This is a genomic window from Gilliamella sp. B3482, from assembly GCF_026536805.1.
GTDB classification, from domain to species: Bacteria; Pseudomonadota; Gammaproteobacteria; order Enterobacterales; family Orbaceae; genus Gilliamella; species Gilliamella apicola_E.
Window position 1 is genome coordinate 634,386 of sequence record NZ_JAFNNL010000001.1, and the last position, 57,671, is coordinate 692,056.

Genomic DNA, 57,671 nt, shown 5'->3' on the forward strand with positions numbered 1-57,671 from the left:
TGTGGTAATAATTGCCATATCAGCATCAATAATATTGGTGGCATCAAGTCTTCCACCTAAGCCTACTTCTAGAATAACTACATCCAATTGAGCCTGTTTAAATTGATATAATGCAGCTAACGTTGCATATTCAAAATAAGTTAAGGAAACATTTCCTCTCGCTTTTTCAATTTCAACAAATGCATCAACTGTGTCTTGTTCTTTTGACTCTTGATTATTTATTCTAACCCTTTCAGTAAAACGCACTAAATGAGGAGAGCTGTAAACTCCAACACGCTTATTTGCAGCAAGTAATATCATCTCAAGCGTGCGACAAGTCGTTCCTTTGCCATTAGTTCCTGCCACCGTAAAAACATAAGGGGCTGGCTGTAAAAGATCTAGATGCTCTGCGACTGTTCTAACACGCTCAAGCCCTAAATCAATGGTTGTTGGATGTAATTGTTCCAAATAAGAAAGCCATGTTTCAAGATTAGACATGGCATCAGGAATTTCAGTTCGCATGATTAATTAAATAGTCTCATCATCAACAATAGAATCAAAAGGAACTGGGAGTTGCATTAATTTAGCTAACAGGCCTGCAATTTTAGGGCGCATATCACGACGATCAATAATCATATCAATCGCACCTTTTTCTAATAAGAACTCGCTACGTTGGAATCCTTCTGGCAGTGTTTCACGCACTGTTTGTTGAATTACTCGAGGCCCCGCAAAACCAATTAACGCTTTAGGTTCAGCAATATTAATATCACCTAGCATCGCTAGACTAGCAGATACACCACCCATTGTTGGATCGGTCATCACAGAAATATAAGGTAAACCTTCATCTTGCATTTTTGCTAAGATAGCACTCGTTTTTGCCATTTGCATTAATGAAAATAATGCTTCTTGCATTCGGGCTCCACCGCTGGTAGAAAAACAGATTAATGGGCACTTATCTTCAATTGCCTGTTCTGCAGCTCGAGTAAATAAAGCACCAACCACAGACGACATCGAACCACCAATGAAAGCAAATTCAAAGCAGGCAACAACAACTGGAATGCCCAGTAATGTGCCTTTCATTACTACCATGGCCTCTTTTTCATGCGTTTCTTTTTGAGCAGTTGCTAAACGATCTTTATATTTTTTTGTATCTTTAAACTTTAAAATATCTTTAGGAGCAAGTTCTGAACCAATCTCTATATCAGAACCTTCGTCTAAAAAACGATATAAACGAACACGGGCAGGAATATGCATGTGATGATCACATTTTGGGCAAACCTCTAAATTACGATCAAGTTCAGCTTGATAGATAACCTGCTCACAATTACTACATTTGGTCCAAACACCACCTGGAATATTTGCCTTTTTATGATCTGACGATATATTATTTTTACTCAGAATTTTTTCAATCCAGCTCATTATGATTCTCTCATTTGGTACTCTTTTCAATTAACGACACATTGTATAATACTTTGCAATAATTCTTAATAGTTGTTTTTATTTTTATCGCAATTAGAAGGAAAATCGATAAATTTATCGACAATTTTATAAAAATATTATTATTTCATACTTCAAAAAATTTGATTTAAAACAAAAATCAGCAAGCTTGATTGATATTTAAATTTAACATTTTTCAATAAAAGTATATTTAGTATGACCTTAAAAAATTATTGGTATATAATTAACTCAGAATCGTTTTCCATTTTTTAGAAATAAGGGGTTATAGATGGACAAGGAAAAATCAGCCGCACCATCATTTCAAGATGTACTAGAATATATTCGTTTATCACGTCGTTTAAATAAATTAAAACGTGAAATTTCAGATAACGAGAAAAAAATTCGTGATAACCAAAAACGTGTGCTATTACTTGAAAATTTAAGTGATTACATTAAACCTGATATGACTTATGAAGAACTTCAAGCTATTATTGCTAATATGAAGAGTGATTATGATGATCGTGTTGATGATTATATAATCAAAAATGCTGAAATATCTAAAGAAAGACGTGAAATCAGCAAAAAAATGCGAAGTTACCGTTCTAATTAATGTTTTTTGAATAACAACGCCCTTTTTCTCAATAGGGCGTTATTATTTTTAATCAATTAACCGCCAGCAAATTTAACTTTAAAACCTTTATCTTCTAATAATGATTTTAATAGTTCACGTTTGTCGCCTTGAATTTCAATTTTTCCGTCTTTAACTGAACCTCCACAACCACAACGCTTTTTCAGCTCAGCAGCTAATTGCATCAACTGAGAATCCTCTAAATCGAATCCCTCAATAACACAAACTCCTTTACCTTTACGCCCTGATGTCTGGCGTGAAATACGGATAAAACCATCGCCTTTAATACGAGGTTTAGCAGCCTGCTTTGGCGTAATTCGACCATGTTCAGTTGAATAAACAATAGCGTTATCAGACATAATTATTAACTCTTTGATAAATCTAGTGTTGTTAAAATAGTATGTAATGCTTTGGTTGGGTCTTCCGCTTGAGTAATAGGACGCCCAATAACTAAATAATCTGAACCAGCAGCTTGTGCTCGTTGGGGTGTCATAATACGGCGCTGATCATCAGGTGTTGATCCTGCTGGACGAATTCCTGGAGTAACTAATTTAAAATCACTTCCTAGTCTAGTTCTAAAACTTTGTACTTCTTTAGCAGAACATACAACTCCATCGAGTCCGCAATTCTTTGCCAGTAATGCCAGCTTTGTTGCTTGCTCTAATGGTGAAACGTTAATACCTATTTCTTTAAGATCAGAAGACTCCATACTCGTTAATACAGTCACTGCGATTAACATTGGTGCATCCTTACCGTATGAATAAAGCGCATCTTTTGCAGCTTCCATCATACGAACACCACCACTAGCATGAACATTTGTCATCCAAACACCTAAATCAGCAGCAGCAGCTACTGCTTTGGCAACAGTATTCGGAATATCATGGAATTTAAGATCTAAAAAGATATCAAATCCTTTTTGTTTTATTTGCCTAATAAAGTCAGGACCTGCATGAGTAAATAATTCTTTGCCTATTTTAAGACGACAATCTTTTGGATCAACTTGGTCTATAAAGTTCCATGCTGACTTAGTATCTGAAAAATCAACAGCAACAATGATTGGAGATGACATAACTTATTTGTTCCTTTTTATAAACTCATTAAAACCAGTATAGAAAATTTTAGCACTTTCTTTGTAGCCTTGTAAGGTTTGATGTACTAAATCTGGTCGAGTCAGTCCACGTTTTTGCCAAACTTTAACTGAACCAGCTCCCCCCATAGCTGCTTGCCAATTCCAATATAGTGTCTTTTCAGATTTAGCTACTTGCTTTTGAATACTCATAATTGCTGAAAATGATTTAGGGATCTTATTTTCATTTACCATTGTATCTGGTGGTGTCATCAATAAAATGGCTGCATTAGGTAATGCTCTACGAATTTGGCGAATATTATTCACTAAGTTTTTGCGGTAATCATTAACATCTAAAGTTTCATCAAAACTTTCATTTGTTCCGTATTCAAGAATAACTAAATCACTTTTTGAAGCAGATAATTCTTTCAACCAACTTGAACCCCATTTTTGCCATATGCTCTGTTTAGCGCCATTAGTTGCAATTGAAGATACAATAACCCCTGATTTTTTTGAGCGATTTAACCAAATTCCTCCAATTTCAACATCGCGGTTTCCTTTAATCGTAAAAGGGTTTTTAGTCACAAATGACACCGTTTGCCAAACTCTACTTTTGGGTAAATAACTTATATTTATTTTTTTACCGTCAGCGTCATAAATACTCAATAAATTAGGGGTATTTTTCAATGCTCTGAAGGTTAATTTTACTTGCCAATTTTTGTTATCTAAACTTTTAGGTGTTATTTGTATATTGGCTAAATCGTTAGTCGCTTTTGCAATAAATCCACCCATAGGAAAATCTACGTCACTTACGGTACGGCTACTTATTACACGCCAATCTTTTGCTTTCCAACCAACAGCTGTATGGTTTTGACCTTTAATGGCAACAGGTGTAATCCAACCAATTCCGGCATCACCATATTTTTGTTGCATTAATGTTCGAAATTCACCAGTAAAAAAATCTGCTGCTGAATGCGAATCTCCAAATTGTGTAATATTAACGACTTGGTTACCATTTCTATTTCTAGCTAAGGAATTTAAACGTTGAGCAAATTGCTTTGCATTTGGGTCACCAAAGTCAACAACAGTAGATTGTGCATCTGTTTTACTTTCTGCTACACTGCATCCTACTGAAACAGTGATAGTTACTATAGTAATAATATACTTTAAAAGTTTAATCACTATCGTCATCCTCTAATTGTTTAAAAATGATTTTATCCATAATTGCTTTAGCTAAAATTTTTTGGCCTATAGGTGTAAAATGGATTCCATCATCAACTCTAACTTTTATTTTATCTTTATTAGATTCAATAAAACTATTAAATGTTTCATAAGTACAACCTAGTAATTGATTGGTTTTTAGAAAGTGTTGTTGTCTCTTTTCTACTTCAGACTGATACAGCGTATTTAAATAAACCATCCCTAAATTTAGTTGCGGTTTACGCATACAAGGAGCAGCCAGCCAAAGCACTTGAACATTATGTTCACTAGCACTATTTAAAATTGTGGCGATACGTAAACGGTATTGTTCTTCCCACAACTCGGATTTAAATTTAACGTATTTAGCATAACCTTTTACAGGAAAGTCCCAAGGATCATTAGGTCCTAAAAAAACAACAAGTAACTTGATAGAAGGATCGGCAATTAAATAATCATTGATTGTTTTTGGCCAATCGAAAGCCTTTGGATAAGCGAGACCAGTACTTTGTTTGCTTAGATTTATACTTTCTATTTTATATTCTTTAAATAACATTTTTTTAACATATGGTGCAACGCCTTGCATCAAAGAGTCGCCAACAAACAATACTTTGTCATTTTGAGTTAATACAATCGGTAATGGCTCATGAATTAATGGAATATTTTCAATTTTAGGTGATTCATCGTTAGCTTCGGTATCTATCTGTTCAGTTACTGGCGCTCCATCAAACCTAGTTTTGTTTAATTTAGTATTTTCTTGCTTAATTGATATTGGTTGAACATGAATTATTTGCCTTTTTTTATCATTTTTAATATTAACCATTCCAGATGGTGAAATAACTAACACATTTGTTACTGGTTGGTTTAAATATAACTCATCAATGGAGCTAATGACATTATTTTGATTAATAACTACATCTTTCGAAGATTCTTCTACTCGACCATCAGAATCGTCTAGATCCGTTTTTTGGGTCATACTTCCTGAATTAAAGAGATCATGATGATACGTTTGTTGCCAATAAATTAATACCGATTTGTGATAAATTGCTATTAATGCTATTGCGGTAATCAATAGCATAATAAAAACATATTTAGGTGAAAGTGATTCTTTTTGAGTTATTGCGGCTTCTGATACTTTAGTCTTAACATTATGCTTTCTTGATTGCTCATGTAAGCCATTTTCGAACAAATCAATTTGTTGCCTATTTTTTTGAGGCCTATTTCTTCGTCTATTTTTTGATAATGTTTTTTTATATTTCATTTTTATTGTTCTTCATAATCAAAAATTAGCATAAATAAAATATGGCACTCCAGATGGTGCAAAATAGATAGTTAGCCATAATATAAATATAAAAATGATAGGCAAATAAATCCTATTTATTTTGCTAAGTTGTAAAGCACACCAATCAGGAATATTTTTAAATAATGGGTATAACAAAAATATGACACATATACTTAGAAATACCTCAATATAATGTGACTCAATTAAAAAGTTATGACCTAGAGCCGTCAAATAATCTAATGCGTCAGGTAAGCTTGCACAATAAAAAAATAACCAAGTAAAACAGATATAATGCCAAGTAATTAATCTAGCAATAATTGGGGAACGTTGAGTAATCCAACCTCTCCCCATATAACAATCTAATATATTAAGAACAATAATCCCCAAACCATGACATCCCCCCCAAATAACAAAATTAATCCCCGCGCCATGCCATAAACCTGACAATAACATAGCTGACATAACATTAATTTGAGTGCGAATAAAACCACGACGATTACCACCAAGAGGGATATAAATATAATCGCGAATCCAATGAGATAAACTAATATGCCAACGTTCCCAAAATTCGCGGACATTACAGGCTAAATAAGGAAAGTTGAAGTTGATAGGAAGTCGAAAACCTAATAATAAAGCAATACCTGTAACAAGGTCGGTATAACCAGAAAAATTCAGGTAAATGTGTATAGCATAACCGTATAAGCCTACCAATAAATCAAGAGTACTGTATTCTAATGGATTTGAAAAAATCGGAGTTATCCAGTTTTCGCTAATTAATCCACCTAAACAATAAACTTTTATCACAGCCAGAATAATTAATGTAAATGCCCGAAAGGGTTCTAAAATCTCTCTAGGTTGACTAACCAAAATTTGTGGAATAAATGTTTTTGCTCGATTAATTGGACCCGCAATTATACAAGGAAAAAAGGATAAAAATAAGGCAAAATCCCAGAATTTAGCAACAGGTAATTCTTTCTTTTTTATCGAAACTAAATAGCTTACCGAGTGGAACGTATAAAAGGAGATGCCTATTGGAATAAAAATGGTTATTGCTGGCAATAATATAGATAAATTTAGATAGTTAAGCAATGACTGTAATTCATATCGAAAAAAATCAAAATATTTGAACAATGCTAAATTGATTATTGCGGCACTTAATCCTAAAACCAGCCATATTTTTGCGTGTTGTTTAGACGTTGCAATCATTATTGAAAAGAAATAAATCACGCAAGTGTAGCTAAAAAGGATAACAGCAAATTGAACACTATAACTAGCAACAATAAGGTAACTTGAAATCAAAAGTAAATTATTTTGGAATTTTGGTAATAATCTAAAAGCCCAATATATAGCAAAGAGAACTACAAAAATTAGACCAAACTCAATTGATAAATAACTCACTGCAATCCTTTCATATGTAAATCTACTATTGACCTAAAATTTTATTATTCTATAAAGTCTATTTCTGATACCCAATTAATTGTGATTGAGCAAGAACATTATAGACAATCAACTCCCTATTTAACCCATTTATCGATAACAAGTTTTTTGCCTTTAACCACAGTTGATAAAGCGAAATAATTTCATCATTACTTTTTGTGGCAAGTAGCCTAACTAACGGAACCTGATCACGATTCACAATATATCGACCAACTTTCTGTTTAGCTTTTAATGCATCACCTAGCAATGCACAAAACCAAGTGATGCGCTCAAAAAATTCCTCATGATTAAATGTCTTTGCTAATTGCCAAAAATTGTTTTGTGGCAAGACTTTTAACAAGTTTTCACAAAATAATTTTCGTTGTTGCCAATTTTCGGGTTGCAACAAAAGAGCTGCATTTAGTGGCGCATTTTCACTCAATAACAGAGCAGTGGCAAGCTCATTATCACTGTATAAATCATTATGTATCTTTTTTAACCAATTAATAGATTCTTCTATTTTGGGTATTTTTAAAAAATAACAAAAACAACGGCTATGAATTGTAGGTAAAAATTGACTATTATGGTTATCACTTAAAATAAAATAGGTATTTTCTGGAGGTTCTTCTAACGTTTTAAGCAATGCATTTGCAGCGGCTTCTGTCATAAAAGCAGCATGTCTAATCCAGATGACCTTATTACCGCCCTGTTGGGATTTTTCATAGATTTTTGTAGAAATATTCCGTATTTGATCAATACCAATCGATTGTTTTCCCTGTTCATTTGTTATTTGGTAATAATCAGGATGATGTTGAGATAAAAATAACTGACAACTATGACATTTACCGCATGGTTCCAACTGTTTTGAAGATTGACAGAGTAATCGATTAGCTATTAAGTTGATTAATTCTTCTTCGCCACTACCTTGAATATAATTAATTAACAAAGCATGATGAGCACGATGATTAACAATCGTTTCTGCTAACTGTTCAAAAGGTAATTTAAGCCATGGATATTCGTTGAAAATCATAAAATCGAAACCTAATTTGTTAACCATGAATTTAATGTTGTTTCAATTTGAGCTGTCACTTCTGTAATTGATTTTGATGCATCAATAGTAATGATAGTGTTATCATTTTCAGCTAACTCTAAATAACGCTGACGAATTCGCTCAAAAAAAGGTAGTGATTGTTGTTCAATACGATCAAGTTGCCCTCGAGATCTTGCCCTCATCAATCCAAGTTCTGGAGAAATATCTAAATACAACGTTAAGTCTGGTTTAAAATTACCTAAAACCTGAGAGTGTAGTGTTTCGATAAAAACTCTATCTAACTCTCGTCCACCACCTTGATAAGCTTGAGTAGATAAATCATGTCGATCACCAATGACCCATTTCCCCATTTTCAGTGCAGGTTTAATCACGTTATCAACTAATTGAATACGCGCAGCATATAACATAAGCAATTCAGCTTTATCAGTTAATGGCTCATTATCTAAACCATTTTTAATAATATTACGCAATGCTTCAGCAATCGGTGTACCACCCGGTTCACGAGTAAATTGCAGATCGCAAATATGATGTTGATTCAAAACACGCGCAACAGTATTTATGGCAGTCGTTTTACCGGCGCCTTCCAAACCTTCGATGACAATAAATTTGCCTGTCATACTTATTTCCTAAACTAATTAAGCTGATGAACGAGTAAACATTGCACTATTGTACGCTATTTTTACCAATTATTTTAGTTCGTATCGTAAATACCTTGTTAATACTTATCAAATATGAGTACTTTTTGATATATCGACAAAGTAGAACATCCTGTTTACTTATTAGCAATTCGTTTATAACATCGAAATAAATCAAAATAGTTTGATGTTGTCCATTAATTGGAAAATCATTGAGTATATGAACTTTGTATTTATTGCCTTCTAGAAAAGAGATATCGATTGATATTTTTCACTCACTTATCATTTGTTTAATAAACAATTCATAGTAGTATTAATTAGTATTTAAAACTGTGTTGCGAAAGAAAATAAAGTTTTTAGATTATAAAATCATTAGACGGGTTTCCAACCATACCTGAACAAGAATATAAAAAGAAAATTAATCTGGAATGCCAAAGAATGAAAAAAATACTCCTACTATTAGTCACATTTATGTCAATAGTAACATTAACCAGTTGCAACAAAACACCCTTAGAAAAAGTAGCCGAATGTATAGAACAAAATCACCCTAAAATTATAAAACTCTCTGATTATACTAATTTTAAATGGGATGAAGCATGGTTAATCTATGGAAATGTTGGTGTAAGTTATTTAAACTTCATGAGAGATCAAAATATTAATGTGGAGAGAATAGATGATACCATCAAAATGTGGAAGGAATTTTCAAATACTATAGTGTACATATATAATAAAAAAGTTGTTTATTACGAATTCCCTCCGGATAATAGGGATGGCGAGATTTTTGGTTTTGCCGAGCCATTTTCACTTTTAGATTTTAATTTAGAAAGAGGACAAATTATAGTTCTTTCAAGTAATAATTCTGAGTGTGAAGTAAAAGGCAAAACATTAATCCCCATTAAGCCAATTAAGATCTATGAAAATATGGATAAAAAACTGAAATAAACTGCTAACAAATTGTTTTAAACAATTTAGAGATTAAACAAGAAGACATTGTCTGGTTTATGGCCATACCTAAAGCAAAAGAATATTAAGAAATAAAAAATGAATAAAATAATAATACTATCAGTAATAACATTCATATCAATAGTAACATTAACCAGTTGCAACAAAACACCTTTAGAAAAGGTTTTAAAAGATGTAAAAAACAATCATCCTAAAACCATAACCTTATCTGATTATACTAATTTTAAATGGGATGAAGTTTGGTTAATCAGTGGCAGTATTAGTGGAATGTACATTACGTTAATGCGAGAACAAAATATTGATGTCAAAAAAGTGGAAATGGCTGATGATAATCCTGACTTTGGAAGAACTCAAGAATTCTCTAATACAGTTGTATATATCTATAATAACAGAGTAGTTTATTACGAATTTCCTCCAGATGCCAGGGATTATGTGGGTTTAGCTTCAGAAGGAGCATTAGCTCTTTTAGATTTTAAACTAGAAAGAGGACAGATAATGGTTGTTTCCAGTAATAATTCTGAGTTTGAAGTAAAAGGCAAAAAATTAATCCCCATTAAGCCAATTAAGATCTATGAAAAAATGGATGAAAAATTGAAATAAACCGATAATGAATTATCAGACAAAGTGTTGATTATTATCATGAACATGGCTTATGGAAATCGAAAAAAACAGGAAGTGGAAAATGGCAAGCAGTCCAAACCAAGTTATCGAATAAATAATACAACGCACTCAAACTAGCTGTTAACCTAATGAATCGTTATGGGTACTATGAAAATACTTTCGATTTGTTTTAAGCAATTTAGAGGTTAAACAAGAAGACATAGTCTGGTTTATGGCCATACCTAAAGCATAAGAATATTAAGAAATAAAAAATGAATAAAATAATAATACTATTAGTAATAACATTCATATTAATAGTAACATTAACCAGTTGCAATAGTGAAAGACCTTTAGAAAAAGCATTAAAAGATATAGAAGAAAATCACCCTCAAACCATAAAACTCTCTGATTATACCAATTTTAAATGGGATGAAGTTTGGTTAATCTATGGCAATATTAGCGGACGTTATATTACATTAATGCGGGAACAAAATATTAATGTTAAGAAAGTAGAATTTTCTGATAAAAATCCTAATTTTGGTAAATATCAAGAGCATTCTGATGCTGTAGTGTATGTATATAATAAAAAAGTTGTCTATTACGAATTTCCTCCGGATAACAGGGACAGGGAGTTTTCTCTTTTAGGTTTTGTAGAACCATATGCACTTTTAGATTTTAACTTAGAAAGAGGACAGATAATGGTTGTTTCCAGTAATAATTCTGAGTTTGAAGTAAAAGGCAAAACATTAATCCCCATTAAGCCAATTAAGATCTATGAAAATATGGATAAAAAACTGAAATAAACTGCTAACAAATTGTTTTAAACAATTTAGAGGTTAAACAAGAAGACATAGTCTGGTTTATGACCATACCTAAAGCAAAAAAATATTAAGAAATTAGAAATGAATAAAATAATAATACTATTAGTGATAACATTCATATCAATAGTAACATTAACCAGTTGCAACAGTGAAAGACCTTTAGAAAAAGCATTAAAAGATATAGAAGAAAATCACCCTCAAACCATAACACTCTCTGATTATACTAATTTTAAATGGGATGAAGTTTGGTTAATCAGTGGCAGTATTAGTGGACTTTATATTACATTAATGCGGGAACAAAATATTGATGTCAAAAAAGTAGAATTTTCTGATGAGAATCCTGACTTTGGAATAGCTCAACATCTTTCTAATACAGTTGTATACGTATATAATAAAAAAGTTGTCTATTACGAATTTCCTCCGGATAACAGGGATAGGGAGTTTTCTCTTTTAGGTTTTGTAGAACCATATGCACTTTTAGATTTTAACTTAGAAAGAGGGCAGATAATAGTTGTTTCCAGTAATAATTCTGAGTTTGAAGTAAAAGATAAAACATTAATCCCCATTAAGCCAATTAAGATCTACGAAAACATGGATAAAAAATTGAAATGATACCTAATGAATTAACAATTCTAGATATTCTGAAAATTTCAAATGCCATGATTTTTATATTTACTTATTGAAATATTATCCCCAATTAAAAAATATAAAAATCTATCGTACACAATTTAGTTTTTATGATATCTAGTGTTTAATCATACTAATTATCTGCTTAAAGGTAATTTGTTAATCTCGCAACAATGCGATATAGATTTCTTTTATACTTAATATGAATTAAGCCTAACGCACTTTCTGCCTAGTGTTGATAAGTAAAAAACCGATATCATTCGTGACTTTAATTTGACGATATTAATCACTTAGTGTTTATAATACTAAAATGAACATTGATCGCTTAAAAGATTAATAACGTGATAATACTACCTCCATTGAGAATGTTATGATTAAAAAGAATAATGATAATTACCAATCAAATACTAAGTTAATTAATACTAACAATCAGCCTGAACATATTAATTTATCAAAAAAACAGGCGCGATTTTTTTCAATTGTTAATAAATTAACCCCTTTTTCCATGATTTGGGTAAGTATAATATTGATGTATGGGGTTATTTGTATGTACACAAACGCAATGGGGCAAGACGAGTTTTATCGTTTTATCTTTTTCTTGCAAAAGCCTTTAGTTGTTGTCATCAATTCTATTGCTTTATTACTTGCTTTATTTCATTCAATTAATTGGTTTAGATTAATACCAAAAGTTATTTTTAAGCAAGATTCGCATAAAAAGGGTAAAGTATATTTACTTATTATTGGCTTTTGGTGTGTAACACTTTTACTTTCATATTACTTACTATTATTGATTATTAAATAAGTGGTGTTTGATTAATGAAAAAACAAGAAAATCAACCAATACGCTCTGATTCAACAGTGGCAAAAGGACTATTTGCTTTAGGTGGACTTTGGGCAGCTATTTTTGCTCCCGTGGTATTGGGTATCATTGCATTTATTATCCCTTTTGGGGATGCAATAACGCGTTCATCAATTCTTAAATTGGCCAACACTGAATTAGGCAAATTATTTTTATGCTTAATGATTTCGCTACCAATTTGGTGTGGATTACAACAGATTCTAACTTTGCTTCATCATTTCAACATACATCCAAAACGAGAAAAGCTACTAACTTTCTGTTTAGCATTCGCATGGACTGCTCATGCAATTTATATTTTATTTGTCAGAGCCTAAAGCTACTTTGATATTAATTTATTGGCGCTATCGATTACTTTTGATAACGCCATTTAAATTTGATTAATAATAGGTAATTTGTCGAACAATATTAGTCTGTTTGTTTTTTCTATTTTGTTTAGACTGACTTGCACTAAGCCAATCATTTTTTTCATTAAAAGTTAAGAAATCGGTTATATAATTTGTTGTATCTTTACCCACCATTGAATAAGCTGAATGAATGGCAATTAATCGGTTAATTTCATCAAATTGGTAAGAAAAATTACTTTCATTTTGGGTTTTATTACTATATTGCGCTGACACTTTTGCTAATTGATGGTTTTGGTAAGTAAATGAATATACCGAAGCACCTTTTTGAACAGCTCCGACTACATCTCCATTAGCATTCAACTCTTTTAGCTGCCATTGAACATTTTTATTAACTAAACAATTGTTATTATCAAACTGATAATTGTCATTCTCAATAAATGTAAAATCAGGAGCCTTCTTTATTTGTTCCGACGCAATAATACGGCCTTTTTCATCTGTTTTGAATTGAATCGTACTGTTAGTTTTATCTTCAATATCTTGAATAACATTTTGCCAACCAAATTCCGTTTTTTGTAGATGCTCAGAATAAAGTTTTTCATTTTTATCAGAATAAAGGTCGTAATGACTTTCAGTAATTAAGCCATTGGAATCATAATTTAAACTATGTTTCGCAATTGAACGGATCGCACCTGTATCTGATGTGATTGTTGAAGTTCTAACTTCTTGTTTTATACCTTTAGCTTTAGAATCAATAAAATCTAATATTTTGAAGATATAATTATTTGCCTCAACTTTATTTTGCTCAACATCATCAGAACACGTTAATGCCATGACATTTATTGAGACAAATGATAAACATGAAGCAGTTAAAAATCGGAATACTCGTTTTTGCATAATTAACCTGTTTAATCTTTTTTACTAAATTAAATTTTTAATTATGGCCTATACCTAAGCCGTATAAATTTATTTTTTGCGCATTAACAATGCATCTTCCCAATTGACCTTTTTTTCTTCTTCACCATCATGCTTTTCAACCTTTTCTATATTTTCTTCTGTTTCAGCTTTCTGCGTTTTTTCCAGAATATCAGCATGAATTAGGGTTTTAGTTGCTTTTCTAGGTGGTTTATCTAAAAACGAAAGCAAATCTTTCGTATAGTCAGTTTCAGGCGTATAGAAGATTTGTTCACGAGAGCCTTGTTCAATAATTTTTCCCTCTTTCATCACAACAATTTGGTGGCAGAAAGAATAAACTAAGGCAAGATCATGACTAATAAATAGATAACTAAGGTGGTGTTTTTCTTGCAATGATTTAAGCAAATTAATTATTTGCTCTTGAATAGTATGATCTAATGAAGAAGTTGGCTCATCTAAAATCAATAATTCTGGTTGTAAGATTAAAGCTCTAGCAATGGCAATTCGTTGTCGTTGTCCGCCAGAAAATTCATTAGGGTAACGAAAACGCATTTCAGGCTCTAATCCAACTTCTTGCATAATATCAATCACGGCTTGTTCACGCTCTGTTTTACTCAATTTCTTATGAGTAATTAAGCCTTCACTAATAATTTGTTCAACGTTTAAGCGCGGATTAAGTGAAGAGTATGGGTCTTGAAATACCACTTGGATTCGGCTGCGAAACGGTAATAATTTTTTAGCGGATAAATTCTGTATAGGATGGCTATCGAATAAAATATCACCTTGTGATTGAATTAAACGCAAAATAGCTAGTGCAGTAGTACTTTTACCTGATCCTGACTCGCCAACTATACCCACAGTTTCACCTTGGTGCACCGTGAAGCCAATATTATCAACAATTTTCTTCTTTTTACTACTAAATAATCGTTTTTGCGCGATAACTTCAACATTCAGATGATTAACACTGAGCAATATACCCGGTGTATCAGGTAAAGGAACGGGTTCACCACTAGGTTGTGAATTTAATAATGTTTGGGTATATTCTTGTTGAGGGCGCAAAAAAATGCGTTGTTTATTATTGAATTCAACAATTTGCCCATTTTGCATTACTGCCACTTTATCTGCCAGTTTTTTTACAATCCCCAAATTATGTGAAATAAATAGCATACTCATATTAAGTTCTTTTTTAAGTTCTTTGAGTAAATCAATAATTTGTGCTTGAACTGAAATATCTAAGGCTGTAGTTGGTTCATCGGCTATTAGTAATTTAGGATGCGTTAAAATTGCCATTGCAATCATGATCCGTTGTCTTTCACCGCCAGACAATTGATGTGGATGAGCAGAAAGTTTAGTTTTAGGCTCTTTGATTCCAACACGATCTAAATATTGTAAAATCTCCCCCCGAGCAACATTACGTCGCATACCACGATGTAATGATAGTACTTCGTAAAGTTGTTTTTCCACTGTATGTAATGGATTAAGTGATACCATTGGTTCTTGGAATATCATACTTATTTCATTACCACGAATTTTGCGTAACTCTTTTTCAGGCGCATGTAATAACGATTTATCCTCAAAAATAATATCGCCAGATGGATAGATCACCTGCTCTTTGGGTAACAATTTTAAGATCGATAGTGCAGTCACACTTTTACCAGAACCAGATTCACCAACTAATGCAACCGTTTCTTGTTCGCCGATATCAAAGCTAATATTTTCGACAATTTGACTTTGTAAGTCTTGACCAGTTTTAAAAGCAATACTTAAATCAACAATCGATAATAAAGGAGAACTCATTTATATACTCCTTTGTTTGGATCAAATGCATCTCTAATTCCTTCACCAATAAAAATTAAAAGTGACAATAATATAGAAATAACTAAAAAAGAACTAATACCGAGCCAAGGTGCTTGTAAATTGTTTTTACCTTGCAGAAGTAATCGACCTAAGGATGGTGAATCAATGGGCAAACCAAAACCTAAAAAATCCAATGCAGTTAGAGTTGAAATTGAACCACAAAGAATAAAAGGTAAATATGTTAATGTCGCAACCATCGCGTTGGGCAACATATGTCGAAACATAATTTTACGATCACTCACTCCCATTGCTTTGGCAGCTCGAATATAATCAAAGTTACGAGTACGTAAAAACTCGGCTCGCACAATACCAACTAAAGCCATCCATCCAAATAATACTGTAATAGCTAATAACCACCAAAAATTGAGTGGTAAGATACTTGCAAGTAGAATAATTACAAATAATTCTGGTAATCCGCTCCAAATTTCAATGAATCGTTGTCCCAATAGGTCGACTTTTCCGCCATAATAACCTTGGATTGCACCGATTAGTACACCAATAATGGAAGTGAAGAAAGTTAAAAATACCGCAAAAAACATCGATATTCTAAATCCGTATAAAATATTGGCTAATACATCAAATCCAGCATCAGTTGTGCCAAGCAAATGCGTTTTAGATGGTGGTGTTGGAAATGTGCTAGCTGTATCATGAATTACAGTATTATAGGTATATCGGAATGGAGGCCAAAATATCCAACCATCTGATTCAATCTTATTTTGTACTGCGGGATCTAAATAATTAGTTTGCGTTTGAAACTGCCCACCAAACTGTGTTTCCGGATAAAAATGAAATATTGGCGAGTAATAGTTATTTTGATACTTGATGAAAATGGGGCGATCATTAAATATAAAATCAGAAAATAGACTTATTATAAATAATATTGAAAATAGCCATAACGAATAATACCCACGTCGATTGCGTTTAAATCGTTGCCAACGTAGCTGATTAATTGAATAGTGCATAGTCATCAGTTGCGAGCCTCAAAGTCAATACGTGGATCAATTAACATATAAGTTAAATCTGATAAAAGTTTAGTGAGTAGGCCAATTAATGTAAATATATATAATGAGCCAAAAATAACAGGATAATCTCGTTGAATAATTGCCTCATACCCTAATAAACCTAATCCTTTAAGTGAAAATATCGCTTCAATAAGTACAGAGCTAGTAAATAAAATTCCGACAAATGAGGTTGGAAAACCCGATACGATAAGTAAGGTTGCATTGCGGAAAACATGTTTATACATAATTTGCCTTTCACTCAAACCTTTAGCTCTAGCAGTCACAACATATTGTTTGCGAATTTCATCTAAGAATGAGTTCTTAGTTAGCATAGTTAATGTTGCAAAACCACTAACCACCATAGCAATAGTTGGTAAGCAAATATGCCAACAATAATCTTTGACTTTGCCCCAAAAATCTAATTGTTCAAAATTATTTGAGATTAATCCTCGAAGCGGGAAAATATCCCAATAACTCCCCCCAGCAAAAAGGACTATTAGCAACACGGCTAATAAAAAAGCGGGTATTGCATAACCAATAATGATTAAAGTACTTGTCCAAAAATCAAATATTGAACCATCTTTAACTGCTTTACGAATCCCTAATGGAATTGAGATTAAATAAATGATTAATGTACTCCATAACCCCAATGAAATAGAAACAGGTAAACTTTTTGCAATTAAACTTAGCACTGATTCACTTTTGAAAAAGCTGTTACCAAAATCAAACTGAATAAATTGTTTCAATGTATTAATGTAGCGTTCCCAGATCGGTTTATCAAAACCATATTGCTTTTCAATCATTGCCACAATTTCAGGATCAAGACCTCGCCCGCCCTGATAATTTGATTGTTTTTTTTCTTCTTTTAATATTGTTGGGCTAGTTTCACTGCCTGGTAACTGTCCTGCTTCTGGTCCATTTTCAATCATAGACAATGCTTGATCAACAGGACCGCCGGGTGCGATTTGTACGATAAAAAAGTTGATCGTCAAAATGATTAGCAATGTTGGAATAATTAGCAATAATCGACGGATAAAATAATTCAGCATATTAGTGTTCTCTATTCTTTGATAAGCTAGCTGCTTTATCTTCATCATACCACCAGCTATCAATTCCAATTGCATAAGTTGGTTGTTGGGTTGGCTGGCCAAATTTATTCCAATATGCATAAAAAGTTTTACTGTTATACCACATTGGAATCATCGGATATTCTTGCGTCAAAATTCGATCTAACGCTCGCCCAAGAGGAATTAATTCCTCCTTGTTCCCAACATTTTTAATTATTTCATTAATAATTGAATCAATTGCCTGATTATGTAGGCCTGAACCATTATATGTAGAGTTTAAATATTCGGTTCCCCAAAAAATCATTAAACTTGAAGATGGATAATCTATCGAACTATAATTACGTGGCATCATATCATAATCACGTTCACGCATTCTGCGATTGATCTGCGCGTAATCAAGTGAGATTATATTCATTTTAATACCTAAACGAGCTAAATTTTGCTGGAAAGGAATGGCATATTTGATGTCATCACCAAGATAAGTTAACAACTCAAATTCAAAAGGTTGTTGGGTTTTAGGATTAATTAATTTACCGTCTTTAATGATCCAACCTGCTTCTTCCAATAATTTAGCAGCTGTTAATAAGTTATTGCGATTAAAACCTTGCCCATCACTTTTAGGAATAGTATAAGCTTCATCAAACGCTTGTTCAGGAATAATATTTTTATAAGGAGTTAACCATTTAAGCTCAAGTTCACTTGGTTTACCTTTAGCGGCATAAATAGTATTTTCAAAAAAGCTAGATGGTCTTTTATAACTATCATAATAAAATGCATGATTTAACCATTCAAAATCAAAAGCTAAGGTAATCGCTTTTCGAACTTTTATATCTTTAAAAAAATCTTTCTGCAAATTAAACGCTAACCATTTAGTATCTACTGCTGTTTCAACGATTTTTTCTTTTTTAATGATATCTTTTGAATCAAAGTATTTTCCTTGATACTGAGTAAACCAATTTTTCGGTTGCCCTTCACCTCGAAAATCATACTCCCCAGCTTTAAAAGCCTCTAAAGCTATACTCGTATCCATATAATAATCGATACGTTTTTCATCAAAATTATTTAGACCTCTATTTACTGGTAAATCTTTTGCCCAATAATCAGGATTTCGCTTATAAACGACATACTGTCCCATTTTATAATCACTAATATAATAAGGTCCGCTACCAATCGGAGGAGCACTTACTGGCTCGGAAAAATTACGATCTTTCCAATAATGTTCAGGAATAACATGCATATTACCAACAAAGGATAGTAATTTTTCACGGTCGGCTTCAGGTAAGTCGACACGAACGCGATAATCGTCTATGGCTTTAACATTTATCCCTTTGTTGTAAACCCGATATTGCGAAACACCTTCAGTCATAAATTTTTGAAAAGTAAATTCCACATCATGTGCGGTTATTGGCTTACCATCTTGAAAACGCGCATTAGGATTAATTTCTACCTCTGCCCAGCGATAACTATCTGAATAAGTGATTGAGGTGGCAATTAGTGGATAAAAACTAGAAATATCATCAGCTGTGGCGGTAAATAGAGAATCATATAAGGAGCCTGAATAATGTTCAGGTGCGCCACGGCTTGCGAAACGATTAAAATTATCAAAAGTACCTATTTCATACAATTTAATAATTCCACCTTTAGGAGCATTGGGATTGACATAGTTAAGATGTTCAAAATTTTCAGGGTATTTAGGTTCACCTAACAATGAAAATATAGTTTTGTGATAAATATGTTCATTAGGTTGAGAAGGCTCAACATTATCAATTGATTCTATAGTCTCAGTTGAGGAATTAACCTCTTCTACCGTCTCGGTTTGCAACGTGAGATTTGAGCCTTCGGCATAAGCAGTCATTGAACAAAGGAATAATCCACTCAAACAGCTTGAGATGAATAACCTCTTAATAATTTTTTTTCTTTGACTAATCATCCTAATTTAGTTCCTGTTTTATCTTCAACCTACCAATATGAGATTTTACTTTAATTGAAAATTTTAAATTATCTAAAGTACTTAAAATAATACATAGTAAGTTAGCTATTTTGCCAAACTTCAATCAAATGAGCAAAACCTAATTAATAAACTTAATAGCTAATCTTAATTACCCCATTAATATTTATCGATATTTGTTTAAGATATATCCTCTTATCGTTAACCGAATATTTTTAGTAGGCAAATGTGATAGCCAATTAAAAAAAGTTGAGGAACGGGGTTTTTGAGTATAAAAATTTAGCAATTTAGCCAATATTCTTTTATTATTCTAATATTAATGGTGATACTCAGCTTCATATTTCAAACAATTGGCTGATAAAAATAGGGATATCCTTTTTAATGTGTGAATCATTTTATCAATATTGGGGAAAGTGCCAACCAGTCGAACAATCAAATGATTATTATCTTTTACCTTACCACAATCTAGATGTCGCCGTGTGTAGATACCATATTGTTAAAAATAATAACTTAAAATTAGGATTTATCACGTCTATATAGAAATAAATTTAATAGTTACGTAAAAAAATCAATTAACATTGATTGGCCAAAGCCAAAATATTTTGGATTGCGGTTTTTGCCTGATGGCTGTTTTTCCAACATGATGATCCGGTTAATAAGGCACCTTTATTCAGTATTTCATCTAAAGTAGTATTACGCAACTTTTCAAATGAATCGAATCCCATCTGTTGTAATCTTTCTATGATTTTATCGCCAACGTATTTTAGTTCTAAAAGGTGTTTCTTTTCTTGTTCTGAAAAAGCCATACAGTTCCTTATCTTTTGGGGAATAAATGTTATGATTTTACTGATTTGAATTTAATTTTTTCCATTTTCTAATTTTAGCTCTAAAGGATTTAAATGGTGCAACAGAATTAATGTGGATAAATCGTGCAACAGTCCATGCTGAAGGAAAAGGTTTAGTCCAATTACGCGTGTCTTTTATGAAAAGTGTACTATCATCTAATGAGTTAATCCAATTATTCCAGATAACAAGTTTCTCATTAAATAATTTAATCAGTTGTTGTAATGAATAATCCTGATAAATCTTATAAAAGTGTTGATATAATGTGCCTAACTGATTCCATTTGTAGCCTTCTGCTGGTAATATTGGGGTTTGTCCAGCAAGTTCAAGATCATCCCAAGACTTAACAAGATCCAACCATCCTAACTGATAAGCAATCATTTGACTTGGAGTTCGATCTACTCCATCTATTAACTTATCTTTATCTAGTTCGGATAATTCGCTGAATTCATCAATAAATAGCTTAGCAGTTTTATTTATCTCATCCAATAGATGCTGTTTGTTTTCATAATTCATCTTATTTATTTGCCTTATTAAAATGTTTCATTTCTTCATTGATAAAATATTTAACTAAGTTAGCATACAATTGTTTAATCACTTCACCATCAAGTCCCAACTCATTAGCCCAAAGCATACGTTGCTCTAACATACTGTTAAAACGAGCTTGAGCCTGCACATCAGTGACATTTTTTTTGAATTGGCTTGCAGCTTTAACATACTCGAACCGAGCGGCTAATAATTGAATTACCAAATGATCTATTCTGTCGATTTCAGCTCGAATATCATTCATATCACGACATTCATTAGCTAATATTTTTGAATGGTATTGAATCATATAGAGTACTCAATAGTGAATTGTTTTGCTATCTTAGCACTAGATATATGTATTTGAAAGAATTTGATTTAAGAAATGGGGAATTGGTGGAGCCAAGGGGGATCGAACCCCTGACCTCAACGCTGCCAGCGTTGCGCTCTCCCAGCTGAGCTATGGCCCCAAATAGGTAAAACTTTGGCTAATAATATGCAACTAGTTAGAGGGTGTCAAATAGTTTGGTATTATTCGCTTAAAAAACAGTCTAATAAAGCTCTGCCAAACCATGACAGAGCATAAATAATTAACGAATAATTGCGTTTTGATCTGCACCTTCAACTTCAACTTTTGGTGGCATAAAGTGCTCACGTTTAACACCTAACTTAAGTGACATATATGCAGCCACATAGATTGATGATATCGTGCCTAACACAATCCCTACGCCTAATGTTTCAGAAAAACCTTTTAACATTGAACCGCCAAATATATACAAAATAATAACAACAGCTAAGGTTGTACCTGATGTCATTAAGGTTCGATGTAATGTTTGAGTTAGTGAGATGTTGATCACATCGTATGGCGACGCACGTCGAATTTTTCTAAAATTCTCACGAATTCGGTCAAATACAACGATGGTATCATTAAGTGAATAACCAATGATAGATAACATCGCTGCGATAATAGTCAAATCTAACTCTCGATTAAATAACGATAAATATCCTGCGGTTATTACAACGTCATGCGCTAATGCGACAACAGCACCGGTACCAAATCGCCATTCAAATCGAAACGCAATGTAGATTAAAATACAGATTAAAGCAGCACAAATCGCTAATATTCCATCTTGAGCTAATTCAGTACCAACTGTTGGGCCAACGAATTCAATTCGTTTAATTTCAGCATTACTATCAATATTTTTATGCACTAAATTTGAAATTTTCATACCTAATGCATTATCAATCGTTGATGATACACTACCTTCACTTTGGTTGGCAGTTGGTAGTCGAATAATGATATCTTTACTGCTACCATAATATTGAACGATTGGTTCATGATAGCCCTCATCACGTAAACTGTTACGTAGGTCATCAAGGTTTATAGCTTTAGTAACGGTTAACTCAACAGTTGTTCCACCAGTAAAATCTTGTCCAAGATTAAATCCTTTAACAAAAATTATTACAAATGACGCCACAACTAATATCATTGAGATGGCAAAAGCAATAAAACCAAATTTTAAAAAGTCGAGGACTCTGCGGCCATGATTTAGCTCTCTAACATCATGATTTTCTTTTTTATCAACAATCACAATAAACCTCTAAATTGATAACTTATCAACACGACGACCACCATAAATAAGATTGGCCAATGCTCGAGTCCCTACGATCGAGGTAAACATCGATGTTACAATACCGATACCTAATGTAATAGCGAAGCCTTTAATTGAGCCAGTACCAACCGCATAAAGAATAACCGCAGTAATCAGTGTGGTGATGTTGGCATCAAAAATACTACTCCAAGCACCCGCATAACCCTCGCTAATTGCGTGTTGAACACCTCGTCCGTTACTTAGTTCTTCTTTTATTCGCTCGTTAATCAATACATTAGCATCGACTGCCATACCTACGGTTAAAACTATTCCGGCAATACCTGGCATACTCAATGTCGCACCTGGTAATAATGACATGGTGCCAACAATCAAAATTAAGTTCGCTACCAGTGCAAGACTTGCAAATACTCCAAATAGGCGATAAACCACCAGCATAAATATGACAGAAATTAATAATCCCCAAACACAAGATTCTAAGCCTTGTGTGATATTTTCTTGCCCCATTGAAGGACCTACTGTTCGTTCTTCAATTATTTGAATCGGAGCAATCAACGCACCAGCTCTAAGTAATAATGATAAATTCTTAGCTTCATCAATACTACTTATGCCTGTTACTTGGAATCGGTCACTAAAAATACCTTGGATAGTTGCGACATTGATGACTCTCTCTTGTTTTTCAAGAATAGGTTTATCATTTTCATCACGTTTTCCAGTATCTTTATACTCGACAAAAAGTGTTGCCATTGCTTTTTTCAGATTTTTTTGCGTGAAACCAAGCATGGTTTTACCACCAGCACTATCAAGAGTGATAGAAACCTCTGGTTGGCTATATTCGTTTACTCTAAATGAAGAATCGGTAATATGATCACCTGTTAATACTACACGTTTATAAAGTAAAACTGGTCGGCCGTTTTCCATATATTTTATTTCAGAACCATATGGAACACGCATATTGCCGTTTAAAATTGCAGCTAAGTCAATTGAGCTATCATCATTCACTTGCCTAAATTCAAGGGTAGCTGTCGCACCTAAAATGCGTTTAGCCAATGCAGTATCTTGGATACCGGGTAATTCAACCACAATACGATCTGAGCCTTGGCGTTGAACAATTGGTTCAGCCACACCTAACTGATTAACTCGATTACGTAAAATGGTAGTATTTTGTTGAACTGCATCATTTTTCGCTTGTTGCAGTCTCTGTTGACTAACACTAATGACAATGCTGTTTTCATCTTGTGAAGTTAACTCATAATCTTGTAATCCATTGATCTTAGTAATAGCTTTATTTCGATCTTCAACATTATCAAATTGCATTGTTATTTGTTGATTAGGATTTTTGCTGATTGTTTTATATACAAGATTGTTTTTATTAAACTCTGCTTTTAAATTTTCAATCGACTGGTCTGTCAATTTACTTAATGCAGTAGTCATATCTACTTCCATTAAGAAATGAACACCGCCGCGCAAATCGAGGCCTAATTTCATTGGCTCGGCGCCAATCACAGCTAACCACGATGGTGTTGCTGGTGCTAGATTTAGCGCAACAGTATAATCTTCACCTAATTCTTGTGATATTAATTCTTTAGCTTTAAGCTGAGTATCATTATCACTTAATCGAATTAAAATAGATTTATTTTCATATACGAGTGATTTAGGTTCAATTTTGTTTTTCACCAAAAGTTGCTTAACTTTATCTTGCATAGCAACATTAATTTCGGTACCGTTTGAACCTGAAATTTGTATAGCAGGATCTTCACCATAAATATTTGGAAGCGCATAAAGCAGGCCGACGCAAATTACGACGACCAACATAATGTACTTCCACAAAGGATAGCGATTTAGCACGACATTTTCTCTTGTGGAATTAGATAATTAATACAATGAAATTTATTATAATGATTTCATTGTTCCTTTTGGTAAAACAGATGTGATAAAGTCACGTTTGATAACAACTTCTGTTGTATCATTTAACTCTAACGCAATATAGCCATTGTCGTTAACTTTTGAAACTCGACCAATAAGTCCACCATTAGTTAATACTTCATCACCTTTAGAAATTGATGCCATTAACTCACGATGCGCTTTAGCGCGTTTTTGTTGTGGGCGCATAATCATAAAATAGAAAAATAACCCGAATACCACTAACATAATTGGCATTAAATAATCAGCACCAGGCTGAGCGCCATCGGCTGCATATGCATTAGAAATAAAAAAGTCCATATCGGTCCTCTTAATTATTACAAAAATATTAAAGTTCAGAATTATAACACAATAAATATGTCGATAATTAACTATTTCTTGTCAATGTCTTTTTAATCAATCTCAAGAAAGTAACAAAAATAATTAAGTCGTTAAATATTGAGCCATACTAACTAAGTTAACTAACCATTTTGGATAGACACCACATACAATCGTTAAAACTGCTGCAAGAACAATTAGCAATTCGCTCATTTTTATATCCTGCCATTTTAATCTGATGTTCGAATTCAGCTGTTCATCATTGGATGGTTTGATATAAAGGTTGAGAATAAGTCTTGCATAAAAATAAAGTCCTAGTGTGCTACCAATAACCACTGCCGCAATTAACCACCATAATTCAGCCGTTACACCCAACAATATTAGAAGGAAACGCCCAACAAAACCAGCTGTCAGTGGAGCACCGGCTAAAGAGAGTAAACCTATACCCATTGCTAATGCTAAAACAGGACGACGCCAGAATAATCCTGAAAGATCGACTTCGTTTTCATGATCCTGTAACTCGTTGGAATGTGATTCTAAACTGATCACGCCCAAAATACAGATATTGGCAAGAATGTAACCAATCAAATATACACCAATGGTTTCTAAGGCCAATACTTGATATTGCACCGCAATTAAAGCAAGTAATAAATAACCAAAGTGAGCTACGGATGAATAAGCTAATAAACGCTTTAAGCTACTTTGCATTAAAGCAGATAAATTACCCCATAGTATTGAACAAAAAGCCATAATCACCAAAATAATACGAATTGTTTCATTATTAACAATTGGCGCAAGTAAAAATAATCTGGCAATAGCACAAAATACTGCCACTTTTCCTACTGTTGATAATAATAATGCTACTACAGTCGGCGCACCTTGATAAACGTCAGGCAACCAAAGTTGAAAAGGTACCAGTGAAAGCTTAAAACCAATTCCCACTAATATTAAACAAATGCCAATTAATAATAATGTACTTTGATAATTCATGGTTGAAAGCTGGTAACTTAAACCACTAAATGTAAGCTCTCCAGTTGTTGCATAGTAGAAGGCTATTCCCATTAACAAAAATGAACTAGCTATTGCAGATAGAATCATATATTTGATCGCAGCTTCTAACGCATGTGTTTGTATATATTGATAACCGATCAATCCAATAAATGGTATCGAAAGTAATTCTAAGCCTAGGAAGAATGACATTAAATGACTTGCATAAACTAAAGTTACGCCGCCTAATGCCATAAGTAATAAAATTACATAGAATAAACCATGTACGACCAGTTCTTGTACAAACCATTGATAAGCGAGTGAAGCAACTACAATAGAAATAATCAAAATCAAACTGGTATAAAGTAATCCATAGCCATCACAGGTAAATAACGCTGTAACTTGATGAGCACGCCATTTATTATCAGTATTATCATCAGTTTGTGTAGTATCAATAACATTCTGAGGTGGGCCTACAAAATCTTGTTGAACCATAGGTTCAGAGTTCTGGTCATTTTGAATGGATGATGTTTCCGTTGGAACTTCATCAACGGCTATAGTTTGCTCACTTGATAAATCAGTATCAGTTGAACCTTGTGAAGTAGGTACAGATATTTGCATATTGTCACTACTAATATCAGTTATTGCGGGTGTGTTATGAGAAATTTTAAAGCCTAGAATTGATGAACAAATTAAAGCGCATATCAACCCTGATATAGCTAAAATAGCGCATTTTTTAGTTCCTACTTTAAAAACAAAAAGCGCTATGAGCAAAACAATTATGGCAAAGCTCAATATGAATATTGGCAATAAAGCTATCATAAATTTTTACTCTCCCACTTGTTCTGCTGTTATATACTGCTGTGTTTGGTTGACAGTAGAATAAGATATATCTAACACCATCTTAGGGTACAACCCGATAAAAATTAGAACAATCAACACACTAGATAATAATAAAATATCTTTTTTACTTAAAAAGTGTTTGGTTACATCTACTTTATCAACTACTCCATAAAAAATAGGTTGCATACGAATAATTAAGGAAATTGACAGTAACAGCAACCCAATTACCAACAAAATTGTATAATATGAATAAGAGGTATAACTACCTAATAACATCATATAATTACCAACAAAATTAGCTGTACCTGGTATGCCTAATACAGCTAACATAAAAAATAAAGTAAAAGAGGACAGATATCTCACTTGCTCTTTTAATCCAATAAATTGGTTTATATTCCGAGTTAAATAGCATTCAGCCAATAATCCGCTAATCATAAACATGCCAACGATAGCTAGGTTTATGGCTATCATTTGAATAACAACGCCTTGAAATGCTATTACAGATCCACTATAAATAATTGTAGTAACAAATCCCATTAACGCGATATGGATATAAGCAATTAATTTTTTTATATCTGTTTGGTTAAATGCTAGTAAAGCAGCATAAAAAACAGTAAACATAGCTAGTATTGAAATAACAGGCATAATGGCCAAAGACGCGTTTGGAAAAAGGGGAATTACAAAACGTAATAAACCAAATGTTGCCGTATTAAGTAATAAACCACTTATCATCATTGAACCACTTGTTGAAGATTCAATATGTGCTTCAATAAACCAATTGTGAAAAGGAACTAAAGGAATACGAATAAGGAAGGCTGCTAGAAATCCTAACATTAATAAAAATTCAGTATTACTTGAAATTGGTGTTTTAGTTAAAATTTGATAGTCAAAAGTCCATTGACCGGTTAAATTCCAATTAATTAGTGCTAATGAAACAATAGATATTAGCATTAATAAACTACTTATTTGTGTGTAGATTAAAAATTTATTAGCACCATTGAAGCGTTGTGAATTTAAATCTCTCCTTCCCCACAATGAAATTAAGAAATAAATCGGAATAGCTACCGCTTCCCAGAAGAAAAACATCAAAAACAGATCAGTAATGACAAATAACATCATAATGGCTGATGTCATAAATAATACACATAAGTAAAACAACCCAAGGTTATTTAGGTTTTCTTTGCTAGAATAAATAATAACTAGTAGTACAATGAAAAGTGTCGAAGTAATTACTACCAACGATAGGCCATCCAATAGAAGATGAAAATGGATACCAAGTAATGGGATCCAGTCATAATTAACCTCTTTACTCCAACTTGTTTCTGGTTCTACATTTATTGCATTCGCCCATAAAATTATGGCTAATATTAATGTGATTAATATAGTCGTGAAAGCAACCATAATTGGTAAACGTTGCCAACGCAATTGTACATCAGTTGATACTACGATTCTTTGTAAGAATACTTGACATAACCAACCAATGAATCCGCCAATTACAGGTAAGAAGACAAGCCATAACAACATGAAAGTTCACACCTTTATTAAATAAAAATCAATAACATTAATATAATAATGCTACCTATGACCATTGAAACCATATACCATCGTATCTGTCCATTTTCTAGGCTAACAATATATGAGTTTATTTTTTTAATTCCCCACATTATCCAGTTGTCCCATATCGCTAATGGATCCTTTTTCAGGAAATCCGCTAAATAGATATAAGGTTTTACGAAGATATTGTTCAAGACAAAATCAAATCGCCAATTACTTTTACATAATCTTCCTAAAAATTTGACCATCGGAGTATTAAGTATTTCATGAACCTCACTATTAAGATGCCCATAAAGAATATAAGCAATAACTAAACTCAATAAAGTCACTGCACTTAATAATATCCGAAATGGTAACTGTTCCTGAGTATCAAGATGGGCTATTGGAATTATTCCTTGTATTGGCAATGGGAAATAAATAAATAATGCAGTAGTAAATATTAACAATATAAAAATTGGAAAATAATTTATCGTTTTAATTTTTATAATATGATCCATTTTATGGGTATGATGGAAAACTAAAAAGATTATGCGCCAAATGCCCAAACTTGATAATAAAACACCTAATAAACCTATGGTGCCAGCCATCAAGCTATCTTGTGCCATTAATCTCCAAATAATATCGCCTTTAATATAAAAAGATGCAGAAATATAAGGGAATGCACTAAGTGAAAGCATTATAATTAGAAAAATAGCATATAATATTGCGTTAGATTTTAATAAACCACCAATTTTGCTAATGTCTCTTTCACCTTGGCATTGTTTTAATAAAATTGCTGAAGCTAGTATTAATAATGTACTGGTTACAGAATAATTTATCAAACAATTTAATGATAAATTCCAACTTTGAGTTGAAAAGGCAAAAAATAGGTAACTAATTTGAGCTAAATTAATATAGGTTATAATTCGTTTTATATCATTTTGAACCAAAGCAATACTACTAGCAAATATAATAGTTAAAGATGCAAATAAAAGCATTATATAAAGTGTATCACTAGACATCATAAACAAATTGCTTAATCTTAAAACAAGATAAACTCCGGCCAATATGACTGTTGAAGACTGTAATAAAGCAACAGCTGGCATTGGTGCTAATGTGGTTTCTGTGAACCATGTATGCATTGGAAAAAGAGCCGATTTACTCATAGCGCCAAGGAACAACATAATGGTGATCCAAAAGATAATATCTGAATCGATAGCTAAATCGTTATGTGCTTTAAATAAAATCTCGCTGATTTTTAATGTTTCTACTGTTTGATAAAGTAAAAATATACCAATAATTAGAAATATGTCGGTTAAATGCATCATAACAAAAGCTTTAACTGCAGCATAACCATTACGAGCCTGTTTGTAATAAATACCAATAAGTAAGTAAGTGCTTATACTCACACCTTCCCAACCGAGTAGCATCACAAACAAATTATCAACAAGCACAACTGTTAACATGCTAGTTATGAGTAAATTACTATATGCATAGAAAGTATAAATATCTTCCCGTGATTTTAGATAACTGGCAGCAAAGATAGAGATCAATAAACCAAAGAAAGAAATTAGCACTAAAAAAGTTAGCGATAACCCATCCAAAGTTAAGGAAATCGGAACTTCAAAATCACCGACAGAAAACCAAATCCATAGATTTCTTGTATAAACGAGTGTCATATCTGGGACGGTATTGGTAGAAAAATCAATACATGAAAATATTGTTATTAAACCAACAATAGATATAGTACTAATTCCGATTAACTTAACATTAATGGATTGTATTTGTCGCCCAAAACAAACCTGTATTAGAAAAGATAGTAATGGAACAATGATAGTTAAATAAAGTAAATTCATCCTTTCATTTCGCTCAATGAATCAATATTAAAGTTTTTACGTCGATAAATTAATTTAACAAGTAAAGCAAGCCCGACACATATTTGAGTTAAGACAGTAATTACAGCTAAGATAGCTAAAACCCCACCATCTGATTGCTGCCAATAACTACTCGCGACAAACAAAGCTGCTATTGCTCCATTATTCATGATAATAAGGCTTAATAATAAAAAATAGAGATTTCGTCTAATCATTACACCTAACAGCCCGATTACAAACAAGATAGAAGCAAAAATTAGCCCATGCATAAGTGGTATCACGTTATTTCTCCGAAAACATTCGATGCATAAAATGATAAGATATAACTACTGCACCTAATAACAAAAATGCAGCTAACTCCGTCATCAAAATATAAGCATATATTGACATTTGGTGCATTAATTCATGTGTTTCTTTGAGTTGTGAATAGTCAGTGCTTACTACACCATATATAAGAATAACTAACAATATGAATGCCAAAACTAATGGTCCCAACCAAATCTTAGGACTAATGCCATGTTTATTATTTTCAACATTATCATTACGAATTTTAAGCTTTAAAGAAACACCCCAAAAAAGGATTATGCCACCGCAAATAAAAAAGAGGATATATAAAGCAGCTGAAATATATGTTTGTAACAGAATAAATATTAATGCTGATGCAAAAAGTGAAATAGCGAGATATAAAATTGCCTTCTCTACTCTTCTACAAAAAATCACTTTTAAACTAGCAATAATAGCTATTATCGATGCAATATAAAAAACAACGATCATTAGATAATCCAATATTTATTCATAATGATATTAGTATATACCCAATCGACGACAATATACAGTTTACTAACGTTTCGTTAATACAAAAAATTCTTTCTAAATAATTTATTATCTTTATATAGTCTCCAGAATGTTATTTTTACCAAATATAATAAAAACGATGGAAATAATAAAAACTATAAGATTTTATTATTTAAATTCAATACAACATTGTTATAAAGTATATATCCTGAGCAATTAACTTATATTTATACCTTTTTCTTTAATTTTGGTCATACAGCTTAAAGGCTCTTAGGCAAAATATAAACAAAGTAGAGAATAGAATGAATAGCCAATACTCATCAATGCGAAGCAACGTCAATATGCTAGGTACATTATTGGGCGATGCAATTAAACGAGCAACAGGGAATGAAACTTTCGATTTGGTCGAAAAAATAAGGCAGTTATCAAAATCAGCTCAACAAGGTAACAAACAAGCACATAATGAATTACTAAAATTGATTGAAAATCTTAATGATCAAGATTTACTCCATGTTGCACGTGCATTTAATCAATTTTTAAACTTAGTTAATACTGCTGCTGAGTATTATGGAATTTCACCACATGGGGAAGCATCGAGCAGCCCTAAAAAAATGACCGAATTATTTAAAACACTTAAAAATTTAAATTTCGCGCCTAAAATAATTGAACAAGCTATTGATAATTTATCTATTGAATTAGTGCTTACTGCACATCCAACTGAAATCAATCGCCGAACAATGATTAATACTTATACCGCTATTAATAATTGTTTGTCACAACTTGATCATAACGATTTAGCGGATTATGAAAGAGAACGTATCATGCGTCGCCTTAAACAACTTGTTTGCCAAGCATGGTACACCGACGAAATTCGTAAAAAACGCCCTACTCCTCTTGATGAAGCTAAATGGGGATTCTCTGTAATTGAAGATAGTTTATGGGAAGGCGTCCCGTTATTCTTACGAGAGTTTAATGACCAATTAGTTGATGCATTCAATGCTGAACTATCTGTTGAACATGTTCCAGTGAAATTTACCTCTTGGATGGGAGGAGATCGAGACGGCAACCCAAATGTAACAGCTAAAGTTACAGGAAGGGTGATGTTGCAAGCTAGATTAAAAGCAATTGAACTATTTTTAGCTGATATTCAAATTTTAGTTCGCGAATTATCAATGACTGAATGTAGCCAATCAGTCATTGATTTATTAGATGAACAAAATAAAACAGCATCAGAGCCTTATCGGGCTGTAATGAAACAGTTACGTTCACGTTTAACTAAAACCCATAGCTACATAGTTGCATTATTAAATAATGAACAAGTTTTAGAACCTAATGATCTTTTAATAAAGAATGAACAATTATGGACACCACTTTATACATGTTATGAATCATTAATTGAAAACGGAATGTCAACTATTGCTCATGGCCCACTATTAGATACATTAAGACGTATTAAAAGTTTTGGATTGCAATTAGTTAGATTAGATATACGTCAAGATAGTTCAGTGCATACTGAAGCGTTAGACGCCTTAACTAAAGAGTTAAACTTAGGCAGCTATGCTTCATGGTCAGAAGAAGAAAAACAAGAATTTTTATTAACTGAATTACAATCTAATCGACCATTACTACCCTATAATTGGCAACCAGATGAAATGGTTAAAGAAGTATTAGATACTTGCCGTGTTATCAAAAAAGCAGGTGAAGAATCGATTGCGTCTTATGTCATTTCGATGGCAAAAGCACCTTCTGATGTCCTAGCTGTTTACTTACTTTTAAAAATTGTTGATTGCCAAAAAAATATTCCTGTTGCACCTTTGTTTGAAACCTTAGAAGATTTAAATAATGCAAAATCTGTTATGCAAAAGCTTTTAGATATTCCTTGGTATCGTGAAAAAATCAATGGCAAGCAGATGGTTATGATTGGCTATTCTGATTCAGCAAAAGATGCAGGAACTCTCGCAGCATCATGGGCACAGTATCGTTCACAAGAAGAATTAGTTAATTTATTTGAACAATATAATGTTAACTTGGTGTTATTTCATGGTCGTGGAGGTTCAATCGGACGGGGAGGCGCTCCTGCTCATGCCGCTTTACTGTCACAACCACCAGGATCATTAAAAGGTGGCTTACGTGTTACAGAACAAGGTGAGATGATTCGATTCAAACTTGGTTTACCTGAAGTTGCACTTAGTAGCTTAATGCTTTATGCATCAGCTATTTTACAAGCTAATTTATTACCACCGCCTGAACCGAAGCAAGTCTGGCGTGATATTATGGATGAAATGTCTGATTATTCATGCCAATGTTATCGTAGCTACATAAGAGAAAAAACTGAATTTGTTGATTATTTTAGATCAGTTACACCAGAAACCGAACTTGGAAGATTACCTCTAGGCTCTCGACCACAAAAACGTCGTACCGGTGGGGGAATAGAAAGTTTACGAGCAATTCCGTGGATTTTTGCTTGGACTCAAAATCGCCTAATGGTTCCATCATGGCTAGGTGCAGGAAGCGCACTTAGGAAAGTTATCAATGAGGGCAAAAAAGAACAACTTAAAGATATGTATCATAATTGGCCATTTTTTAATGCCCGCTTAGGTATGTTGGAAATGGTTTACGCTAAAGCAGCGCCGAATATTCATGAGTACTATGAACAAAGGCTAGTTTCTCCGACATTATGGCCATTAGGAGAGGAGTTAAGAAATTTATTAACCGAAGATATTAATACCGTATTAACGATTACTGATGATATTAGCTTGATGGCAGACTTACCTTGGATTGCGGAGTCTGTTGCATTACGTAATACATATATTGAACCACTTAATTTATTACAAGCAGAATTATTAAGTCGTTCTCGTAAAAATGATAACGAAAATACTATAGTTGAACAGGGATTAATGATTACCATTTCTGGTATTGCGGCAGGAATGCGAAATTCAGGATAAAAAAAGGGCTTATTCGCCCTTTTTATTTTTTTTAGCTATCTCTTCTAAATAAGCTTTAGCGTCGGTATCCCCTTGCTCACTAGCTTTAGTAAACCAATAAACTGCTAGGTTATCATTTTGTTTAACGCCTTCACCTTCTAGATATTTAATACCTAAATTATATTGCGCATCAACACTTCCTTGCTTGGCTGCTTTGGTATACCAATCTATTGCTTTTTGTTCATCTTTAGGAACACCCCCACCAACATCATACATAACCGCTATATTATATTGTGCATCAGCGTTACCACCTTCAGCAGCTTGAGTAAACCAATATGCGGCTTGAGTGTTATCTGGTCTTGTTCCTGTTCCGGTTGCATACATAATGCCTAAATTGTACATTGCTAGTACATAACCACGTTCGGCAGCTTGAGTATAAAAATAAAGGGCAGCAACATTATCCTGAGTTAAACCGTCACCAGTTTGGGACATTAATCCTAAATAGTAGTGTGCTTCTGGATTGTTATCTTTTGCGGCTTTACTAAACCAATCGGCCGCTACTAGGCGATCTTTATCAACACCATCACCCGCAAAGTACATAATGCCTAAATTTAAATAAGCATCATAAATACCTTGATCGCCAGCTTGGGTAAAATAATCAATTGCGGTAGACGTTTTTTTTTCTACGCCTTCACCATTTTTATACATCAAAGCTAAATTATATTTAGCTAAAGCATAATTTTGATCGGCAGCCAATTTAAACAATTTGAATGCCTCAGATAAATTAGCTTTAGTCCCTAAACCATTTTGGTACATATAAGCTAAATTATTTTGAGCTTTAGCTAAACCTTGATCAGCGGCTTTCTTAAACCAGAAAAAAGCCTTTAGATCATTAACCTCAACCCCTAAACCCTGCTTATAAATTGTTCCTAGCGTATATTGTGATTGCATATCACCCTTTTCAGCAGCAATTAGCAACGAAGGAATTAATGAACTAGGGTCACTTACTTTTAGCTCAGTATCCGATTGTGTTTTAGCTTCGCTTGCAGCTGCTCCACAAGAGATAGATAACATCAAAGCCAATATAATTTGAAGTTTTTTCATAATTTTTTAAATGTCATAATATTAGCAATAATTATACATAATTGATTAAAAGGGGAATAGTTTTGTTTTTTTAAATATACTTTTTTTTATTATTTAATTGAAAGTTAAAGTTATTTAAATATTGTAAATATTATTAAATCGCTTAATCGGACTCATTATAAAAAAATATAATTAATTATTTAACAAAAGCTATCACAATCCAAGTTCATCCCAAATTTCATCAATATGAGCAACTACTTTAGCGTCTTTAGTAATAATTTTACCCCATTCACGATTAGTTTCACCCGGCCACTTGTTAGTTGCATCAAGTCCCATTTTAGAGCCTAAACCGGAAATAGGTGAAGCAAAATCCAGATAATCAATTGGCGTATTATCAACAAATGTTGTATCTCGATGTGGATCCATTCTTGTCGAAATAGCCCACATAACATCTTTCCAATCTCTAGCATTAATATCGTCATCACAAACAATAATAAATTTAGTATACATAAATTGTCTTAAATAAGACCATACACCCATCATCACTCTTTTGGCATGCCCTGGGTATTGTTTTTTGATTGTGACAATGGCAATACGATAAGAGCAACCTTCAGGAGGTAGATAAAAATCAACAATTTCAGGAAATTGTTTCTGTAATATAGGGATAAATACTTCATTTAATGCTAAACCCATTACAGCCGGCTCATCTGGAGGTCTACCCGTATATGTAGAATGATAAATTGCATCTTTACGTCTGGTTAAATGTGTAACTGTAAAGACAGCAAATTTTTCTACTTCATTGTAATAACCAGTATGGTCACCATAAGGCCCTTCAACAGCTTGCTCATGGGGATCAATATAACCTTCTAAAATAATTTCGGCGGTTGCAGGAACATCTAACTCATTTGATAAAGATTTGACCACTTCTGTTCGGCTATTACGCAATAATCCAGCAAAAGCATATTCTGATAAAGTATCTGGTACTGGTGTTACTGCACTTAATATTGTTGCAGGATCAGCCCCAATAGCTACACTAACAGGAAATTTTTCATTTGGATAGGATTGTTGCCATTCAGCAAAATCAAGTGCCCCACCTCGATGTGACAACCAACGCATGATTAATTTATTTTTACCTAGTAGCTGTAATCGGTAAACACCTACATTTTGACGATCTTTATGTGGTCCTTTAGTTATAGTTAGTCCCCAAGTTACAAGTGGAGCTACATCATCTGGCCAACAATGCATAATAGGCAATTGAGTTAAATCGACCTCATCATTTTTAAATATTAATTCCTGACAAGGTGCTGAGGAACGCCGTTTTACCGGCATATTTAGAACTTGTTTATATTTAGGTAATATATTAAAAAATTGTCGAATACCTTTGGGTGGCTCTGGTTCTCGCAAAAAAGCTAGTAATTCACCAATTTCTCTTAATTCTGTAGTCTTTTCTCGCCCCATTGCCATAGCAACTCGTTTAGCTGTTCCAAAAAGATTGCAAAGTACAGGAATGTCATAGCCAATTGGGTTTTCAAATAATAGAGCTGGTCCCTGAGAGCGTAAAACTCTATCAGCTATCTCGGTCATTTCAAGATAAGGGTTAATTGGATAAGTAATGCGTTTTAATTCACCTTGCTGCTCAAGGTAATCTAAAAAATCACGAAAATTAGACAACGACATTATTACTCCTTTTAACTCTCGCTATTGAAATACTAATTGATGAAGATTAACTAATCTTCATCAAAGTTCTCACTATATATGGGAAGTTGTTTTGTTTGATTACATTCAACGATTTTAGGTAATAATGCTTCAAATTGTTTTTGGTCAACTTCAATAATTTCGTTTTTATCAACTTGATAAAATAGATAAAATTCTGATTTGTCATCAGTTTGTATCGATGCTAACCAATAATTACGATCTTCACTATTTTCATTTGTAAAAATTTTAATAATGCTATTTTCTCTTTTTTCAGGTTGATTATGTAACTTGTAATCAATAATTTTTTCAGCAATTTGTGAATCATATTCATCAAAAATTAAAGCTTCTTCTTTAGTTACTTTGCATTTTTTTATATTTATTTCTGCATGACTGATAGATATTACAAAAAACAAGCTGAATAACGAAATAACATAATGGCTAAGTTTCATTTTGGATCTCTTGTATTAATTTTTATCAATTGAGCCAATTTTACTAATAGCCTCACAATTATTTGGCGATATAGTAAGATTGGCTGCACTATTTATAGTTAACCATTGATAAGATAAATGTTCAGTAAGCAATGGCGTTATTTCATCATTAAGAGCTAAATAAAACCAATGTTCTTTATTTATCTTTACTTCTGGTGCGTACCGATATCTAAACTGAGGAAAAATTTCAAACTCAACCGTATGTTTTGCATCAATTAATTTAAGATTTTCTTCGCTAATATCTATACCGGTTTCTTCAAAAACTTCACGAATTGCCGTATCTCTAGGTAATTCATTATCTTCCATACTACCTGTAACTGATTGCCAAAAATTAGGATCATCCTTACGTTGCAACATAAGAACACGCAAAGTCCGTTTACAATAAATAACAACTAATACTGACTCAGGGTTCTTATATTTTTGCATATAAATATCGCTATTTTTTGCTCACTTCTATACCTAATTCCATTAAAGCTGTAGGATTTGCAGGACTAGGCGCATCAGTTAATAAACATGTTGCTGCAGTCGTTTTCGGGAAGGCAATAACATCTCGAATATTATCTGTTCCAGTTAACAGCATAGTTAATCTATCTAGGCCAAATGCTAAACCCGCATGAGGTGGCGTACCATATTTTAATGCATCAAGTAAAAAGCCGAACTTTTCACGCTGATCATGTTCATCAATTCCTAAAATAGAAAAGACAGCCTGCTGCATTTCACTGCGATGAATACGTACAGAACCACCGCCAACTTCATAACCATTGATTACCATATCATATGCATTAGCTACTGCATTTTCAGGATTGCTTATTAATTGCTCTGGGGTAAAATCTTTTGGTGATGTAAATGGATGATGCATTGCACTTAAACCTTCGTCAGTTTCCTCAAACATAGGGAAATCAACAACCCAAAGTACCGCCCACTTACTCTCATCGGTAATACCTAAATCTTTACCAACTTTCAAACGCAATGCACCTAATGCATCACTCACTACTTTATAACTATCCGCACCAAATAATAAAATATCACCATCTTTAGCATTGGCACGATTAAGTAATGCTTCCATTTGAGGTTCATTAAAAAATTTAGCTACTGGGCTTTGCACACCTTCAAGGCCTTTACTACGATCATTAACTTTGATCCAAGCCATACCTTTAGCACCATAAACTGAAATAAATTGCGTATAATCATCTAATTGTTTACGTGTTAGTTGGGATCCATTTGGAACGCATAATAAAGCCACTCTTCCTTTAGGATCATTTGCTGGTGTTGAAAATACTTTAAAATCGATATCTTTAACCAAATCCGCCACATCAATAATTTCAAGCGGATTACGTAAATCAGGTTTATCATTCCCATAACGACGCATTGCCTCAGCAAAAGTCATAATTGGGAATTTGCCTAAATCAATATTTTTAACATGCAACCAAAGTTCACGTATCATTTTTTCCATGATTTCGCGCACTTGTTCAGCTGTCATAAATGAGGTTTCAACATCTATTTGTGTAAATTCTGGTTGGCGATCGGCTCGTAAATCTTCATCACGAAAACATTTAACAATTTGATAATAACGATCAAATCCAGACATCATCAGTAACTGTTTAAACAGTTGTGGAGATTGAGGAAGCGCATAAAACTCACCATTATGAACTCGACTTGGAACAAGATAATCTCGAGCACCTTCTGGTGTTGCTTTGGTTAACATTGGTGTTTCGATATCTAAAAAACCATGCTCATTCATAAATGAACGGACAAATGCCGTAATTTTTGCGCGAGTTTTAAATATCGTCGCCATTTCTGGACGGCGTAAATCTATATAGCGGTATTTTAAACGCTGTTCTTCACTATTATTTTGGTTGAAATCAAGCGGTAAAACATCACTACGATTAAAAATCACAAGCTCAGTCGCTAGTATTTCAACCTCACCAGTTACCATATCTTTATTAATTTGGCCCTCTGGTCGTGCTCTTACTTTTCCTTTAATTTGAATACAAAATTCATTACGTAATTCGCCAGCTAATTGATATGCTTGTTGATAATCAGGATCAAAAAAAACTTGCACAATTCCTTCACGATCACGCATATCAATAAAAATCATCCCACCTAAATCTCGGCGTTTATTGACCCATCCACATAGTGTGACTTCTTGATTAATATAACTTGCGTTTAGCTGTCCGCAATAAATTGTTCTCATTAAAAATATCCTGTGTACAGTTATCAAAAATAATAATTATTATAGAGCAATTTATCAGGGGATAAAGACTATGTTTGAAAATAATCACTATTTAATTTATTTATACTCGATTTATTATAATAATTTTACTTTATACATTTTTTTACAAACTATTTTAAATTCAATTAGATAATAAATATAAAATCGTTTTATCTTGATAAGCTTTTAAAATGATTTATTTAAGAGCTTGTCTTATCAGATATTTATTACTAAGCTTTAGTATTATTTGGATATTGCTCATATGATATGAAAGCTTTAATTTCAATTGACTATACTAATGATTTCATCGCTGACGATGGCGCTTTGACTACAGGTTCTGTTGGGCAACAAATTGAGTCAGAAATATTAAATTTAACTAAATCATTCATCCAAAATAATCAATTTATCGTTTTTGCGATTGATTCTCATGACCCTTCAGATAAATATCATCCAGAAAATAAACTCTTTCCCCCTCACAATATTATTGGAACTTTTGGGCAACAGTTATTTGGTAATTTACATACTCTTTATCAAAAACATCAGAATTCAGATAATATTTATTGGATGAATAAACGACACTACTCGGCATTTTGTGGTACGGATCTTGATCTACGCTTACGCGAAAGACATATTACTGAAATCCATTTAGTTGGTGTCTGCACAGATATTTGCATATTACACTCAGCGATTGATGCCTATAATTTAGGCTACAAATTGATTATTCATCAAAATGCAGTTGCTAGCTTTGATCCAATCGGTCATCAATGGGCTTTAAAACACTTTCAAAACACTTTAGGGGCAACCGTAATATAAAATATAGATAAAAATTAAAATAAGGAGCAGGAATGGAAGTTTTACGAGACTATAAATTGCATATAATTGCACTGTTAGTAGTAATTATTTGCGAACTGATCGGTAAACAATCAATATGGATTATCGCCGTTTATCCAATGTTATATGCAATGATCTTCGGCGGTGTAATCAGCCTACCAAAGCTAAAAATATTAACTAATAAAAATATGCAGCATGCCAGTTTAGTGATGATGGTTACATTAATATTACTTATTGCAAAGCTTGGTGTGGCTGTAGGTCCTAAAATTGACATGATTTTAAACGATGCCAAGTTAGCCCTAATTTTTCAAGAATTAGGCCATTTCGCAGGAACAATTTTACTAGGATTACCATTAGCTATGTTATTAGGTATGAAAAGAGAGGCAGTTGGTGCAACCTACTCTGTTGCTCGCGAACCTAATATAGCTATTGTTGCAGATAAATATGGGCTAGATTCACCTGAAGGACGAGGTGTTATGGCTATGTATGTATGTGGGACTCTTTATGGTGCAATTTGGATGAGTATCCTTGCAAGCATAATAGCACAATTGAATATTCTTCACCCTTATGCTTTAGCAATGGGAGCTGGAGTAGGTAGTGGGAGCATGATGGCTGCTTCATTGGCACCGATAAGTGATTTATATCCTGACTTATCAGAAAATATCAATGCTTATGCAACAACAGCGAACTTAATGTCTGGTATTGTAGGCATATATATTTATACACTATTTTCTTTGCCTTTCGCTTCTTTCATGTATAACACTTTAGCTCGCCTTCGTCGCAATAAATAAGGAATCGAATATGAAAATTTTAGAAACAATTTTTGTACTTATTTTAGTAGCCGTTATCATGGCAGCAGGTAACACTGTAGGATATAAAATTGATTTTATGCTATCGCTTCAAGCATTAGCTGTGTTAGTTGTCATATCTATTGCAGGATTATTAATAAGTAAATTACCTGTTTTAAATAAACTTCCTGTAATTCTATGGGTATCCGTTGTTGCTGCTATTGTATCAGCACCGATATTCCCATATCATCAAGAAGTGGTTGCAATTACAGATCAAGTCTCATTACTTGCTGTTTGTACACCAGTACTTGCTTATGCGGGACTAGCGATTGGTAAAGATCTTGCGCTATTTAAAAATATATCTTGGCGTATCATTCCCGTATCTTTAGCTGTTTTTTCTGGTACGTTTATTTTTGCTGCCCTAATTGCTCAAATTACTTTACATTGGGAAGGCGTTATCTAATTTGGATAAGGATTTTATTTATGACTAAAGAAGAACTAAAGAAAAAAGTCTGCGATGCAATTGCAAATCGAAAAGCAGATATCAAGTCGATTGCTGAAGCAATTTGGTCAGAGCCAGAACTTGGTTACAAAGAACATAAAACTGCTAAAAAAGTAGAAGACGCTTTAGAGAAATTAGGTGTCCCATTTAAAAATAAATTAGCCTTAACTGGTGTTAAAGGTCGATTAAAAGGTGGGAAAGGAAGTAAATATAGAATTGCCATTATTGGCGAGCTCGATGCAATTATTTGTGCTGACCACCCTGCCGCAGACGAAACTTCAGGAGCGGCTCACTGTTGTGGCCATAATGCACAAATCGCTAATATGATGGCTGTCACTATGGGGCTAATTGACTCAGGTGCAATGCAATTTTTAGCCGGTGATGTGGTACCATTTGCTGTCCCTGCAGAAGAATATGTTGAAATTACCTATCGAAACCGATTAATTGAAGAAGGCAAAATCAAATACATTGGCGGAAAACCAGAATTGATTTCACGAGGTGATTTTGATGATGTTGATATGGCATTACAAATACATTTAACAAGCGTCCCAAATGAACGTCAGGATGGTTTTATTGAAATCTCAACCACAAGTAATGGTTTTATCGGAAAATTAATTAAGTATAAGGGAGAGGCTGCTCATGCGGCAGCAGCCCCTCATGCTGGCGTAAATGCTTTAAATGCAGCTATGATGGGGATGATGGGTGTTCATGCTATTCGCGAAACCTTTCAAGAAAAAGATTATATTCGCTTCCATCCAATTATTACCCAAGGTGGTGACTTAGTGAATGTTGTACCAAGCGATGTAAGAATGGAAAGCTATGTACGAGCAGGTAATGTTCCTGCAATGATTGATGCTAATGAAAGAATCAATCAAGCATTAAAAGCTGGTGCAATGGCTGTAGGTGCATCTTGTGAAATTAAAGATTTACCAGGCTACCTACCATTACATAATAACCCAACACTTAATGACCTTTTAAAGCAAAATGCTGAAAATTTAATTGGTGAAGAAAACGTTTCAATCGCACCACATATGACTGGAAGTACAGATACTGGCGACCTATCACATATTATGCCAGTAAGTCACCCTTGGATTGGTTCGGTTAGAGGTATTTTACATGGAAAAGACTATACCGTATTTGATGAAGATATGGCCTATATTCGACCTGCTCAAATGATGGCTTGCACCATTATTGACTTACTCTATGATGATGCGAAACCAGCCGAAACATTAATGGCGAATTACAAACCGTTAATGTCTAAGGAAGAATATTTAAAATTCCTATCTGGTTTTGACAAATAAAGTTAAAAACTTGGCACAATCTTGTGCCAAGTTTATACTATCCACTTCATCATCAACCTTTATAACTTCATATGTTAACGCTTACCGACCAAGAATTGTTTCGTTATGACAGGCAAATAGCTTTGCATGGTTTTGATATTGATAAGCAGCAAGTTTTAAAAAACAGCTCAGTTTTAATTATTGGATTAGGCGGGTTAGGTTGTGCTGCATCCCTCTATTTAGCTGCATCTGGCATAGGCAAAGTGACTTTAATTGATTTTGATACCATATCCGAATCAAATTTGAATCGACAAATTTTATACACGCCAAAATCCATAAATCAATATAAGGTTGATATAGCCAAGCAAAAATTAACTCAAATCAATCCAAACATGATTATTGACACCATTAATCAGAAGCTGGTTGATAGTGAATTAATTACAGTAATCAAACAGCATGATATCGTCATTGATTGCACTGATAATTTAACCAGTCGTGAACAAATTAATCGTTGCTGTTTTCAAGAAAAAAAACCTTTAGTTTCAGGCGCTGCAATTCGAATGGAAGGCTTACTGACTGTATTTAATTATGAAGAAGATCAACCGTGTTATCATTGCTTAAGTCATTTATTTGGTCAAAATCAACTTACTTGTATCGAAGCAGGTGTAATGGCGCCATTAGTCGGTATGTTTGGTTCAATTCAAGCACTAGAGTCCATCAAAGTACTTACCAAGTATGGGAAACCTCTAGTTGGGAGAGTATTGATGGTTGATGGCATGACAATGGAGTTCAACCAAGTTACATTTGCTAAACAAAGTAATTGTATTATTTGTGGAAATCAAAATACTACACAGGTCATAAAATGCAAATAAATCGAATTATTTTAGCACCAATGGAGGGAGTGCTTGATTATCATGTTCGAGAAATATTAACTGAAATTAATAAGTTTGATTATTGTGTAACTGAATTTGTAAGAGTGACCAACCATAAATTATCTAATCGAACTTTCTACCGACTATGCCCAGAACTTCATAATGATGGCAAAACATTATCAGGAACGCCTGTACGTATCCAGCTACTGGGACAATCACCTGAATGGATAGCAGAAAATGCCGTTAAAGCTATCGAGTTAGGCTCTTATGGTGTAGATATTAATTTTGGCTGTCCGGCTAAAATAGTAGTAGGCAACCATGGCGGTGCTTATTTATTACAATATCCGAATCAAATATATAACATTGTGAATCAAGTTAGAACAGCAATAGGTTCTAATCCCGTATTATCAGTTAAAATTCGATTAGGATGGGAAGATAAATCCCGCTGTTACGAAATTGCAAAAACAATTGAAAATGCAGGAGCAAATGAAATTGTCATTCATGGTAGAACAAAAATAGATGGATATAAAGCTGATAAAATTGATTGGTCAACAATTGGAAAGATAAAACAAAAACTAACCATTCCAGTTATTGCTAATGGCGAAATTTTTTCTATTGAAGATGCCTACAACTGCATAAAACATAGCCAAACAAATGACATCATGCTTGGCCGTGGGATACTAAATATTCCTAATTTAGCTAATAAAATTCGCTATAAACATTCATCATTAATCTGGCAAGAAGTCATAAAAATACTACTTAGTTATGCGATGACGGCTATTGACGATGTAAAGCCACTTTATCATTCTGCTCGAATTAAACAATGGTTAGCTTATTTAAAACAGCATTATCCAGAAGCATCGGTATTACTTCCTGAAATAAGACAATTAAAATCACAAATTGAAATCTGTGATTTTTTGAAAACTAAATTAAATAATTAATTCGATTCGTTTTGACTCTTTTTAAAATTTGTCATACCGAAATAATATTTAGTTATTTTATAAAGAATTAGACAAACCAATAAAATAACCAATAATATTAAAAATAATTTATTAATATGGTTAAATATTGTCACAAACGAATCAATATAGTATTTGGTTGGATTGTTATTAATGATGGTAAAGGTAATATAAACAACAGCTAAAATTAAAATATTTGATATTGATACACTTTTGAAAAGTTTTACATATAGAACTTTATTAGAAAAAATGTGAAAACATCGCTTGCTCAATACAAGACCAAATAATAACGCACTCAGATAAATAGCAATTAAAAAATTAGAAACATAAAATTTATCTAAAAGAGGTTGAAAAAGAAGGATAAAACCTTTAATCAATATAAAGCAACTAAAAATAGAGAAAAGAATAAAGTGAATTTTAGAGGAATTTTTTTTAGTCCAAATAAATTCATTTTGATCTTTAACAAAACAAACTCTAGAAAAATCAATTAAATAATACAAAAGCAAGGCTTCAAGTGAATAACGAATAATAGCAAATGCTAAACTATATAATATTGAATAAAGGTAATAATTTTGGGGTTTAACGTCTGTATTAATTGCAATGAAAGATGCAACAATTGAATAAATCAACATTAAAATAATTAGCAAAGTTATATTAGCTTTATTAACAATGTGAATACGGAAAGAATAAAAAAATATCGCTAAAAGGCCAAAAACCCATAATGCTTCTATAAAACTCTTTTCAAAAATAAATCGAAATAAAAAATTTGAATCAAAAAGTAAATACCAAAACAAATTATTTGGAATTGAAGCATTTTGTTGCCAATATAAAAAAGATATATTCAAAAATATGCTAAATAAAAAATAAACTAAACATCCTGTTAACGGCAATTTAAAAAAAGATACTTTTTGCATTTAACTTCCTTATTATCAAAACCACAACTTATTCAATTCTTTTAATAAAATGTTTTATTTTAAAGCCCATCAAAACCAACGAGCCAAAATAGATACAAATACCAACAATAACTAGCAGGAATAAATATCCAACTCTTGTTAGCATTGAGCCTGTAGACCAATCGGGTAATAACTGAGCTCCAAACCACAACGCTACTGACATCAATAAAACAGCAATAATAACCTTGATTAAAAATCGATACCAACCTGGTTGTGGTTGGTAGAGTTTCTTCTTACGAAGTTGCCAAAACAATAAACCAGCATTAAAACATGCTGCAAGTCCAATTGATAATGAAAGGCCTGCATGTTGTAAAGGTCCAATAAAAGCCAGATTCATCAATTGCGTTAAAATAAGGGTTATTATTGCAATTTTCACCGGTGTTTTAATATCTTGTCTGGAATAAAATGCCGGGGCTAATACTTTAATCAAAATTAATCCAAGCAAACCAATTGAATAAGCGACTAATGCGCGTTGAGTCATCAAAGTATCATTTAAAGTAAATTGACCATACTCAAAAAGAGTTGATATTAATGGTTTAGAAATAACACCTAATGCCACAGTACTTGGCAAAGCTAATAAAAAGCAGAGGCGAAGCCCCCAATCTAATAACTCTGAATATTGTTTGTGGTCACCTTTGGCAAAACTTTTGGCTAAAGATGGTAACAAAATAGTTCCTAATGCAACACCTAGTACACCTGCAGGAAATTCCATTAATCTATCAGCATAATACATCCATGAAACAGAACCTGAAATCAAAAATGATGCAAATATTGTATTAATAATTAATGATATTTGACCGACTGATACACCTAAGATAGCGGGTCCCATCTGCTTTAACACTCGCCAAACACCGCTATCTTTAAAACTAATACGAGGCAAAACCAATATACCAATCTTTTTCAAATAAGGTAGCTGGTATAGCAATTGTAAAATTCCCCCTACCACAACAGAAACAGCTAACGCAAGCACTGGTGGATTAAAATAAGGGGTTAAGAATAAGGTAAAAGCAATCATGCTAATATTTAACAATGTTGGCACAAATGCAGGTACAGAAAAACGATTCCAAGTATTAAGTATAGCACCCACTAATGATGCAAGTGAGATAAAAAATATATAAGGAAAAGTAATTCGTAGCATAATTGTCGCAAGTTCAAATTTATCTGATGATTCTTGCATAAAACCTGGTGCAGTTATCATTATAATAAATGGTGCAGTTACAACACCAATTAAAGTAACGATAGCTAATACCAGTGTTAATAAACCTGCGATATAAGCCACAAAAGTACGTGAAGCCTCAATGCCTTGCTGATTTTTATATTCAGCTAAAATCGGTACAAAAGCTTGGGAAAAAGCCCCTTCAGCAAAAATTCGTCGAAGTAAATTGGGCAGTTTAAAAGCAACAAAAAATGCATCCGTAGCCATTCCCGCTCCAAAAAAACGGGCAATAATAGCATCACGAACAAACCCCAAAACGCGTGAAACCATTGTCATTGAGCTAACTGTAGCTAAAGATTTTAAAAGATTCATATACGATTTATGTACCAAGTACATAGTCAAAAACGATTAATGAAGCATAGTCTACAAACTATTGTTCTAAATCACCATAATTTTTTAATAAACAGCCATTTTAATATCACCGTCAGAATGATACTGACGGTATATGTATCAACGATCTTTCAATGGAATAAAAGGCATAAGTTCGCCAATGTTTTTATAGGCAGGACGTATAATTCGACGATCATCAAAATTAAGTTCTTCAATGCGATGAGCACACCAACCAACGATTCGCGACATAGCAAATAGTGGCGTGTAAACTTCTTTTGGTAACCCAATCATGTCATAAACAAAACCTGAATAAAAATCGACATTAGCACAGACTTGTTTTTTAGTTCTGGCATTTTTACGATTAACTATTGCATGAATCGCACGTTCCTCAAGTAAGTTTAGAAAGTTAAATTCTTTTTCTCGGCCTTTTTCTTGAGCAAGTTTATGGGCCATCTCTTTTAGCAACATGGCTCTTGGGTCTGATACAGTATAAACAGCATGACCAATACCATAAATTAACCCTTTTCGATCAAATACTTCTTTATCTAAAATACGTTGTAGATATGCATCAATTTCATCTGCATCAGTCCAATTTTTAATCTCTTCGGCAAGATGTTTAAGCATTTTTCCTACTTGCAAATTAGCCCCACCATGCAATGGACCTTTCAATGATCCTATACCTGCAGCAATAGATGAGTAAGTATCGGTACCCGTAGAACTCGTTACGCGAACGGTAAAAGTTGAATTATTCCCGCCACCATGTTCAGCATGAATAATCATGGATAAATCAAGTACTCTTACATCAAGTTCTGTGTATCGACCGGATCCTTTCATCATATAGAGAAAATTTTCTGCAATTGAAAAATCTTCGTGTGGATGGCGGATATGCAGTGATTTACCTTTAGCACTATGACTTAACATATTGTAAGCATAAGCAATAATTGCTGGGAATTTAGCAATTAAATCGATGGATTGACGCATTAAATTATCACGTGAGGTATCATCAGGTTCAGGATCATAAGTATACATTTCAAGAACAGTTCTAGCCAAAATGTTCATCACATCATGGCCTTCAAGTTCCATTATGGCAATCTTAGTTTGTTTTTCTAACGCCATCGACTCACAGAGTAAACGTGAAAAATCTCGTAATTCTTCTTTATCGGGTAAGTAACCAGATAATAATAAATAGATAGTTTCTTCAAACCCTGTTCGTCGCTCTTGTTGAGCATTATGAACCAGCTCTTCAATATCAATTCCTCGGTATAATAATTTACCGGCAATTGGTTTTAGTGAACCATCTTCTAAGCGTTCATAGCCTAATACATCACCAATTTTGGTTAATCCAACTAATACACCAGTATGATCTGCATTACGTAATCCACGTTTTACATTAAATTGTTCGAATAACTGCGATTCAATTTTACTAGTATTTTTAATGGTTTCCGATAATTTATAAACCAAGAACTTTTCTTTCATTAACCATCCCCTTTGAATTATAAATTATCGATTACTGCTTGAGTAAATTGAGTTGTTGATAATGATTGTCCATTTTGCATAAAGCGTGCTAAATCAGTGGTTGCTTTACCTAATTGAAACAAACTTTCCATCGCATTAGTGATTAATTGCCCTACTTCATGCCAACCTAAGTATTCAAACATCATCACTCCTGACAATATAAGTGATGATGGATTGGCTTGATTTTGACCTGCTATATCAGGTGCGGTACCATGTGTTGCTTCAAATATAGCATGTCCGGTTAAATAATTAATATTAGCACCTGGCGCAATACCAATACCACCAACCATGGCAGCCAGCTGATCCGATACATAATCACCATTGAGATTTAATGTTGCAACAACAGAATAGTCCTCAGGTTTTAATAATGTATTTTGTAAAAATGCATCACAAATAACATCTTTAATAATTAGTTTAGAATTTGCTTTAGCGGTTTGTAATGCTTGTTCTGCTGCTGCTTTACTTTGGGCCTTGTGAATTTTTGCATATTGATTCATGGTGAAAACTGCGTCAGCAAATTCTCTTTCCGCAAGTTCATAACCCCATTGCTTAAATCCACCTTCGGTAAATTTCATAATATTACCTTTATGAACTAGGGTCACAGACGGTAATTTATGTTGTAACGCATACTTGATTGCTGAGCGTATTAGGCGTTCAGATCCCTCAATTGAGACAGGTTTCACTCCAAACGCTGAGGTTTTAGGGAATCGAACTTTAGTGACTTTCATTTGTTCAGATAAAAAATGATAAAACTTTTCAGCATCATCAGAACCTTGTTGCCATTCAATACCTGCGTATATATCTTCAGTATTTTCACGAAAAATGGTCATGTTTACTTTTTCAGGGTGCTTTAATGGTGATTCAACACCTTTAAACCAACGGACAGGGCGTAAACAGACATAAAGATCTAATTCTTGTCGCAATGCAACATTTAGTGAGCGAATCCCTCCGCCAACAGGTGTCATTAATGGTCCTTTGATACCGATAAGATAATGTTTGAAAGCACTCATGGTCTCTTCAGGTAGCCATGATCCATTTAAATTAAACGACTTCTCACCAGCAAGTACTTCTTTCCATTGAATACTACGCTCACCTTGATAAGCTTTTTCAACTGCTTTATCAAAAATAGCTCGAGCAGCGTGCCAAATCTCTTTACCCACACCATCACCTTCAATAAAAGGAATCGTTGGATGATTTGGGACAACTAATTGTCCATTTTCAATTGAAACTTGCTGATTCATATTGTCTATTCCTCTTATTTTACTTAACTTCTTCTTTTAACTTATTCAATGCACTACCTGCCTTGAACCATTCAATTTGTGCTTGATTGTAAGTGTGCGAAACGGCGAAAGACTCTTTACTACCATCATGGTGATGAAGGGTTAATGTTAAATTTTTACCCGGAGCAAAATGACTGAGCCCAGTAATGCTGATTTGATCATCTTCACGAATTTTGTCATAGTCATCTTTATTGACAAAGGTTAAAGCAAGCATACCTTGTTTTTTTAGATTGGTTTCATGAATACGAGCAAACGATTTAACCACAATAGCTTTAACATTTAAGAAACGGGGTTCCATTGCAGCATGTTCTCTTGATGAACCTTCACCATAATTCTCTTCAGCAACAACTATTGACCCGATTCCTTGTGATTTTAATTTACGTGCTAATGCAGGTACTTCAACATAATCTCCCGTTTGTGCATCCAACACACAGTTCGTTTTTTGATTAAAAGCGTTAACCGCACCTATTAACATATTATTTGAAATATTATCTAGATGACCACGAAATTTTAGCCACTTTCCAGCCATTGAAATATGGTCTGTAGTACATTTACCAGTTGCTTTAATCAATAGTGGTTGCGAAATAATATCTTTGCCATCCCAAGGTGTGAAAGGTAAAAGCTGTTGTAGTCGATCTGAATGAGGATCGATACGAACTTCAACTGTACTACCATCAGCTATTGACCCAATATACCCAGCATCATCAACCTCAAATCCTTGTTTTGGCAACTCATCACCGAGTGGCTCAGGAAGTTTCACTTTTTCACCTTTAACATTAATGAGATGGTCAGTAAGTGGATTAAAGCTTAATTTACCTGCAATTGATAATGCCACTACAATTTCTGGGGAACAAACAAACGCATAAGTGTTTGGGCTACCATCATTACGTTTAGCAAAATTACGATTGAACGAGGTGACAATCGAATTTTTGTGTTCATCGGCAACTTCATCACGACGCCATTGCCCAATGCAAGGGCCACATGCGTTAGCCATAATAGCAGCACCTGCTTGTTCAAAACGACTTAAAATGCCATCACGTTTAGAAGTATATTTAACTTGCTCTGAGCCAGGATTGATAATTAATTTTGCATTTACTTTTAAGCCTAATTTATTAGCACTATCAATAACTGAAGCTGCGCGCATCATATCTTCATAAGAAGAATTAGTACATGATCCAATAAGTCCAACTTCCATATTGTCTGGATAATCGTGTTCTTTAACGGCAGAAGCAAGCTCTGAAATAGGATAAGCTAAGTCAGGTGTGAATGGACCATTCACATAAGGTTCTAAGGTCGATAAATTAATTTCAATAACTTGGTCATAATAATTTTCAGGTTGCTTTAAAATTTCTTTATCAGGATTGAAACAATCTACCAATGTATTAGCTAAATCCACTACTTCTTGACGACCAGTCATGGCAAGATAATCAGCAGATTTTTTACTGTAAGGGAAGATTGAGGTTGTTGCGCCAACTTCAGCTCCCATATTACAAATTGTTGCTTTACCAGTAGCTGATAACGACTCAGTACCTTCTCCAAAATATTCAATAATTGAATTAGTACCACCTTTAACGGTTAAAATGCCAGCTAGTTTTAAAATGACATCTTTTGGTGATGACCAGCCAGATAATTTTCCAATCAGCTTTACACCAATAATTTTTGGCATTTTTAGTTCCCACGGCATACCCGCCATCACGTCAACAGCATCAGCGCCACCGACACCAATGGCAATCATGGATAGGCCACCTGCATTAGGGGTATGCGAATCGGTACCGATCATCATGCCACCAGGAAAGGCATAATTTTCAAGCACTACTTGGTGAATGATTCCTGCATCAGGCTTCCAAAACCCGATGCCATATTTGTTCGAAACATCACGTAAAAATTGATAAACTTCATGGTTATTACTTTCAGCAATGATGAGATCATCATGGGCATTTTTATAAGCTTGAATAAGGTGATCACAATGGACTGTTGAAGGTACCGCAACTCGTTTACGACCAGAATTCATTAATTGTAATAGTGCCATTTGTGCCGTTGCATCTTGCATAGCGACACGATCTGGGGAAAAATTTACATAATCTTCCCCTCTTTTATAAGCTTTAAGCTCTTCACCTTCAGCAAGATGGGCATAAAGGATTTTTTCCGTCAAGGTTAATGGTTTTCCAATTTTCTGGCGAATAAGATCAATTTTTTGCGGGTAATGTTGATAAATATCTTTTATTAAATCAATATCGAAAACCATAATTAAGCTCCCATTGCTTATATTATAATATCCTTTAGAGCCTTACTCACAATCAGGATGATTGAATATTTATTCTTTTTTTATGATTAAATATTCAGACAATATAGCATTATTTTTGTTTTATGCAATCTTGCAGCAATACTTATTGTTAACTTTGATTAAAAACAATAAATTTAGATGTCATCGTTAACAGGAATTCTATACTAGCGAAATATTAAATATTATGCACATTAAAGAAAATTCAAAATTAGTAAATCCCATAAGTAAAAATAATGTAAAAAAAGTTGAGGAAAGGGGTTTTTTAAGTCATTAAAATCGCGCCAATGCATTGTTTACTTACATTATTAAACTATGTTACATTGTTTTCCCGAATAATATTTACACTTTTTTTCATGAATCAAATAAAAAATACGTCACCATTAAAAACTGGTGGATTTTTAAATACAATAGAACGAATTGGAAACAAAATTCCTGATGTTACAACTCTTTTCTTTTATGCATTAATAATTTGTCTGGTTGCTTCATTATTACTTTCTTTTGTCAGCTTTAATTATATTAATCCAGTAACGCAAGAAAAACTGGCAGTAGTGAATATGTTAGCACCAAACCAATTAGTTACCTTTTTTACAAAACTTGTATCAAATTTTGTCTCATTTCCACCTCTTGGAATTACCATTGTAGCTACATTGGGTATTGGTATTGCTGAAAGCAGTGGCTATATTCATGTTCTGCTCAAAAAGTTATTAGCTATCACACCTAAAAAACTGGTTACTCCATCAGTTATTTTTGTCAGTATGGTTTGTCATATCGCGTCAGACTCTGCTTATGTAATTTTAATGCCTGTGTCAGCAATGATGTTTTATGCAACAGGGCGTCACCCATTAGCGGGGATTGCTGCTGCATTTGCAGGATTAGCTGGAGGTTTTAGTTCAAGCTATACCCCGTCAATTATTGATCCAATAATGCAAGGCTTTACACAAAGCGCCGCTCAAATTATTGACCCAACATATCAAGTCAATGTTCTTTGTAATTACTTTTTAAGTTTTGGTGGTACTTTCTTTGTATTGATAGCCTGCTGGTTTGTTACAGATAAGATTGTTGAGCCTCGCTTAAATGCCACGATGCCTTTAAACAATGATATTCAATTAGATAACATTGCTGATTCTCCTGAGATTTCACCAATCGAAAATAAAGCATTTAAAATTGCATCAGCTGTTTTTTTAATTATTGCTGTCGGCTTAGTATTGGTTTTATTACCAGAAGATTCTTTATTACGCGCACCCGACGGTAGTATGACGAGTAACAAAGCACCAATCATGCAAATTATTGTGCCGTTGTTATTTGTATTTTTTGCAATACCAGGCTTAATTCATGGCTTTATCACTGGCGCATTTAAATCATCGCGAGATATCGTCAAATCAATGGAAAATATTACTAAGTCACTTATTCCATTTATTGTTTTTGCTTTCTTTTGTGCGCAATTTTTATATGTATTTTCAAACTCACAAATTGGCACCTTAATTGCTATTGGTGGAGCTGAGTTTTTAAAAGCATTACATTTGCCATCAGTTGTTACTATTTTTGGCGTAATAATTCTAACTAGTCTGCTTAATGTGTTAATCACTTCAGCCTCTTCCAAATGGGCTATTTTAGCGCCGATTTTTGTTCCGATGCTTATGTCTGTGGGGATCTCGCCAGAATTAACCCAAGCAGCTTATCGTATCAGTTCAGCAGTTAATGTTAGCACGCCTATGTTTGCTTTTTATCCTTTGATCATTGCTTATTGTCAGCAGTATTGTAAAAACACTGGTGTGGGTACTTTGAGTTCGATGATGATCCCATATACGGCTGCTCTCTTAATTGCTTTGACAATAAATTTATTACTGTTTTGGTTTTTAGGTCTTCCTATCGGTTTTGATAGTGGTTATGTCTATCCTCTAATAACTAGTTAATCGCAGATAAGGATTTTAATCATGAATATTACCGAACAATTAGTTAAACGATTTTTACGTTATGTAAGTATTCCAAGCCAAAGCAAAGCTGGCTCGGCAGTTGTGCCCTCTACTCCAGGACAAACTAATTTAGCAAAACAACTTGAACAAGAGTTAATTGATTTGAAGTTACAAGATGTTCACCTTGATGAACATAGTATTGTGACAGCCAAATTAACCGGTAACCAACCTAATGCGCCAAAAATTGGCTTTGTTGCGCATCTTGATACTGTAGATGTCGCACTGTCAGAGAAGATTAATCCACAAAGGGTGACTTTTACTGGTGAAGATATCTTATTAAATAAAGACAAAGATATTTGGTTTAAGGTGGCGGAACATCCAGAGTTGAAGAAGTATCTCAATGAAGAGCTGCTCGTTACAGATGGTACCAGTGTTTTAGGCGCTGATAATAAAGCAGCAATTGCAGTTGTCATGACCATGTTAGATCAGTTGCAACAGCAAAATTGCCTACATGGTGATATTTATGTTGCTTTCGTACCAGATGAAGAAGTTGGGTTAAATGGCGCCAAAAAACTGGATCTGCAACGTTTTAAACCTGATTTTGCTTATACCATTGACTGCTGTGAATTGGGTGAAGTCGTTTATGAAACATTCAATGCTGGCTCGGTTACGTTTGAAATTGAGGGTGTATCTGCTCATCCTATGTCAGCAAAAAATGTCTTAATCAATCCAATTCGCATAGCGAATGATATTATTAACTGTTTTGATAGCTTTGAAACACCTGAACATACCGAAGGTAAAGAAGGATATTTTTGGTTTAATGATATTATTGGTAACCAAAGCACAACTACATTAAAAATGAGCATTCGTGATTTTGATTTAACTCGATATGAAGCTCGTAAAACTTACATTCAAGATGTGGTTAGTTTTATCAGTCGTAAATATCCTAAAGCAAAAATTGAATGTCAAATTACTGATATCTATAGCAATATTGCTAATTATTTAGGTGATGATCGTCGTTGTATTGATTTGATTTACCAATCATTTGAATTATTGGGTATTAAACCAAATACTATCGCCATGCGTGGAGGAACAGATGGTTCAGCACTATCAGCAAGAGGACTCACCACGCCAAACTATTTTACTGGCGCACATAACTTCCATTCTTGTTTTGAGTTTTTACCATTATCATCATTCTTGAAATCATTCGAAGTCACGATGAAAATTATTGAACTAGCGGCGAAAGTTTAAAAATAATCAACAAGAGGGAATACCATTCCCTCTTAAAAATACTTATCGAATATTATAATTTATAACTTGCAGTTAATAAAAATGCGCGAGGAGTGCCTGGCATACTACTTGAGCGCCAATATTTTTTACCCAATAAATTGGTTAATGCTAAGGTTAGATCAACAGATCGTGTTTGATAACCGATTGCGGCATTCCATGTTCCATATCCAGGGCGTTTAACGAGGTTTTTATCATCATTATACATTGAACCTTTATAATCAAATCCCACTTCCGTGAACCAATCTTCATGTGGAAGGTAGCGAACACTTAGATAGCCACTATGTTTAGCTGTATTAGATAGGTATTTTCCTTGGTTAGCTGGTGTTTTTTTATCTTTATGCACTTTAGCTTGTTGATAACCAATACCGCTATTGATATACCAATTTTTACTTAATTGTCCAATAGCACTCAACTCTATTCCCTGACTGCGATCACTGCCTCTAACTTGCCAATTATAAGGATCATTGACCGAGTCAGGTTGATACCTAACATTATAAAGTTCAAGATCATAGAGTGCGATTTGAGTAGAGAGCTTATCATTAAACCAATCACTTTTGACACCGATTTCATACTGACGTGAATACTGAGGCTTATCATCATAAACAGTTTTAGAATCTGTAGCTATGGTTATTAAACCTCTACCACCATAAGGTGCAAAGTTTTTACTATACGAAGCATAAAAACTTTGAGACGCAATCGGTTGCCAAATTAAACCAATACGTGGACTTAAAGTGTGACCATCATATGACCGATTTTGATGATTCAATTTGTTATCTGAAGCAAATTCATAATTATCATAACGTAATCCTGCAAGTAATTTCCATTGTTCTGTAAAGCTGATGAGATCCTGCCAATATAACCCTCTAGAAGTAGCTTTATGATTAGTTTTGGTATTCAATGTTGTGAAGTGAGGCTTTTTAGAGCGCCAATGAGGATGATAAGGATCCACAGCTTCAGGATATTGGCTAGCTAAAGCTAATCGTGGTTCCCTTTTTTCAATGTTATATTCAACTCCGATTAACATATCATGGGCAATACTTGCAGTATTAAATTTACCGGCTAAATCAAGGGTATTACTGTAGGTTTTGTTCGAAGTTTCTTGCCAAGCTCGACGGAATTTTAATTTACCTTTGTAATTACACGGCTTACCATTGTTTAATTTCCCATTCCAATCACAATAATTACCAGCATAAAGATGATCGAAATTTTGGTCAGCTTTACGATACATATTTGTTAATTTAATAGACCAATGATGATCAAATTCATATCCTATCACCGAACGTAACGAATTAAAATTATCTTTTACATAATCATCTGGGTGAGCATAGGCCGTTTTGATTGAAACACCTCTTGGTAAATCATAATAAGCCGGCGCCCTATCTGGTTTACGCCATAATTTATCATTTGTATATTGTACTAACCAATTAAATCCGTTTAGATTATCATACAAAACGCTTGGCGAAACCATTGTATCTCGTTGTTTAATGCCTTTACGAAAACCTTTATCTGATTGGTGATCTATAGTCATTCGTACGGCAAGTTCATCACTTAAAACATGGTTAACATCTATCATTCCACCATATTTATCCCAAGATCCACCTCGTAAACTCAAGGTAGACGGTGAATCAAAATTTGCCTGCTTACTGATCATATTTATGATTCCACCACCTGAACCTCGACCATAAAGTACCGAAGCAGGTCCCTTTAAAATTTCAATTCGCTCTATATTAGCTGTACTTTGTCTAACTTGTCCGCTAGCACGCACACCATCTCGGTAAATATCGCCGGAACTGGCAGAAAACCCTCTAATTTTGATACCTTCATCTCGCATATCATAAGTTGCATCGACTCCGGGTAATTTATTGACAATGACACTGAGATCATTTTGTCCATAAATTTTCTGTTGTTCAAGGTTAATCGAATTAATGGTTTGAGGAATATCCTTTATTTCAAAGGTTTTTTTAGTTGCAGTTGATGATAGTTTTATGCGCTGATCATTATTATCCTTAGCGACTACCTTCATAGTTTCAATATCATCATTAACTTTATCTTGGGCGTAAGCTATAAAAGTAAATAAGCCCAGAGTACATGGGAAGACTAATTGATTAACTAATTTCATTATTTTTCCTATTGTTTGATTAATTTTAAAACAACAGTTTTTAATGATAATGATTGTTATTTTCGATTACAACTTTTTTCTATCTTGACCACTTTCAATATAAACCTTAAATCATATTTTTATAAAAATATAAATTTGATTTGAAAGTCTCTAAGTTAATTAGTGGATGATATGGTAATATTTTGATTATTTGATT

The 57,671-nt window shown here is 33.4% G+C and carries 52 protein-coding genes and 1 tRNA gene (1 of these 53 only partly in view); 16 read left to right on the forward strand and 37 right to left on the reverse strand.

The genetic code is table 11. The annotated features are described in order from the left end of the window. Both folC and accD read right to left on the reverse strand, forming a co-directional pair. Positions 1 to 504, reverse strand: partial view of a bifunctional tetrahydrofolate synthase/dihydrofolate synthase gene (gene folC / locus J3U18_RS02865; protein WP_416380376.1) — the start only. It extends 786 nt beyond the left edge of the window; only the first 504 of its 1,290 coding nucleotides appear in the window; its start codon is at positions 502 to 504; the stop codon falls past the left edge of the window. A 3-nt stretch (positions 505 to 507) separates the two neighbouring features. Further along, positions 508 to 1,398, reverse strand: a complete 891-nt coding sequence (gene accD, locus J3U18_RS02870; protein ID WP_220225181.1) for an acetyl-CoA carboxylase, carboxyltransferase subunit beta — start codon at positions 1,396 to 1,398, stop codon at positions 508 to 510. A 307-nt stretch (positions 1,399 to 1,705) separates the two neighbouring features. On the opposite strand from accD, the gene tmaR reads away from it, so the two are divergent. Next, a complete protein-coding gene (gene tmaR, locus J3U18_RS02875) occupies positions 1,706 to 2,026 on the forward strand; it encodes a PTS system regulator TmaR (RefSeq protein ID WP_065562399.1) in 321 nt (106 codons plus the stop codon). A gap of 56 nt (positions 2,027 to 2,082) precedes the next feature. Here the strand turns inward: tmaR and yciH are convergent, their stop codons facing one another. The 7 genes from yciH to tmk are packed head-to-tail and all read right to left on the reverse strand — an operon-like array spanning position 2,083 to position 8,673. Beyond that, positions 2,083 to 2,403 carry a stress response translation initiation inhibitor YciH gene (gene yciH / locus J3U18_RS02880; RefSeq protein WP_065562400.1) on the reverse strand — a complete coding sequence of 107 codons (321 nt, stop codon included), beginning with the start codon at positions 2,401 to 2,403 and terminating at the stop codon, positions 2,083 to 2,085. Between the two features lie 5 nt (positions 2,404 to 2,408). Beyond that, positions 2,409 to 3,113, reverse strand: coding sequence for an orotidine-5'-phosphate decarboxylase (pyrF, locus tag J3U18_RS02885; RefSeq protein WP_065562401.1), 705 nt, complete (start codon positions 3,111 to 3,113; stop codon positions 2,409 to 2,411). Positions 3,114 to 3,116: 3 nt separating this feature from the next. Next, complete coding sequence (locus tag J3U18_RS02890; protein ID WP_267352864.1) at positions 3,117 to 4,292, reverse strand: GDSL-type esterase/lipase family protein; 1,176 nt, start codon at positions 4,290 to 4,292, stop codon at positions 3,117 to 3,119. Beyond that, positions 4,285 to 5,568 (reverse strand): DUF459 domain-containing protein, encoded by a 1,284-nt coding sequence (locus tag J3U18_RS02895; protein WP_267352865.1) that lies wholly within the window; start codon positions 5,566 to 5,568, stop codon positions 4,285 to 4,287. Before J3U18_RS02895 ends, J3U18_RS02890 begins: the two co-directional genes overlap by 8 nt. Before the next feature lie 18 nt (positions 5,569 to 5,586). Next, on the reverse strand, positions 5,587 to 6,987 hold the full coding sequence (locus J3U18_RS02900) for an MBOAT family O-acyltransferase (RefSeq protein WP_267352866.1): 1,401 nt from the start codon (positions 6,985 to 6,987) through the stop codon (positions 5,587 to 5,589). Between the two features lie 58 nt (positions 6,988 to 7,045). After that, on the reverse strand, positions 7,046 to 8,035 hold the full coding sequence (holB, locus tag J3U18_RS02905) for a DNA polymerase III subunit delta' (protein WP_267352867.1): 990 nt from the start codon (positions 8,033 to 8,035) through the stop codon (positions 7,046 to 7,048). An 11-nt stretch (positions 8,036 to 8,046) separates the two neighbouring features. Next, on the reverse strand, positions 8,047 to 8,673 hold the full coding sequence (gene tmk / locus J3U18_RS02910; protein WP_065562405.1) for a dTMP kinase: 627 nt from the start codon (positions 8,671 to 8,673) through the stop codon (positions 8,047 to 8,049). A 456-nt stretch (positions 8,674 to 9,129) separates the two neighbouring features. Between tmk and J3U18_RS02915 the strand changes: the two genes are divergently transcribed. The 6 genes from J3U18_RS02915 (at position 9,130) to frdD (ending at position 12,875) form a co-directional block, all read left to right on the forward strand. After that, the gene (locus tag J3U18_RS02915; RefSeq protein ID WP_267352868.1) at positions 9,130 to 9,633 is read left to right on the forward strand and encodes a hypothetical protein; all 504 of its coding nucleotides are present in this window, start codon (positions 9,130 to 9,132) and stop codon (positions 9,631 to 9,633) included. 99 nt (positions 9,634 to 9,732) lie between these two features. Further along, the gene (locus J3U18_RS02920) at positions 9,733 to 10,254 is read left to right on the forward strand and encodes a hypothetical protein (protein ID WP_267352870.1); all 522 of its coding nucleotides are present in this window, start codon (positions 9,733 to 9,735) and stop codon (positions 10,252 to 10,254) included. A gap of 272 nt (positions 10,255 to 10,526) precedes the next feature. Then, a complete protein-coding gene (locus J3U18_RS02925; protein WP_267352871.1) occupies positions 10,527 to 11,057 on the forward strand; it encodes a hypothetical protein in 531 nt (176 codons plus the stop codon). Between the two features lie 99 nt (positions 11,058 to 11,156). Further along, on the forward strand, positions 11,157 to 11,687 hold the full coding sequence (locus J3U18_RS02930) for a hypothetical protein (RefSeq protein ID WP_267352872.1): 531 nt from the start codon (positions 11,157 to 11,159) through the stop codon (positions 11,685 to 11,687). 385 nt (positions 11,688 to 12,072) lie between these two features. Next, positions 12,073 to 12,504: a hypothetical protein gene (locus tag J3U18_RS02935; protein WP_267352873.1), complete on the forward strand. Its 432-nt coding sequence runs from the start codon at positions 12,073 to 12,075 to the stop codon at positions 12,502 to 12,504. Positions 12,505 to 12,518: 14 nt separating this feature from the next. Continuing rightward, the gene (gene frdD, locus J3U18_RS02940) at positions 12,519 to 12,875 is read left to right on the forward strand and encodes a fumarate reductase subunit FrdD (protein ID WP_220225200.1); all 357 of its coding nucleotides are present in this window, start codon (positions 12,519 to 12,521) and stop codon (positions 12,873 to 12,875) included. A 63-nt stretch (positions 12,876 to 12,938) separates the two neighbouring features. On the opposite strand, the gene J3U18_RS02945 is transcribed toward frdD, so the two are convergent. The 17 genes from J3U18_RS02945 to J3U18_RS03025 all read right to left on the reverse strand — a co-directional run bounded on the left by J3U18_RS02945 (position 12,939) and on the right by J3U18_RS03025 (position 30,920). Then, positions 12,939 to 13,799: a hypothetical protein gene (locus J3U18_RS02945; RefSeq protein WP_267352874.1), complete on the reverse strand. Its 861-nt coding sequence runs from the start codon at positions 13,797 to 13,799 to the stop codon at positions 12,939 to 12,941. 69 nt (positions 13,800 to 13,868) lie between these two features. After that, the gene (gene yejF, locus J3U18_RS02950) at positions 13,869 to 15,614 is read right to left on the reverse strand and encodes a microcin C ABC transporter ATP-binding protein YejF (protein WP_267352875.1); all 1,746 of its coding nucleotides are present in this window, start codon (positions 15,612 to 15,614) and stop codon (positions 13,869 to 13,871) included. Next, the gene (locus J3U18_RS02955; protein WP_267352876.1) at positions 15,611 to 16,642 is read right to left on the reverse strand and encodes a microcin C ABC transporter permease; all 1,032 of its coding nucleotides are present in this window, start codon (positions 16,640 to 16,642) and stop codon (positions 15,611 to 15,613) included. The genes yejF and J3U18_RS02955 overlap by 4 nt, the downstream gene beginning before the upstream one ends. After that, positions 16,642 to 17,724 carry a microcin C ABC transporter permease YejB gene (locus J3U18_RS02960; protein WP_324169784.1) on the reverse strand — a complete coding sequence of 361 codons (1,083 nt, stop codon included), beginning with the start codon at positions 17,722 to 17,724 and terminating at the stop codon, positions 16,642 to 16,644. Before J3U18_RS02960 ends, J3U18_RS02955 begins: the two co-directional genes overlap by 1 nt. Position 17,725: 1 nt before the next feature. Further along, positions 17,726 to 19,672 carry an extracellular solute-binding protein gene (locus J3U18_RS02965; protein WP_267352878.1) on the reverse strand — a complete coding sequence of 649 codons (1,947 nt, stop codon included), beginning with the start codon at positions 19,670 to 19,672 and terminating at the stop codon, positions 17,726 to 17,728. Between the two features lie 590 nt (positions 19,673 to 20,262). Then, positions 20,263 to 20,496, reverse strand: coding sequence for a hypothetical protein (locus J3U18_RS02970; protein WP_267352879.1), 234 nt, complete (start codon positions 20,494 to 20,496; stop codon positions 20,263 to 20,265). A 37-nt stretch (positions 20,497 to 20,533) separates the two neighbouring features. Then, positions 20,534 to 21,049 (reverse strand): ClbS/DfsB family four-helix bundle protein, encoded by a 516-nt coding sequence (locus J3U18_RS02975; protein WP_267352880.1) that lies wholly within the window; start codon positions 21,047 to 21,049, stop codon positions 20,534 to 20,536. A gap of 1 nt (position 21,050) precedes the next feature. Continuing rightward, entirely contained in the window at positions 21,051 to 21,368 is a 318-nt protein-coding gene (locus J3U18_RS02980) for a chorismate mutase (RefSeq protein WP_065562418.1), read from the reverse strand. An 84-nt stretch (positions 21,369 to 21,452) separates the two neighbouring features. Beyond that, positions 21,453 to 21,528, reverse strand: a tRNA-Ala gene (locus J3U18_RS02985). Positions 21,529 to 21,648: 120 nt separating this feature from the next. After that, a complete protein-coding gene (gene secF, locus J3U18_RS02990) occupies positions 21,649 to 22,647 on the reverse strand; it encodes a protein translocase subunit SecF (protein ID WP_416380083.1) in 999 nt (332 codons plus the stop codon). A 12-nt stretch (positions 22,648 to 22,659) separates the two neighbouring features. Next, positions 22,660 to 24,516, reverse strand: coding sequence for a protein translocase subunit SecD (gene secD, locus J3U18_RS02995; RefSeq protein ID WP_081303426.1), 1,857 nt, complete (start codon positions 24,514 to 24,516; stop codon positions 22,660 to 22,662). 45 nt (positions 24,517 to 24,561) lie between these two features. Then, complete coding sequence (gene yajC / locus J3U18_RS03000; RefSeq protein WP_065562420.1) at positions 24,562 to 24,891, reverse strand: preprotein translocase subunit YajC; 330 nt, start codon at positions 24,889 to 24,891, stop codon at positions 24,562 to 24,564. 123 nt (positions 24,892 to 25,014) lie between these two features. Continuing rightward, a complete protein-coding gene (locus tag J3U18_RS03005; protein ID WP_267336672.1) occupies positions 25,015 to 26,517 on the reverse strand; it encodes an NADH-quinone oxidoreductase subunit N in 1,503 nt (500 codons plus the stop codon). Positions 26,518 to 26,724: 207 nt separating this feature from the next. After that, positions 26,725 to 28,263: a complex I subunit 4 family protein gene (locus tag J3U18_RS03010; RefSeq protein WP_267352881.1), complete on the reverse strand. Its 1,539-nt coding sequence runs from the start codon at positions 28,261 to 28,263 to the stop codon at positions 26,725 to 26,727. Positions 28,264 to 28,280: 17 nt separating this feature from the next. Next, positions 28,281 to 30,128 carry an NADH-quinone oxidoreductase subunit L gene (locus tag J3U18_RS03015; RefSeq protein ID WP_267352882.1) on the reverse strand — a complete coding sequence of 616 codons (1,848 nt, stop codon included), beginning with the start codon at positions 30,126 to 30,128 and terminating at the stop codon, positions 28,281 to 28,283. Beyond that, the gene (nuoK, locus tag J3U18_RS03020; protein ID WP_065562424.1) at positions 30,125 to 30,427 is read right to left on the reverse strand and encodes an NADH-quinone oxidoreductase subunit NuoK; all 303 of its coding nucleotides are present in this window, start codon (positions 30,425 to 30,427) and stop codon (positions 30,125 to 30,127) included. Before nuoK ends, J3U18_RS03015 begins: the two co-directional genes overlap by 4 nt. 1 nt (position 30,428) lies before the next feature. Further along, the gene (locus J3U18_RS03025; RefSeq protein WP_065562425.1) at positions 30,429 to 30,920 is read right to left on the reverse strand and encodes an NADH-quinone oxidoreductase subunit J; all 492 of its coding nucleotides are present in this window, start codon (positions 30,918 to 30,920) and stop codon (positions 30,429 to 30,431) included. A gap of 323 nt (positions 30,921 to 31,243) precedes the next feature. Between J3U18_RS03025 and ppc the strand changes: the two genes are divergently transcribed. Then, the gene (ppc, locus tag J3U18_RS03030) at positions 31,244 to 33,886 is read left to right on the forward strand and encodes a phosphoenolpyruvate carboxylase (protein WP_267352883.1); all 2,643 of its coding nucleotides are present in this window, start codon (positions 31,244 to 31,246) and stop codon (positions 33,884 to 33,886) included. A 9-nt stretch (positions 33,887 to 33,895) separates the two neighbouring features. Here the strand turns inward: ppc and J3U18_RS03035 are convergent, their stop codons facing one another. The 5 genes from J3U18_RS03035 to aspS form a co-directional block, all read right to left on the reverse strand. After that, positions 33,896 to 34,969: a tetratricopeptide repeat protein gene (locus J3U18_RS03035; protein ID WP_267332263.1), complete on the reverse strand. Its 1,074-nt coding sequence runs from the start codon at positions 34,967 to 34,969 to the stop codon at positions 33,896 to 33,898. Positions 34,970 to 35,161: 192 nt separating this feature from the next. Continuing rightward, positions 35,162 to 36,625, reverse strand: coding sequence for a 4-hydroxy-3-polyprenylbenzoate decarboxylase (gene ubiD / locus J3U18_RS03040; RefSeq protein WP_267352884.1), 1,464 nt, complete (start codon positions 36,623 to 36,625; stop codon positions 35,162 to 35,164). A gap of 50 nt (positions 36,626 to 36,675) precedes the next feature. After that, positions 36,676 to 37,092, reverse strand: coding sequence for a hypothetical protein (locus J3U18_RS03045; protein ID WP_267332261.1), 417 nt, complete (start codon positions 37,090 to 37,092; stop codon positions 36,676 to 36,678). Positions 37,093 to 37,107: 15 nt separating this feature from the next. Further along, positions 37,108 to 37,557, reverse strand: coding sequence for a dihydroneopterin triphosphate diphosphatase (nudB, locus tag J3U18_RS03050; RefSeq protein ID WP_267329998.1), 450 nt, complete (start codon positions 37,555 to 37,557; stop codon positions 37,108 to 37,110). Positions 37,558 to 37,567: 10 nt separating this feature from the next. Beyond that, complete coding sequence (gene aspS / locus J3U18_RS03055; protein WP_267352885.1) at positions 37,568 to 39,325, reverse strand: aspartate--tRNA ligase; 1,758 nt, start codon at positions 39,323 to 39,325, stop codon at positions 37,568 to 37,570. A 285-nt stretch (positions 39,326 to 39,610) separates the two neighbouring features. Here aspS and J3U18_RS03060 point away from each other — a divergent pair, with 285 nt between their 5' ends. The 6 genes from J3U18_RS03060 (at position 39,611) to dusC (ending at position 44,557) form a co-directional block, all read left to right on the forward strand. After that, entirely contained in the window at positions 39,611 to 40,156 is a 546-nt protein-coding gene (locus J3U18_RS03060) for a cysteine hydrolase family protein (RefSeq protein ID WP_267352886.1), read from the forward strand. Between the two features lie 32 nt (positions 40,157 to 40,188). Further along, on the forward strand, positions 40,189 to 40,965 hold the full coding sequence (locus tag J3U18_RS03065; RefSeq protein WP_065562433.1) for a DUF3100 domain-containing protein: 777 nt from the start codon (positions 40,189 to 40,191) through the stop codon (positions 40,963 to 40,965). A gap of 10 nt (positions 40,966 to 40,975) precedes the next feature. Continuing rightward, positions 40,976 to 41,425, forward strand: a complete 450-nt coding sequence (locus J3U18_RS03070) for a hypothetical protein (RefSeq protein WP_065562434.1) — start codon at positions 40,976 to 40,978, stop codon at positions 41,423 to 41,425. Positions 41,426 to 41,445: 20 nt separating this feature from the next. Beyond that, positions 41,446 to 42,765, forward strand: coding sequence for an amidohydrolase (locus J3U18_RS03075; protein ID WP_267352887.1), 1,320 nt, complete (start codon positions 41,446 to 41,448; stop codon positions 42,763 to 42,765). Between the two features lie 71 nt (positions 42,766 to 42,836). After that, positions 42,837 to 43,616 carry a molybdopterin-synthase adenylyltransferase MoeB gene (locus J3U18_RS03080; protein ID WP_220225225.1) on the forward strand — a complete coding sequence of 260 codons (780 nt, stop codon included), beginning with the start codon at positions 42,837 to 42,839 and terminating at the stop codon, positions 43,614 to 43,616. Next, positions 43,607 to 44,557 (forward strand): tRNA dihydrouridine(16) synthase DusC, encoded by a 951-nt coding sequence (gene dusC, locus J3U18_RS03085; protein ID WP_267352888.1) that lies wholly within the window; start codon positions 43,607 to 43,609, stop codon positions 44,555 to 44,557. Before J3U18_RS03080 ends, dusC begins: the two co-directional genes overlap by 10 nt. Here dusC and J3U18_RS03090 read toward each other — a convergent pair. From J3U18_RS03090 to J3U18_RS03110, 5 genes are all read right to left on the reverse strand, one after another. After that, complete coding sequence (locus J3U18_RS03090; protein ID WP_267352889.1) at positions 44,554 to 45,489, reverse strand: hypothetical protein; 936 nt, start codon at positions 45,487 to 45,489, stop codon at positions 44,554 to 44,556. The two genes, dusC and J3U18_RS03090, sit on opposite strands and share 4 nt — an antisense overlap. 28 nt (positions 45,490 to 45,517) lie before the next feature. Continuing rightward, positions 45,518 to 47,056, reverse strand: a complete 1,539-nt coding sequence (murJ, locus tag J3U18_RS03095; protein WP_267352890.1) for a murein biosynthesis integral membrane protein MurJ — start codon at positions 47,054 to 47,056, stop codon at positions 45,518 to 45,520. A 138-nt stretch (positions 47,057 to 47,194) separates the two neighbouring features. Then, positions 47,195 to 48,550 carry a citrate/2-methylcitrate synthase gene (locus tag J3U18_RS03100; protein ID WP_267352891.1) on the reverse strand — a complete coding sequence of 452 codons (1,356 nt, stop codon included), beginning with the start codon at positions 48,548 to 48,550 and terminating at the stop codon, positions 47,195 to 47,197. 17 nt (positions 48,551 to 48,567) lie between these two features. Then, positions 48,568 to 49,830 (reverse strand): NADP-dependent isocitrate dehydrogenase, encoded by a 1,263-nt coding sequence (gene icd, locus J3U18_RS03105; RefSeq protein ID WP_267352892.1) that lies wholly within the window; start codon positions 49,828 to 49,830, stop codon positions 48,568 to 48,570. 19 nt (positions 49,831 to 49,849) lie between these two features. Further along, positions 49,850 to 52,114 carry an aconitate hydratase gene (locus J3U18_RS03110; protein WP_267352893.1) on the reverse strand — a complete coding sequence of 755 codons (2,265 nt, stop codon included), beginning with the start codon at positions 52,112 to 52,114 and terminating at the stop codon, positions 49,850 to 49,852. 392 nt (positions 52,115 to 52,506) lie between these two features. On the opposite strand from J3U18_RS03110, the gene J3U18_RS03115 reads away from it, so the two are divergent. Both J3U18_RS03115 and pepT read left to right on the forward strand, forming a co-directional pair. Further along, a complete protein-coding gene (locus J3U18_RS03115) occupies positions 52,507 to 54,066 on the forward strand; it encodes an AbgT family transporter (RefSeq protein ID WP_267352894.1) in 1,560 nt (519 codons plus the stop codon). Between the two features lie 21 nt (positions 54,067 to 54,087). Continuing rightward, positions 54,088 to 55,317, forward strand: a complete 1,230-nt coding sequence (pepT, locus tag J3U18_RS03120; protein WP_267332250.1) for a peptidase T — start codon at positions 54,088 to 54,090, stop codon at positions 55,315 to 55,317. 52 nt (positions 55,318 to 55,369) lie between these two features. Here pepT and J3U18_RS03125 read toward each other — a convergent pair whose 3' ends face one another. After that, positions 55,370 to 57,475 (reverse strand): TonB-dependent receptor, encoded by a 2,106-nt coding sequence (locus tag J3U18_RS03125; RefSeq protein WP_267352895.1) that lies wholly within the window; start codon positions 57,473 to 57,475, stop codon positions 55,370 to 55,372. Positions 57,476 to 57,671 lie beyond the last annotated feature (196 nt).

Bases quoted from the DNA above. Each gene is read 5' to 3' on its own strand.
- accD (WP_220225181.1), bottom strand. From the start codon at position 1,398: ATGAGCTGGATTGAAAAAATTCTGAGTAAAAATAATATATCGTCAGAT.
- tmaR (WP_065562399.1), top strand. From the start codon at position 1,706: ATGGACAAGGAAAAATCAGCCGCACCATCATTTCAAGATGTACTAGAA.
- yciH (WP_065562400.1), bottom strand. From the start codon at position 2,403: ATGTCTGATAACGCTATTGTTTATTCAACTGAACATGGTCGAATTACG.
- pyrF (WP_065562401.1), bottom strand. From the start codon at position 3,113: ATGTCATCTCCAATCATTGTTGCTGTTGATTTTTCAGATACTAAGTCA.
- J3U18_RS02895 (WP_267352865.1), bottom strand. From the start codon at position 5,568: ATGAAATATAAAAAAACATTATCAAAAAATAGACGAAGAAATAGGCCT.
- holB (WP_267352867.1), bottom strand. From the start codon at position 8,035: ATGATTTTCAACGAATATCCATGGCTTAAATTACCTTTTGAACAGTTA.
- tmk (WP_065562405.1), bottom strand. From the start codon at position 8,673: ATGACAGGCAAATTTATTGTCATCGAAGGTTTGGAAGGCGCCGGTAAA.
- J3U18_RS02915 (WP_267352868.1), top strand. From the start codon at position 9,130: ATGAAAAAAATACTCCTACTATTAGTCACATTTATGTCAATAGTAACA.
- J3U18_RS02920 (WP_267352870.1), top strand. From the start codon at position 9,733: ATGAATAAAATAATAATACTATCAGTAATAACATTCATATCAATAGTA.
- J3U18_RS02925 (WP_267352871.1), top strand. From the start codon at position 10,527: ATGAATAAAATAATAATACTATTAGTAATAACATTCATATTAATAGTA.
- J3U18_RS02930 (WP_267352872.1), top strand. From the start codon at position 11,157: ATGAATAAAATAATAATACTATTAGTGATAACATTCATATCAATAGTA.
- J3U18_RS02935 (WP_267352873.1), top strand. From the start codon at position 12,073: ATGATTAAAAAGAATAATGATAATTACCAATCAAATACTAAGTTAATT.
- frdD (WP_220225200.1), top strand. From the start codon at position 12,519: ATGAAAAAACAAGAAAATCAACCAATACGCTCTGATTCAACAGTGGCA.
- J3U18_RS02945 (WP_267352874.1), bottom strand. From the start codon at position 13,799: ATGCAAAAACGAGTATTCCGATTTTTAACTGCTTCATGTTTATCATTT.
- yejF (WP_267352875.1), bottom strand. From the start codon at position 15,614: ATGAGTTCTCCTTTATTATCGATTGTTGATTTAAGTATTGCTTTTAAA.
- J3U18_RS02955 (WP_267352876.1), bottom strand. From the start codon at position 16,642: ATGACTATGCACTATTCAATTAATCAGCTACGTTGGCAACGATTTAAA.
- J3U18_RS02960 (WP_324169784.1), bottom strand. From the start codon at position 17,724: ATGCTGAATTATTTTATCCGTCGATTATTGCTAATTATTCCAACATTG.
- J3U18_RS02965 (WP_267352878.1), bottom strand. From the start codon at position 19,672: ATGATTAGTCAAAGAAAAAAAATTATTAAGAGGTTATTCATCTCAAGC.
- J3U18_RS02970 (WP_267352879.1), bottom strand. From the start codon at position 20,496: ATGGCTTTTTCAGAACAAGAAAAGAAACACCTTTTAGAACTAAAATAC.
- J3U18_RS02975 (WP_267352880.1), bottom strand. From the start codon at position 21,049: ATGAATTATGAAAACAAACAGCATCTATTGGATGAGATAAATAAAACT.
- J3U18_RS02980 (WP_065562418.1), bottom strand. From the start codon at position 21,368: ATGATTCAATACCATTCAAAAATATTAGCTAATGAATGTCGTGATATG.
- yajC (WP_065562420.1), bottom strand. From the start codon at position 24,891: ATGGACTTTTTTATTTCTAATGCATATGCAGCCGATGGCGCTCAGCCT.
- J3U18_RS03005 (WP_267336672.1), bottom strand. From the start codon at position 26,517: ATGCAAATATCTGTACCTACTTCACAAGGTTCAACTGATACTGATTTA.
- J3U18_RS03010 (WP_267352881.1), bottom strand. From the start codon at position 28,263: ATGTTGTTATGGCTTGTCTTCTTACCTGTAATTGGCGGATTCATTGGT.
- J3U18_RS03015 (WP_267352882.1), bottom strand. From the start codon at position 30,128: ATGAATTTACTTTATTTAACTATCATTGTTCCATTACTATCTTTTCTA.
- J3U18_RS03025 (WP_065562425.1), bottom strand. From the start codon at position 30,920: ATGATCGTTGTTTTTTATATTGCATCGATAATAGCTATTATTGCTAGT.
- ppc (WP_267352883.1), top strand. From the start codon at position 31,244: ATGAATAGCCAATACTCATCAATGCGAAGCAACGTCAATATGCTAGGT.
- J3U18_RS03035 (WP_267332263.1), bottom strand. From the start codon at position 34,969: ATGAAAAAACTTCAAATTATATTGGCTTTGATGTTATCTATCTCTTGT.
- ubiD (WP_267352884.1), bottom strand. From the start codon at position 36,625: ATGTCGTTGTCTAATTTTCGTGATTTTTTAGATTACCTTGAGCAGCAA.
- J3U18_RS03045 (WP_267332261.1), bottom strand. From the start codon at position 37,092: ATGAAACTTAGCCATTATGTTATTTCGTTATTCAGCTTGTTTTTTGTA.
- nudB (WP_267329998.1), bottom strand. From the start codon at position 37,557: ATGCAAAAATATAAGAACCCTGAGTCAGTATTAGTTGTTATTTATTGT.
- aspS (WP_267352885.1), bottom strand. From the start codon at position 39,325: ATGAGAACAATTTATTGCGGACAGCTAAACGCAAGTTATATTAATCAA.
- J3U18_RS03060 (WP_267352886.1), top strand. From the start codon at position 39,611: ATGAAAGCTTTAATTTCAATTGACTATACTAATGATTTCATCGCTGAC.
- J3U18_RS03065 (WP_065562433.1), top strand. From the start codon at position 40,189: ATGGAAGTTTTACGAGACTATAAATTGCATATAATTGCACTGTTAGTA.
- J3U18_RS03070 (WP_065562434.1), top strand. From the start codon at position 40,976: ATGAAAATTTTAGAAACAATTTTTGTACTTATTTTAGTAGCCGTTATC.
- J3U18_RS03075 (WP_267352887.1), top strand. From the start codon at position 41,446: ATGACTAAAGAAGAACTAAAGAAAAAAGTCTGCGATGCAATTGCAAAT.
- J3U18_RS03080 (WP_220225225.1), top strand. From the start codon at position 42,837: ATGTTAACGCTTACCGACCAAGAATTGTTTCGTTATGACAGGCAAATA.
- dusC (WP_267352888.1), top strand. From the start codon at position 43,607: ATGCAAATAAATCGAATTATTTTAGCACCAATGGAGGGAGTGCTTGAT.
- J3U18_RS03090 (WP_267352889.1), bottom strand. From the start codon at position 45,489: ATGCAAAAAGTATCTTTTTTTAAATTGCCGTTAACAGGATGTTTAGTT.
- murJ (WP_267352890.1), bottom strand. From the start codon at position 47,056: ATGAATCTTTTAAAATCTTTAGCTACAGTTAGCTCAATGACAATGGTT.
- J3U18_RS03100 (WP_267352891.1), bottom strand. From the start codon at position 48,550: ATGAAAGAAAAGTTCTTGGTTTATAAATTATCGGAAACCATTAAAAAT.
- icd (WP_267352892.1), bottom strand. From the start codon at position 49,830: ATGAATCAGCAAGTTTCAATTGAAAATGGACAATTAGTTGTCCCAAAT.
- J3U18_RS03110 (WP_267352893.1), bottom strand. From the start codon at position 52,114: ATGGTTTTCGATATTGATTTAATAAAAGATATTTATCAACATTACCCG.
- J3U18_RS03115 (WP_267352894.1), top strand. From the start codon at position 52,507: ATGAATCAAATAAAAAATACGTCACCATTAAAAACTGGTGGATTTTTA.
- pepT (WP_267332250.1), top strand. From the start codon at position 54,088: ATGAATATTACCGAACAATTAGTTAAACGATTTTTACGTTATGTAAGT.
- J3U18_RS03125 (WP_267352895.1), bottom strand. From the start codon at position 57,475: ATGAAATTAGTTAATCAATTAGTCTTCCCATGTACTCTGGGCTTATTT.